This window comes from Ornithinibacillus scapharcae TW25, assembly GCF_000190475.1.
In the GTDB taxonomy this organism is placed as follows: Bacteria; Bacillota; Bacilli; order Bacillales; family Amphibacillaceae; genus Ornithinibacillus; species Ornithinibacillus scapharcae.
The window spans coordinates 1-57,671 of sequence record NZ_AEWH01000020.1; the positions used below are offsets into that span (position 1 = coordinate 1).

Genomic DNA, 57,671 nt, shown 5'->3' on the forward strand with positions numbered 1-57,671 from the left:
GCAAAATGTTTTTGTTTTTTGCGTCAACTCTTACATTATATCACACTGTAAACCCAGTGTCAACATCTTTTTTTAAGAAGTTTTCGCGATTCATAACCGCGCCGCAAATTAGCGACTTAAATAATATATCATGTTATCAACTTCAAGTCAACAACTTTTTTAATTACTTTTGTTAGCTTCGTTTTTAGAAGCAACGAAATATAATTTACCATGATTCTAACCTTTTATCAAGCTTTTATACAAGGAAATTTTTGGTAATGTAGATAAATACACTATATTAAAAAGAAAGCCTCTAGAACAAGAGGCTTTCTGCTGTTGTTAGATAGTTATTTATTACGCATTTGCGGGAATAGTAGTACATCACGAATAGACGGTGAGTTAGTCAACAACATAACTAGTCGGTCTATCCCAATTCCTAGGCCCCCTGTTGGAGGCATACCATATTCAAGTGCTTCTAAGAAATCTTCATCCATAAGATGAGCTTCATCATTTCCTTCTTCTCTTTCTTTAACTTGAGCTTCAAACCTCTCGCGTTGATCAATCGGATCATTAAGTTCACTAAATGCATTAGCATGTTCTCTAGCTACAATAAATAATTCAAAACGATCCGTAAATCTCTCATCCTCTTCATTTTTCTTTGCAAGTGGAGAGATTTCCACTGGATGACCATATACAAAGGTCGGTTGAATAAGCTTTTCTTCTACTTTTTGTTCAAAGAATTCATTTACAACATGTCCAAAAGTCATATTGTCCTTTATTTCGATACCATGTTCCTTGGCTAACTCTCTTGCCTTCTCATCACTCATATGTTCCCAGAAGTTTACACCAGTATATTCTTTTACAGCATCTACCATGTGCAATCTCTTCCATTGAGGTTTTAAATCTATCTCGTGTTCACCATATGTGACAGTCGTTGTACCAAGTACTTCTTCTGCAATATGTGCAACCATATTCTCAGTGAGTTCCATGATATCATGATAATCGGCATACGCTTCATACAATTCAATCATCGTGAATTCTGGGTTATGTCTAGTCGATACCCCTTCATTACGAAATACTCTTCCAATTTCATAAACCTTTTCCAGTCCACCTACGATTAAACGCTTAAGATGTAGTTCAATCGCTATCCGCATATATAACGGAATATCTAAAGCGTTGTGGTGAGTAATAAACGGTCTTGCACTTGCTCCACCAGGGATACTATGCATCATCGGTGTCTCTACTTCTAGGAAGCCATTAGAATCTAAATAATTTCTCATAGCACGAATGATTTTACTACGAGTTACGAAAGTCTCTCTACTATCCATATTAGTAATTAAGTCTAAATAACGCTGGCGGTATCTTTGCTCGACATCTTTAAGACCGTGATATTTTTCAGGAAGTGGTCTTAAAGATTTGGTTAGCAACTCAAACTCTGTTACCTTAATGGATAATTCGCCGACATTTGTCTTGAACATGACACCAGTTACCCCAACAATATCACCAAGGTCTATGGAATTGAAAATTTCGTAAGCTTCTTCTCCAATTGCATCTTTACGGACGTATAGTTGAATTTGTCCAGACAAATCCTGAATATGTGCAAACCCAGCTTTACCTTTACCTCGTTTTGTCATGACTCTTCCAGCAATGGTTACATTATACTCAGTTTCTTCTAATTCTTCTTTTGTATATTGGTCGTACTTTGCTTGTAAATCTGTAGCCAAACTTGTCCGAGTGAATTTTCCACCGAATGGGTCAAGGCCTTTTTCACGATATGTATCAAGCTTTTCGCGTCGGACACGCATATGTTCATTTAATTCTTCTGACACTAGTATCACTCCATTATTCATTATTTACGATATAATTTGGTATTAATTCTACTATGTAAATCTATTATTATTATCTCAATATAACCTACATTTTACACCTCTATAGGCTTTATCATCAACTAAAGTTACTAAATCTATTGTTTCTCACTACCTGGGTCCATAGAAATTATACTTCTTCGAGTAAAACCTATAAAATAAAATCTGCTAGATATTCTAGCAGATTTTATTGCCCTTCATTTAGGAAGCTTTCATATCCGCTTCTACTTCTCTAACAAACTCAAATAAAATATTCACTAATTCTTCACGCGTTTCTGCTTGATTAATTTGTTTTCTTGCTTTCCCGTTACCTTTAATGTCTTTCAGATACCAGGCGGCATGTTTACGCATTTCCATTATAGCAACTTTCTCGCCCTTTAATGTAATAAGACGATCCATATGAAGGCGACAAACTTCTATCTTTTCTCGTGGAGATGGGTCATGAATGAGTACACCCGTTTCCAAATACTTCACGATTTGATAAATAATCCAGGGATTACCTAGTGCAGCGCGTCCAACCATAACAGCATCGACTCCCGTTTCATCCAAACGTTTCTTAGCAATCTCTGGACTGTCTATGTCTCCGTTTCCAATGATCGGAATGGTAACGGCTTGTTTTACTTCCTTAATAATGTCCCAATTTGCATATCCTTCATACATCTGTTTTCTAGTTCTTCCATGAAGACCAATTGCACTACCACCTGCGGCTTCTATTGCTTTCGCATTTTCAACTGCATAAATATGATCTTCATCCCAGCCTGTGCGCATTTTTACTGTTACTGGTTTTTCGACATTCTCCACTACCGCTTTGACCATATGATAAATCTTATCTGGATCAAGTAACCAACGGGACCCCGCATCAATCTTTGTGATTTTAGGTGCAGGGCAGCCCATATTAATATCAATAATAGAAGCATTTGTGTTTTGATCCACGTATTGTGCAGCTTGTACAAGAGAGTCCTTATCTCCCCCGAATATTTGAAGGCTCATTGGCATTTCTTGTTCATCAATATAGAGCATGCTCATGGTTTTTTTGTTACGATTTAATATGCCTTTATCACTAACCATTTCAGCTGTGATAAGACCTGCACCAAATTCTTTTACCGTTAAACGGAATGCCCAGTTACTTACCCCAGCCATCGGTGCAAGTGTTACGCGGTTGGGTATCGTAATATCCCCAATATTCCACATCATTATTCCTCCTGAATTCCTAAAAGTTCATCACGCTCTATGTTTAGCGTCTCCGCTAATTTTTCAATTAATTCACTTGAAGCAGTTCGTGTACCTCTCTCTATTGCACCAAGTTCACTTAACGATATTCCAAGTAACATCGCTAATTCTACTTGCGTATAACGCTTTAATTTTCGAAACGCCTTAATTCTTTTCCCTGTTCTGATTTGTTCCATATAGTAATATCCTTCTTTTCTTTTGCAGGAAGTTCTTGAAGCAATTCATCGGTGGTCTTATTCAACGATGGTAGCTTTAAGTTTGGAGCAATCTCATGTAAGGGGACTAATACAAATCCTCTTTCATGCATTCTAGGATGTGGTATCGTTAAGCGCTCCGTTTTCTTATTTTCATCATTATAGACTAAAATGTCAAGGTCAATTGTTCGCGGACCAAACCGGATTAGTCGTTCTCTACCTAGTTCTTTCTCAATAGTTTGGCAGGTGTTTAATAGACCCTCAGAAGAAAGAACCGTTTGAACTTCTAATACCATATTCAGAAAGTCGGCCTGGTCGGTATACCCAACCGGAGGAGTCTCATATATAGATGACTTCTTTAAAATTGTTATTTTTTCGTTCTCTAATAATTCCATTGCTCTGCTTAAGTAAGATTGTCTTGGGTCGATGTTAGTACCTAGTGCAAGATATGCTTTATTCATGATGTTTCTCCCGATAAATCTCTATTGCAACTGATTCATAATGCCCCGCAATTGGTGGATCCGGTTTAATTACCTTTACATTACAGGCCTTTAACATGGAAAATGCAGAAAGTAAATCTGAAGCAATTGTCTCTGCAACTGCCTCTATTAAATGCTTTGATTCTCCTTCTACTATCTTTTTCACACGGTGATATGCCTGACTATAATCGATGGAATCCTGCATTGCATCGGACAAACCAGCCTTACTTGTATCTAAGAACAGTTCTAGATCTACTTTAAAGCGTTGTCCTAAACGCTTCTCTTCCGGTAATAAACCATGATACCCATAAAATTGCATATTGGTTAGTATTATTTTATCCATCATTACCCCTCCACACGTAGCATGGCATCCATCATTCTAGCCAGTTCTACATTCACTTTCACATTATGAACACGGACCATATGTGCACCTTTCGTTATTCCAAGACAAGTCGTAGCTCCTGTACCATTGTCCCTTTCAGCCGGCGGCAAGTCCAAAACACTACCTATAAATCGTTTCCTGGATGTTGCTAGTAATAATGGATAACCCATCGCAGTCAAACGCTCTAAGTTGTTCATAACAATGAGATTTTCTTTCGCATTCTTCGCAAAGCCAATTCCGGGGTCTAAAATAATATTTTCCTTTGATACTCCTGCCTTTATAGCAATATCGATGCTTTCATGAAGGTCTTGTATCATATCATCCATTAAAGCGTGATAGTTATCCTCTGTCCTGTTATGCATCAAAATTATTGGAACTTGATACCGAGCAGCCACAGAGGCAATCTCCGGATCGCGTTTCGCTCCCCACACATCATTAATAATATCCGCACCAGCTTCTACTGCTTGTCGCGCAGTTTCTGCTTTATACGTATCAATAGAAATAGGAATATTTACAGCTTGCTTTACCGCCTTAATAACAGGTATGACTCGAGCTATTTCTTCTTCCGCTGAAACGGGGGCATGATCTGGTCGAGTTGATTCTCCACCTATATCAATAATATCAGCACCTTGTTGTTCCATTTTCACTGCTTGATCAACCGCTCTAGCAACAGTCGTATAGCTTCCACCATCTGAAAAAGAATCTGGTGTTACATTTAGTATGCCCATAATATGTGTTCTCGCTGATAGATCATATATTTTGGATGCTGTTTTTAAAAGCATTTAATCGTTTCCCTTCTCAAAAAATATCTAGTTCCATCCTATCATAATTTGGAAAAACCCGCATTTGCACAATTTACCCACAGCTATATCATTCCGTTCTGTCACAATAAAGAAGGTTAGTATCATAATCTGATACTAACCTTCTAAGGATTTACTCTTCGTCGAATTGATAAAGAGCTGTTGAAAGATATCGTTCCCCATTATCAGGGAACACCGCGAGGACTTTCTTCCCTTTGCCTAATTCTTTCGCAATCTTGATAGCAGCAGCAACTGCAGCACCTGCAGAGATACCACCTAAAATTCCGTTTGTTTTTGCTACTTCACGAGAGGTAGCAAATGCATCTTCATTGGTAATTTGGATGATTTCATCATAGATTTTTGTATCTAGAACTTCAGGAACAAAACCAGCACCAATACCTTGGATTTTGTGTGGACCAGGATTTCCACCAGATAACACAGGAGAATCAACTGGTTCTACAGCATAGACTTTAATATCCTTGAAATGATCCTTAAGAACCTTACCAGCACCAGTAACCGTTCCTCCAGTACCAACTCCAGAGATAAATGCATCTAGCCCATCCTTCATTTGCTCTACAATCTCTTTACCTGTTGTGCGTGCATGAACTTCCGGATTTGCCTTATTCTCAAATTGTTGTGGCATGAAGTAGCCATTTTCTTCAACAAGCTCTTCTGCTTTTTTAATAGCACCTTTCATACCTTCCGCACCTGGAGTTAACACTAACTTAGCCCCATAAGCACGTAACAAGTTACGACGTTCCTGACTCATCGTATCAGGCATAACAAGTACTGCCTTATATCCTTTTGCGGCTGCTACCATTGCTAGACCAATACCAGTATTCCCACTAGTTGGTTCAACAATTGTGTCGCCTTCCTTCAATTTCCCCTCTGCTTCTGCAGCTTCAATCATGGCTAAAGCAATACGATCTTTTACAGAGCTTCCAGGATTGAAAAACTCTAATTTAACATAAACATCTGCGCTATTTTCGTCTGTAATGCGATTTAATTTCACGATAGGTGTTTCCCCGATTAATCCAGTAATATTATCTGCAACTCTCATTAAAATACCTCCCAATAATCCCTACTAAACTTATAGGATTTATTTATAATGTTATTCTCACAGTACTAAACTGTCAACAAAAAAGTCCAAAAATTAATTTGGACTATTTGCGATCATTAGCAAAGGTTTCTTGCAAAATGATTTTCTCTTATTAAGTTATTCCCCATATATCCATTTTATATCTAACTCATCCCATAAACGGTCAGCTATTAGATTTTGATTCGAAGCTTGTAAGGCAAGTTCATTACGAATGTAAGGTTTTAACTCGTCGAAGGTGAATGTAATTTCCGGTAAGCTTTTATGCAAATACAATATAGCTATACCGTTAGTTGTTACAAACGGTTCACTATAAGAATACTCCTCCAACCCCTCAACTATATCGAAATAATTATCTGGAAGAAATTCTGTATCAACAGAGTTAAAGCCTAAGTAACCTCCATTATCCTTGGTAGCCTCATCAATGGAATATTCCTTTGCCAATAAAGAAAATGTTGCTCCATCTTCCAATTCGCTATAAACCTTTTCAGCAGTTTCCATATCGGAAACTAAAATATGGGAAAGCTGAACCGATTCATTGAATTGATATTGCCCATCGTACTTTGTGTAGTAAGTTTGCACCTCATCATCTGAAACCGTAATATCTTTCGCTAGTAAAGCTTCCAGTTGATAACGATACGTAATATCTTCGGTCCATTTCTGTTCGAGTTCCTTGAGTTTCGTTTCAGAGGTGACTCCTTGCATGGTCGTAAGCAATGCAATATCACGTTTGATAACTTTATCACTTACCGTAATCCCATTTTGCTTTGCTAATGTTTTAACCACTTGCTGATCTACCATACTTTTTAATTGATTCTCTCCATAATTCGACTTTAATGCCTTCATCCAATCGGTATAGGAAATATCTTTTCCTCCAATAGAAGCAACTGGCTTATCTGTATCAATTGTTTCATCATCAAGTGCAGATTCGTTTGATTGATCATTTCTCCATAACAGCATTGTTGCAACATTTGTAATAAGGAGTACAACAATTATGCTTAATAGTAGTTTTTTTGACATAGATTACTCCTTCCAAACACTACAAAGTTTATGCTTCGATTAATTCTTCAAGTTCCTTTTCTGAGAACTTGTATACCTCATTACAGAAATTACAAGTAGCTTCTGCTCCGTGGTCCTCATCTATCATTTGTTGAATTTCATCTTTCCCTAAACCAATTATTGCGTTCGCTATTCTTTCCTTCGAACATTTACACTTAAATTGCACCGGCATTTTTTCATGAATTTTCAATTCTTCACCTTCAAATAGTAGCTCCAATATTTCTTCCGGTGTTTTGCCAGCCTCTACTAGAGAGGAAATAGGTGGGATGGATTGTACTCTTTTCTCAAGCTTATCGACTACCTCTTCATCTGCCCCAGGCATAAGTTGAACAATGAATCCACCACTAGCTAAAATAGTTTGATCTGGATTTACTAATACTCCAGCTCCTACTGCAGATGGAACCTGCTCTGAGGTCGCAAAATAATAGGTGAAATCTTCACTTACTTCACCAGACACAATTGGCACTTGTCCGGTAAAGAAATCACGTAATCCTAGATCCTTTACAATGGTTAAATTACCTGTTGTCCCTACAGCACGAGCGACATCTAACTTCCCTTTACTATTCAGATCAAAATCAACATGGGGATTTGAAACATAGCCCCTAACTTCACCCTTCGCATTAGCGTCAACAACAATTGCTCCAATTGGGCCTCCACCCTCTACTTTTACCGTTAATGAGTCATTTCCTTTTAGCATCGCACCCATCATCGTTGCAATCGTAATGGTGCGTCCCATCGCTGCAGATGCAGTAGCCCAAGTATCTTGGCGTCTTCTCGCCTCCTCAACTGTATTGGTGGAACGTATAGCGTACGCACGAACTCTCCCATTAAATGATGTTGCTTTAATTAAGTAATCTGACATGGATAAACAATCTCCTTTATGACTGATTTGGTTGATTCATATGATAAATCTCGTATAACCCTTTTAATGTTAGGTATGGATCTACATGGTCAATAGTTTCAGAAGCATCCCCTATTAGAGAAGCTAGTCCTCCCGTTGCGATAACTGTTGGGTTAGTACGGAAGTTCTTTTTGATTCGAGTCACGATACCATCAACCTGGCCAATATATCCATAGAAAACACCTGATTGCATTGCTTCAACAGTTGATTTACCTACGATGCTGGCCGGCGCTTCAATTTCTATTTTGGGTAGCTTGGAAGCTCGTTGGTACAGTGCCTCCATTGAAATGTTAATACCCGGTGATATAATTCCACCACAATATTCTTCTGCATCATTTATATAGCAATATGTTGTTGCGGTTCCAAAATCTATCACAACCAATGGTGCTTGATACTCCTTGATTGCTCCAACAGCATTTACAATACGGTCTGCCCCAATTTCTTTAGGATTTGGATAGCACATTTTTAATTTCGTTTCGACGGTATCCTTCCCTACAATGATTGGTTCCATCATAAAATACCTTTTACACATTCTCTCCAACGAAAACATAATTGGAGGGACAACTGATGAAATAATCACACCACTTATATCTGTAAGCTCTATTCCATTAAAATTAAATAATGATTTTATTAACATTCCGTATTCATCTTCGGTTTTGTAACGATCGGTTTTAATTCGCCAATGATATTTTAGCTTCTCTTGTTCAAAAACTCCCAAAACCGTATTGGTGTTTCCTACATCCAGTACAAAGAGCATTATGTAGCTCCTTCCTAAATAGTATATGTTTACCAAAAGTTCTTTCTTGTTTATTTGCAGAACTCCGGAGTCTTTAATAATATACCAAATTCAAAAACGTAAGTGAAATCTCAGGAACTAACTTTAGGATGATTAGAAAAACTCGCATTCGCCCGTCCTTTTTCGAGCGTTAGTTTTGCTAAAACTAGTGAAAAGGCTAAGATTATTTATTCTTTCCTATCGAGAATGTAAAAGGCAGCCTATTAATTAGGCTGCCCCTTCTTATCTAAAATTCATTTTTATCTTTATCTTCTTCAATTTCTTGGCGTAGCTTTTCATCAGCTTTTGCTTTTGCCTCATCAAATGAGTCTACGGTTTCATCATCTTTTTTGGAGGTGATATTTACCTTAAGATCTTTATCGGATTCTTCGTCTACTTCATAATCCTCTGGATCAGGTAGAACACCTTTCTCGAATAAAGACTTGATTTGTCTAGCATCCAAAGTCTCCACTTCAAGAAGCGTTTGAGCGATTAACTCTAGTTTATCGCGATTTTCCGTAAGAATGGTCTTCGCACGATCATAGCAATAGTTAATGAAATTCTGTATTTCCTTATCAATATCATATGCTATGGCATCACTATAGTTTTGATCATTGCCAATATCTCTTCCTAAGAATACTTCCCCGCCGCCACTACTGTATTGTAACGGACCTAGTTTATCACTCATACCAAATTCCGTAATCATTCTACGAGCAATACCAGTCGCGCGCTGGAAGTCATTTGATGCACCGGTGCTAACTTCACCAAAAACAATTTCCTCTGCTACACGCCCACCTAGTAGACCTGTAATCTTATCAAATAGCTCTGGCTTCGTCATGAAGTAACGGTCTTCTTTTGGAAGCATTACCGCATATCCACCAGCTTGACCACGAGGGACAATCGTAACCTTATGAACGATATCGGCCTCATCAAGTACCATTCCAATAATCGTATGACCACTTTCATGATAGGCTACGATATTGCGTTCTTTCTCTGATATAACTCTTGTTTTCTTAGCCGGACCAGCAATTACACGGTCGATTGCTTCATCAACATCAGTCATATCAATTTCCTTCTTATCTTGTCGTGCGGCTACTAAAGCTGCCTCATTCAGAAGGTTTTCTAAATCCGCACCTGAAAACCCAGGAGTACGCATCGCAATTGTTTTTAAATCTACGGAAGCGTTTAAAGGTTTATTTTTTGCGTGTACCTTAAGAACCTCCTGACGGCCTTTTACATCTGGACGATCAACCGTGATTTGACGGTCAAAACGACCTGGGCGTAAAAGGGCAGGGTCAAGAATATCAGGGCGGTTTGTTGCAGCAATAATGATAATTCCTTCATTAGCGCCAAAACCATCCATCTCAACTAGTAATTGGTTTAGTGTTTGCTCACGTTCGTCGTGACCACCACCAAGTCCAGCACCACGTTGACGACCTACTGCGTCAATCTCATCGATAAAGATAATACATGGGGCATTCTTCTTCGCATTTTCAAATAAATCACGCACACGAGAAGCACCCACACCGACAAACATCTCAACGAAATCAGAACCTGAGATAGAGAAGAATGGAACTCCAGCTTCACCAGCTACTGCACGTGCTAGCAATGTCTTACCAGTACCCGGAGGTCCCACTAGTAGAACCCCTTTAGGAATTCTAGCGCCAATTGCTGAGAACTTACGAGGGTCTTTCAAGAATTCGACTACCTCTACAAGCTCCTGTTTCTCTTCATCTGCTCCGGCTACATCTGTAAAGCGTACTTTTTTCTTTTCTTCGTTGTACATTTTTGCTTTACTTTTACCGAAGTTCATTACACGGCCACCGCCGCCACCTTGAGCTTGACTAAGTAGGAAGAAGAATAAAAGTCCAATGATTAAGAACGGTATCATTGTTGTTAGTAGTGTCACCCAAATACTTGGTTGATCCATGGGCTCTACATCTAACACACTTTGCTCTCTTGCTTTAGTCGTGATATCGGTAATAATATCGTCATTATCAGGAACTTGAGCAACAAACTGCTTATCATTTTTCAATGTACCTGTAAAGCGCATAATCCCATTCACAGGCTGCATGGTTAATTCCTTCACTTCACCTGCTTCTAGTGACTGCATGAACTTATTAACATTAAGTTCCTCAGCCTGTTCATGATTACCACTTATTAAACTAATAGCGGCTATTATAACCAAAAATATCATTAAGTAAAAAAATCCATTACGGAATGCTCGGTTCATTGCCTACCTCCTCCCAAATGGGAAAAACTATTAACAATAGTATCATATAAAATTTAAATTTTACAACTAATTACTCCCTGTATCTATAGAGACTTTACAGGGTTCTTCCCTATTCTTCTCCGCCATAAATTTCTGGCTTAAGAACACCAATATATGGCAGATTTCGATACTTCTCATCGTAATCTAATCCATATCCAACGACAAATTCATCAGGAACTTCAAACCCAACTAAATCCGCTTTGATGTCTGCGGTTCTGCCAGAAGGCTTATCCAGTAGAGTGACAATCTTTACAGAATTAGCCTTACGATATTTAAACAAGTCTACTAAGTAACGTAATGTGTTCCCACTATCAATAATATCTTCAATTATTAATAGGTCTCGACCCTCTACTTTAGTGTTTAAATCCTTTAAAATCTTTACTTCTCCCGATGAAACCATATTGGTTCCGCCATAGCTAGACACATCCATAAAGTCCATTTCTAAATGCGTTTGAACCTCTCGTAACACATCGGACATAAATGGCAGAGCCCCTTTTAGTACCCCTATCGCTAATGGAAAACGACCTTCATACTCCTTTGTTAGCTGTTCACCAATTTCCTTACACTTCGCTGCAATTTCTTCTTCTGTTATGAGTATCTTTTTAATATCGTTATGCACAATTATCCTCCTACAATATGCCTTTTTCATAATATAACTGTATATATAAGGATTTATCCTGCCTAGGTATCGAGTCCCTTTTCTTTAATCCCACTAACCAAATTATTTCTCCATTATTATCCGTTACAACTGGCCATCTATTCCGTTCATGTAAGGGTATTTTTGCATCCATAAAAATATCTTTTAACTTCTTGCTACCATTCAGGCCTTTCCAGCTCATTCGATCGCCTTCTCGACGAAATCTAATATGTAGTGGAAGGGTTATATTATTTTCCAAACAAATATATGTATTCTCATTCTGCCCCGGAACATGATCAATATATGTAGCAATTAGCTTACTACCGTTTGGTAAGCTTATTTCACCTGGAATTGGAATAACATCGTGAAAATCTGATAATACAGGTTCTTCATGGTAAAAATAAAAGATAAGCTTATTATATGCTTTTAGTACCTTTAAATGACGTGGGAAATCAATTTGCGTATTACTTTTCTGACTAGCCATTAATGAGAAGAATTGGTCTTCATGGACATAAGACAGATCCTTAGGTAAGTCACCATATAGATAGTTTAATATTAGATGAAAGGTACTTCTTTGTAAAGCAGATGCACGCGACTTAAACACATCGATGTCAAACATGACTTTTTTCGGATTTTCTTCTAAATGGACAACCTCCTGAAACATTTTTTCGCCTTCCATTTGTATGAACTCTTTATCCGCTTCAAGTGATTCATGTAAATGTTGCATGGTTCTATGTAAGCTACTGTTCTTAGCCTTCAGTAATGGAACAATCTGTTTTCTAAAAAAATTACGAGTATAATCAATACTATTATTAGATGGGTCTAACCTCGGATTAATACCATTTCTTTTACAATAATCTTCAATTGCCTGTTTTGTAAGACATAGAAATGGTCGAATGATTTGACCACCTGCGAACGCCCTTTTCACTGGTATTCCAGTAATAGAACCGGGATCACCAGAACGAGTAAATTTCATTAGCATGGTTTCTATTTGGTCATCACCATGGTGGCCAAATGCTAAGTAATCAGCTTGCAACCGCCTCATCTGTTCTTCAAAGAATTGATAACGTAGGACTCTTGCAGCGACTTGTGTCCCTAGTTGTTCTCTTTTCTTGAACTCATTTACGTTAATAGAAGTTCCGATAAACTCTATACCCCATTCATTGCAAATTCCCTCTACATATAAAAGGTCCTCTTTACTCTCTATTCCCCGTAGCTGATGATCAACAGAGAGTGCTATTACCCTTAACTGCCACTGCTCACGAATGGATTTAAAATAATGTAATAATGCCATGGAATCAGGACCACCAGAAACCGCCACCAATACTGTCTTCCCTGCAGCAAGTAATTGGTGTTTCTGAATAAAGTCAGTTACTTCCTCTTTCACAATACACACCTTCTTAACCTTAAGTACCTCTCATTTTAACATAGAACTAAGGTGAATTAAGGGATTAACAATGATGAAAGATAATAACCTAAAGCAAGTAATACTAAACCAATGTACTCCAAAGCATTAGAAGATTTATCCTGCCTTCTACTCGATATGGAATTGGTGTTAGATCGAGTAGTCTTTTGCATTTGCAAATCATAAAGTACGGTTGATATCTCTTGCTTCATTTCTGCACTTGTTTGATATTTCCCGACTAAGGCTTTTTTTAAACAGGAACTATACGGTTTCAATGCCTTTACTCGATCCACCCTATTGAATAATATAGCCTGTGGATTTTGTCCTTTCGGAAAATGATTCGGATGATATACACTTAAAAACACCATAACTAAAGCAAATAAATCATAGCTCGGCTCCGCTTTCCGGGTACCGAGTCCCCAGTAACCACGGTCATAAAACTCCGTATACTCTTTTATCGCCCTTCCAACCTGAGTGGTTCCTCCTACATCAACCCATCTCAATCTAGCCGGGGATGAGGTGACCAAGAGATTATCCACCTTTAAATCACCAAAGACCCAGCCTGCCTCATGTAGACTTTCTAGGTCATCTAATAACTGAAGCATAAATACCCCTATCCATTCTTCCCCACGTTGGTTCATATATTCAGGAAGTGTCTTTCCTTGAATATATTCCATGACATAGAAAGAAAACGCCCCTACACCAGGGACAATCCAATCATCTACATCCAATAAATAAGGCCCAAGACTTCTACCTTGGACCTTTCCTAGTGACTTTAGAACATTTACTTCCATTGTAATAGAAGCACTTTTATCACTTACTTTTAGTGCAGCCTTCTTACCATTTGATTCACAAAGGTAAACCGAACCGATAGCACCCTTCCCGAGCTTTCGAATAATAACATATTGCTTATGGTGCCATTTGCCTTGAATCGTTATCCCAGGTCTTAAAAAAGTATCATACGTTTTCGATGTCTTGTTCATGGTTATTTCGTAAGCTCCTTAGCAAGCTTTTCTTACCAAACTGATACATTGCCTCCCGAATAGCTGGACCTGTTGGTGTGATCCCACCGCTTGTAAGCTTCGGAAATACAGAAGATATACTGTCTAATCGAGGTGACCAGTCTAGTACTTTATCAATATCTTTACGTTTACCCGGGAAATTATAAATTGCAAATCGATTTCTCCCTACCCTAGAATTAAGACTAATGGATAAATCAATCAAAGCTTCCTTAACAGTAGGCAGTTTATCATGCATACTTGCACTCGTATCAATTAATACTAAGACTTCTAAATCACTTGTCTCTCCTAAATCCTCTACTACCTCCATGATTTCTCCGCGCTTCTCTGGATCTAAATCTTCCATTGTTTGTTCTTTCCCTAGTATTTGCTTTAGTTCCATGTTAACAAAGCCTTGAATCGTTTGTGTCATGGCTTGTTTGGTTACCATTTGGACGGTTTGAGATAATGCTTGCTTATACACTAGTTGGCTTACTCCTCCACCGGAAAGAGCAATCTCCTCGACCTCTTGTAACCCTTCAGGTTCTTCTGTTTGGTCGTCTTCTAAAATACCTATAACATTTACCGTAATACCTTGTTGAAGAGCTAATGCAGCTGTTGCTGCTGGGTCTTCTCCCTTATTAGAGCACCCATCCGTAATTAGTAGAATTTGTTTTAAAGTCCCCTTCTTCAATACGAACACCTCCAAATTATTCCTTTACCATCATCGACAAAAAAGGTTGGAAGTATACATAAATTAGAAGGAATCTAGTATATTTTATTGTGCTTTCGTTTGGTAGATTGGAAAAGTAGCCCATTCTGGTATATTCTTTTTCACCTTTGCAACCAGCACCGTCATATCATCCTCAATTTCTCCTGAACGAGTGCGAATTACTTCCTCTAGTAATAGGTCTGCTATTTCTTGTGGATTATCTGTTTCCATTTCTCTGATTTTACGTTTTAGCCATAGATCAATATTTTCAACATGTTTTGGACCTTCAAAAATACCATCACTCATCATAATCAAGATATCTTCTGCCTTTAACTGTTCATTGACAATATCCACATCAAATTCTTGTATAATCCCCATAGGTAAATTACTCGCTTCTATTTTCATGAGCTGACTACCACGTTTAACAAAGCTTGGTGTAGATCCGATTTTTAGGAATCTAACAAAAGCATTATGAAGATTAATAACTGCTAAATCCAAGGTTGCAAACATTTCATCCGTTGTCCGTAGTGCCAGGATGGAATTAATCGATTTAATAGCAACCTTTTCAGGTATACCAGTCTGTAGGATTTGCTGGAGTAAACGTAATGTTTCCCTACTCTCTTCACTAGCTCTAACCCCATTCCCCATGCCATCACTGATTGCCATCGCATATTTTCCTGCTCCTAATTCTATCATCGTATAACTATCACCAGAGATTATGCCGCCACCTTTTGCGGCATGGGCAACTCCTGTCTCTACTGTGAATTCCTTCGCAGAACCAAATGCCAAGAAGGAGTATCCATTTGGAAATGGTGATATTTCCTCCTGCTTCACAACGATTGTTTCATTTAAAATGTCTGATAGCACTGGTGCGATAAGTTTTTCACCTTCGCCATGGTAATCATAGAAAGCAGCAGTCATTTCAATATCCACATTACCTTTATCCAATCGATAGATATCTAATTTTTCTAATTCAATACCAATGGATTTTAAAGCATGAATGATTTGCATTTCTTGCTTCTCGTGGTGTTCTCGTTCCTTAAGAATTTCCCTAGCAAAATCATCCATGACATCGGAAACCCCTTTAAGTTGCTCCGCGACTAATTTCTTACTTTCTACTACTTGCTTCCTCAGCTTTCGATTGGCTTCATAATATGACATTTCTTCCCGCATGGTATCAATTACTTTACGTGACTTTATACAATGATTCTCAAACTCACGGACTAATCTTCTACCAGGCTCATTAGCTGTAGTAAGATCTTGCTTTATTTCCCCCATTAGAGAATACGTCGTATCAAATTGTTGCTGCCAACAACGTTCCTTCATAAAACAAGTTTGACAGGTTTTCTCCGTTACATTACTTAGAAAATAATCCGTTTCTCGTTGAGACTCTTCTTCTTCCAGAGAATAATTCTCTGCCGTACTGAAGGATTTTGATAAGGCATCAAATACCTCCGAGAATTGTTCCACTCTTTTTGCTGTTACGTTACGGACTTTCTGCAAGTATTGCTGCTGTTCATTGGTATGTTCCTCTGTTCCTGGAATATAGCGTGATAATTGTTTAAACCAACTAGCAGGTGTTACTAAAAATAATAGAAACGCCATTGTCGACTCGACTAACGAAGGAATGAGAGCATTTGAATCTCCATAGATTCCTACTAAGAACGTACCAACTAACAATCCTGCACCTACGCCAACTTTTTTACCTTCCTTTAATAAGCCGCCTAGTAACCCTGAAAATGCTAATAAGCTCATCTGATAAAGGTTAGCCACATTCGCTAAAGATAAAATAAGTCCTGCAACTACCCCGACCGTCGAGCCAATTGCAGCACCCCCAACAAAGGCAAAAATCAATACAAAGTATCGAGATAAAACTTGCTCCACTGATGCACCGTACAACTCCCACCCAACAGTACCCGTTAGAATGGAAGCAATAAGAATGATCATACAGACAATTTCCTCGTTCTTTAAGGTTGGGCGATATCTATTTTTAGAAAGTAGTGGGACGCTTTGCATAAAAATCAAGACGAGGACAGTTCCTAATACACCCTCTACTAATATAAGCATCCATTCATAGGAAGTAAGTTGTCCGGAAAATGAATATAAACAAATTCTTGGTCCTACTGTGGCAAGAAAAACCAATATTGGTATCTTCGCATATTGTCCCTTTATGTTTTTAAAAATTGTTGCTAGGATCAGAAAGAAAAACATCGCTATTCCAACAAATAAGCCCTGTGATAATGAAATAGTAAATGCTCCTACCAAAGTAGCCAACAATGTTTTTGCGGCTTTGTCTTTCTGCATGAACCACAATGTTGCAAGAAATGCTACAGCGAAAGGTGACACGACTGACAAGATGATTGCCCGCCCTAATAAAAAACCAACGAACACATGTAACCAGCCACGATCAAGCAGTAACTTTTTACCTTGAGCATATGCTTTCAACCTCAAGGCTTCCCAGAATGTACTCTCCACACCTATCACTTCGGTCCTCGCTCTTGTTACTGATTCCATTCAACCACTCCTCTTTGACGAATAATATTTATGGTTCATTCCTTGTTCTATTAGTCTACTTGCACGCATATACTTTTTAATGGACAAGTATCTCTTCCTAACAGTAAACCACAAATGAAATCTTTATTTTGTCAAAACAAGAGGGGTAAATAACTAAATCGTTCGACTGATATCTAGGATGTGGTTGGGTTTTCGTCATAATCCTTATGATTATTTATTCTTTTTGTCATAGTACGTCGGAGTACAAGAAATAAAAAATATGAAATTTAGAGAATGGTTTTTCTCAACCTAACTATGGATAAAACGTTTTAAGTATAGAATTGCTGCCAAATGTAGACCCTCATGAAAAATAGTCCTTACTAGTACTTGTTCGATAGTTCTCATTCCCATTTCCGTTGGGGGAAACATCTCCGTTAATCGGTCTGCATAGCTTTCTTTTATCTCTAACGGCTGATTGGCGAGTAATGTCTTAAGCTCTGCTAATGTCGGTGTTTCCTCCGTAAAGTCTTTTGGGCTAGTTCCATATCCAAACCATTTTGCAAAGCCAGGATCCACAGCTGTTTTTTCTTTCGTAACTGCTTCTATCCATAAGTATTGATCTAGATAGATATGTCCTAAATTCCATCTAATATTGTTTTTAAAACCGTTTGGTATTATTTCTGCCTCTTCTTCGCTGACATCCTCTACTAGATTTAATAATTCCTTTCTATACGTTTCAAGCTGTGTAAATAATACTTCGTGTCCTAATTCCATAGATACACCTTCCCTCTCATGATTATCCATTATATAATTCAACATAATTCAGAAAATACCCTTTTTATTTAAAGATATTGACACAAAAGAGCTTATATTGTATGATGATTTTTGTTGACTGAATATCGTCAACCAATTTTATATTCATATGGCGGCGTAGCTCAGCTGGCGAGAGCGTACGGTTCATACCCGTGAGGTCGTGGGTTCGATCCCCTCCGCCGCTATCAAACAAAAGCTTGTTATCTAAATAGATAACAAGCTTTTTTAGTTTTACTTCCATTATCAAATACCGTTAGGGCTGCTTTCCTTTATAGAAAATCACTTTTGCTTCCTTTCGCCTCTTCCAATAAAAAAACAGCCACTTTTGTAAGTAGCTGTTTAAGATTCAAGTATATGAAATAAACTTAGAGCATTATCCGGTAGACAGCGTCTGCTACCCCCTTCTAGCACCTCGACCTCCACGTTTAGATTCCGTGTGCTTTTTCAAAGAGGATAAACGGTCTTCAGAATCTTTAAGAAAACGATTCATTTTCGCTTCAAATGTTTCCGTACGTTCTCTTGGATTCTGGCGAACTGGCTTTTCCTTCGCTTTTTTAATTGATAAACCAATTTTGCCATCCTTTTCGACATTAATAACTTTAACCTCTACTTGATCTCCTACAGAAAGATGTTCATTAATGTCTTTGACATAATTGTCGGCAACCTCACTGATATGGACAAGCCCTGTTGTTCCTCCGCCAAGCTCGACAAATGCACCAAAATTAGTGATACCGGTTACCTTTCCTTGCAGCTTGCTGCCTACTTCAATTGACATAAAAAAAATGCTCCTCCTTAAGAATTTTAGAAAACTAGGTATTCGTTTCGAATGCCATAGTTGTATGCATGTAGAATGGAAAATTTCCACCTACAATAATACTTTACTTATATATTATAGCGAAGGCTTTGAAAGTGTGTCAATAAGACGTGTTATCTTCTGGTGTTTTAAAAATAAGTTCACCTTCTTTAGAGAGGAAGTATTTTGTCCGAGCAATTTCTAAAATATACTCTTCGTCATTCAGTAAACTTATTTCCTCTTTATATTTATCTTCTTCTTTTTCTAGGTTGGCTAGGTCTTCTTGTAAAGTCTCATATTCTTCTACCTTTTCAGCGTGTAATACTCGTTGGTTAAAGTGGTATACCGCCATGCCCCCAATCAAGAGTACAGCCACAGTGGCGAACAGGACTAGACGACGAATAAGACGCTGTTTTTTTCGCTTTTGTCTTTCTATGTATGCATCATATTGGTTCATATAGTTTGAGTTCAATTTTGTTACATTTTTATCCTGCATAGCGTCACCTCCTCTTAGATGAGATATACCTCCAGTACTTTCTACATATATTCTGTATTTTACTATAAAATCCTGCTAAATGGTGTAAAAATACTTTCATTTTTTTGGTAATAGGCGATATATCCTAATAAATATCCATTTCAATGGAAAATAGACACACTTCAGAACAAAACCAACTACCAGTAAGGTGGTATTAAAGAGGAAAATGATCACCGCTACTAAAAGTTGCGTAATATATTTTATAGGTGTAAAAATGATTGCTTTTACTAATCGGTATAGAAACTTATAGATGCTAGCAATAATAAAAATGACTCTCTCTAATAGGCGTTTATAAAGGTTTTTTGCAAATACTTGATACGCTGAAAAACCTAGTAAACAAGCTGCAAATACATAAAAACGTAACTCACCAGCATTTATTCGGAATAAAACATAATAAAGAATGAAAACTTGGGTGAGCCAAAAGAAAACCTCCATCACATACACTAGGATAACATTACGCTTCCAGTGCTTTTGAAACCGGCGAAAGGTGTCTAGTGCCATGCCAAGATAAAGGCCTCCCGCGATCATGGAGACCATTGTTAAAAATTGGACACTTAGTGTCATCGGAATAGCTTGCTAAAGAAGCCTTTAGCCTTCTCCTGGTGATGTTCGTCAACGTAGGATACCTCATATATCTTACCTTTAATCGAAACAACACCTTCGCCAACATCAAGGTTTTTCAACTGGAGATTTTGACCTCGAATAATGAGATAACCCATAACGGTTTCTAGTAAAAACTCTTCGTTATCAAAACTATCGACTTCTTTTACTCCTGTTATCTCTAGAAGTCTACGATTATTTAATTTTAACTGATGATCCTGTTGTACGACTCTTGTACTATTTTCTTTTTCATAATAGTTCATATCCGCTTCCTCCTTATCCGTAATAATTTATGAAAGGAGGGACAAGTATAGAACTATTCGCTTTCGATTTTTTCTTCTTTTACTATTTTATATAGCATACTTGCTTCTTCTTTTCGGACAGTTTCCTTTAAAGATGTTACCTCTACGGTTACAAGTTTTTGGCCAAATCTAATTTGCAATGTGTCTCCAACCGCAACAACAGTTGAAGCCTTTGCCTGATTACCATTAATCGTAATTCGGCCTTGATCTGCAACCTCCTTTGCGAGGGTACGTCTTTTAATTAACCGGGATACTTTCAAAAATTTATCTAAACGCATCACTAATCACTCTCTTTCCTTTGCTTGATTCCAATAATAATCCATTTCTTCCAAATTGGATTGCAAAATATCTATTCCTTTTTCTTTTAATTGATCCTCAATGTACGTGAACCGACGGAAGAACTTCTGATTCGTTAGTAACAAAGCATTCTCTGGATTTACTTTATAATATCTTGCTAGATTCACTAGCACAAATAATATATCACCAAATTCCTTTTCTATCTCCGTTTCATCCTTGGAGTTTATTGCATCTCGTACTTCCTCTAGTTCTTCATCTAATTTTGCCCAAATATCCTCAGCTTGGTCCCAATCAAAACCAACCTTGGCAGCTTTCTTCTGTAACTTAAATGCTTTTAGAAGTGATGGCAGTCCACTTGGTATACCATCTAACAATGAAGTCCGCTCTTCTTTCTCTTTCTTCTTCAATGCTTCCCAATTACTTAATACATCATCTACTGAGGAAACAGAAGTGTCTGAGAAAACATGGGGATGTCTAAAAATCATTTTCTCTGTTATCGTTCGAATAACATCATCTATTGTGAAATAACCATTATCTTCACCTATTTGGCTATGTAGCATAATTTGAAGTAGAACATCGCCAAGTTCTTCAATTATTCCATCATCATCTTGATTATTAATCGCATCGATTAACTCATAAACCTCTTCAATTGCATACTCTCTTAACGATTCGTGAGTTTGGTCCTTATCCCAAGGACAACCGTTTGGTCCTCTTAATGTTGCGATTACTTCTCTTAATTTTTGGAATGTATGGGTTAGCAATTCATCTGGTGCAGGTGGTATATACAAGCTTGTCAGATTACTTACTTCCATGGAATGATCTAATTCTTCTAATGGACAAGTGATCACCTTCTCCAGCTCACTACCCGCCGCATCTACTATCGTTACAGGGTAATCGGGAGGCAAATCCTCTAATAAAGCTAACTTCACTTCAGAAGCAATAAACCGGTCGTACACCTGACAAAAGATGATATGGTTACGGTAATCAAGCTGACTTCTTTTAAAGCCTGTCCCATCTACAAATTGAAAACCATCAATGGGATCAATCTTTAAAGTAGCAAATAATGCATCTAAATAACTTTGCCCACCAAGTATTTTCACATCCACATCTTTCTGTTCTAGTAATAGCTGAACTGTCTTTTCTGCGAGCATTGGATGTCCAGGTACAGCATAAATAATCGATGCTTGCTGCGACTTTACTAACAATTCATCGACAATCCGATGATAAACCGATTCAAATTCAGATTCTTCCTCATAATACTCATCGAAGGAAGAAAATCGTACACCTTCTTCTTGCAAGGTAGAAATGACGGGATGATCCAAAGTACGGGCGTATACGACATCCGGATGTTTTATTAATCTCCGATAAATGCCAAGTGGTAATTGTTCGATGTCGCCAGCACCGAGTCCAATAACTTCAATTTGCTTCATATTAACGAGACCTCCTATATCGTTGTAGCCATTTTGAGCCAAATGGTAAAAGGCTAATTTCTTTATTGGTAAATGCACCGAAGCGGAATAATAACGTTAAATATATTCCTGCTCCGATAATAGAATTGAATAGAACATAAATTAGTAATGGGAATCTTGAATAGGTATCGGAAGGGAAAATTCTACATACTAGAAGTAGAAATGTAATCATCCCTATACTTGCAAGAATAAACGCCTTTCTATTGATCATGATGAGCCTCTTCTTAGAATAAACCCTTTTAACCATCATGATAGTTAAGACAAAAAGAAACAATAAGCTTAAAATGGTACTAATGGAACTGCCCAAAATACCGTAACGTGGTACTAATAGTAAATTTAACAGCCATTTGATCATAAATGCTCCGATAATAAAGTATGCTGTCCACTTCAAATATCCGATACCCTGTAAGATGGAACTCGTCGTAATGACGAGGGAACTAAGCAAAACTGCAATCATGAGGAATGTTAAAGCTTCATCCCCTTTATTATCTTGGTACAGTAACCGATTTACTTCTGGAAAGAGTACGATTAAACCTATCGTAGCTGCCCAAGCTAAATAGAAACTAACCTTTAATGAACTAGATACTTCCTTCTGGATTTCAGAGGAATCCCTGAATACCCTTGCTTTGGCAATACTAGGTATCAAAGCCAATCCAAATGAAGAACCAAGCACCGCTCCTATTTGTAACAAAGGTTGTCCTCGATCAAATATCCCTTTCGCTTCCATTGCTTCACGCTGAGAGTACCCATATTCAATAAGTGCTGGTACGACTGTGAAGGAATCTGCAAACTGAATAATCAATAGGATCATGTGACTCAATGATCCTACTAACCCAAACACTAGAATAGTCTTCCAATAATATTTCCATGGTATCGTTGTTTGTTGTACCATTATTGGTCTGTGTTTTCCTAGGAAAAGAAGTAGGATGATGATTCCGGTAAGAATGCCCATAAAAGATGCTATTGCCGCAAAATTTCCAATCAGATAGACATCATATCCGAAACGTGTGACTATAATTGCCGCGGCAATAATGATAAGAACTCTAATAAGTTGTTCTCCTAATTGAGAATATGCCGTTGGAGCCATATTCGAATTACCTTGGTAAATTCCCCTTAGCAGGGCAGAGAAAGGAATCAGCAATAGAATGAAACTTGAAATCTGATATGCCGAGATTAATCGTTCATCGCCAACAAACATCGCCAAATTTTCCGCATTCACAAATAGAAATAAAGAAAGTAGGCCACAAATCCCCATTAATAACAATACGATAGGAATAATGAATTGTTTCGTAGATATTCCTTCCCTTTCAGCTGTTAACTTAGATATTGCACTCGGAAATCCATATAAGGCTAACACTCCGGCAATTCCTAATATTGGGTATACCTGTTGATAAATATAAAAACCTATATCCCCCGTTAGATTTTGTAAGGGAATACGATAACCTGCACTAAGCAGCTTACCAATCAAACCTGAAAAGGTCAGAATGAGAGCTCCCTTAACAAACTTACTTGTTTCCATATATGTAACTTCCTCTATCGGTATTCTTCTTTAAAATTTCATTTCATTATACCACAATAAGAGACCACTCCATTGGATACGATATCCCCATTCATCTTTTCCTTGTATAAAAAAAGGTAAAAATTAGCTAAGTGAACTAATTTTTACCCTACTTACTTTATTCCATTTGCTTCGCTAAAAAGCTTGCAGCTGTTTCTAATGCCTTATTTTCCACTTCACTAAGTTTTTCACCATCTCTTGATATCATGACAACACAACCAATTGGGTCACCATTCGCAATTATCGTACTCAAACAATATGAATTAATTTCTTCTTCCTGACCCGATAGTATCTCTATCGTGCTTGCTTCTGTTTCCAAAGTTTGCGTTCTACTCTCAATTGCTTTTTCAATTTTAGATCCAATGTTTTTATTTAAGTAATCTTTTTTTGATTCTCCGGCTACCGCTATTATCTCATCACGGTCACAGATAAATACCGGATTATGGAGCGAATCAAACAGCGCCTGCGCATACTCTGTAGCGAAGTTTCCTAGCTCGTTAATTGGAGAATACTTCTTTAGAATAACTTCTCCTTCACGGTCAATAAAAATCTCTAGTGGATCCCCTTCTCGGATTCGTAATGTTCTTCTGATTTCTTTCGGGATGACTACTCTACCTAAATCATCAATCCGTCGTACAATTCCTGTTGCCTTCATACCATGAAGCCTCGCTTTCTTATGATGATTTTTGGTGCCAAAGTTAGAAGCTAAGCCTATTATGTCACTCGAATGGTGTAGTGATAAGTTGGGACTTGGAATCACGTTCATTCCAAACCTAAGTATTTACACAACTTTCCAGATTTATCTATATGTTGAACACCAGTTGTGTTTTAGTAGTATAAATCATCTTGGAAGAACTATACATGAAATACCATTTATTGTACTTCTCGATTAATATTATCCATTTTTTCAATAAACTCTTTGATAGCATCGTACCGTTTATGCTTAGAATCCCTAGAGTATCGGTAAATGACCTTCAATTTGTTCTGTTCCGTGCCAAGCATGAATTCTCTTCCAAATTCATTGGCAAGCTCAAATACTTTCGCTCCATCGACAAGCTGACTTCTATCTTCTGAAAGTAGTAACTCAATTTTTTGTTTCGTTTCCGTTATGGATTCAATTCTTTCCTTTTTAGAAAGCCAACGTAGCTCGGATACGATAAATAAATTCTCTACCTCCGTCGGGAAATCACCAAAGCGATCTAACAACTCATCTTGTAATTCACGGATATCATCCTTAGATGTGATCGTTTGAAACTGTTTGTACATATCTATTTTTTGTCGTTCATCTTCTATATAAGAATCAGGGATATAGGCATCAATTACTAAATTCAACTCCGGATCAAATGGTTTGATGTCTTCAATCTCTTTCCCTTGTTTCTTTGCCTCTATGGCTTCTTGTAGCATTTGGTTATACATATCAAATCCAACTGAATCAATAAAGCCATGCTGCTGTGCACCTAGTAGGTTACCAGCACCACGGATAGATAAATCACGCATCGCGATTTTAAATCCAGAGCCTAACTCCGTAAATTCTTTAATTGCTTGTAATCTCTTTTCGGCGACTTCTGTCAGGACCTTATCTTTCTTATACGTAAAATACGCATAAGCAACTCGATTGGAGCGCCCGACACGACCTCTTAATTGATACAACTGTGAAAGTCCCATGCGATCGGCATCATAAACTATAAGCGTGTTTACATTGGGTATGTCGACCCCTGTCTCAATGATGGTTGTGCTGACTAGAACATCAAACTCACCTTCTAAGAAACCAAACATGACATTTTCTAATTCTGATTCATTCATTTGTCCATGAGCGAAGGCTACCCGGGCTTCTGGAACTAACATTCCAATATCTCTTGCCATTTTATCGATATTCTCCACGCGATTATATAAGAAAAACACTTGTCCCTCACGTGCCATTTCTCTCTCAATTGCTTCCCGGATCAGCACAGGATTGTATTCTAATACATATGTCTGAATTGGAAAGCGATTTTCGGGAGGTGTCTCAATAACCGATAAATCACGAACACCCAACATAGACATATGCAGGGTCCGTGGGATTGGTGTAGCTGTTAACGTTAAGACATCTATATTTGTCTTCATTTGTTTGATTTTTTCTTTGTGTTTGACCCCGAAGCGCTGCTCCTCATCTACAATTAGTAACCCAAGGTCCTTATACTCGATATCTGTTGAAAGAAGACGATGTGTTCCGATAACGACGTCCACTAACCCACGTTTCAATCCATCTATCGTTTCCTTTTGTTGCTTTGGTGTTCTAAACCTACTTAATAAACCGATGTTTATCGGATAATCTTGGAATCGTTCCCGTATTGTTTCATAATGTTGCTGGGCAAGAATAGTTGTTGGAACAAGGATAGCAACCTGCTTCCCATCAGCAACTGCCTTGAAGGCCGCACGGATGGCCACCTCAGTCTTTCCATAACCAACATCCCCACAAAGTAAGCGATCCATTGGTCTAATATTTTCCATATCTTGTTTTATCTCTTCTATACAACGAAGCTGATCCTCTGTCTCCTGATATGGGAAAGATGCATCAAACTCTCGCTGCATTTCTCCGTCTGGTGAAAATGCAAATCCTTTTCGGGATTGGCGTTCTGCATACAATTTAATTAAATCATCGGCAATATCTTCAACAGAACTTTGGACTTTTCGTTTAACCTTCGTCCATTCACTTCCACCAAGTTTGTATAGCTTTGGTTCCTTTCCTTCTGAACCGACGTATTTCTTCACTAAATCAATTTGATCAATTGGTACGAATAATTTATCATCACCTGAGTATTTGACTAACATATAGTCTTTATGTTTCCCTTGAACCTCGAGTGTTTCAATTCCTAAATAACGACCTATACCATGATTTGTATGAACGACATAGTCGCCTACCTTTAACTCTTGGTAGTTTTGAATTCGCTCTGCATTTGAGATATTCTGTTTCTTCCTGGAACGTTTCGTCCGCTTTTTAAATAATTCACTTTCTGTTATGACAGCAAGCTTATGCATTGGTAATTCAATACCACTTGTTAGGTTAGCTACAAATACAGTTGGTACCTCTACAGGTAAAGTTAGTTCTTCCGTTACAGCTGCTTCAATTTCGTAATCAGCCAATATAGAATGTACCTTCTCGGCTCTACTTTTATTAGGAACGGCAATAACTACTGAATAATCACCTTTTGTCCACCGCTTTAACTCATTTTTGAACAAATGCATTTGGCCATGAAATTCCTGCATTGCTCGGGACGATAGATTAACAATATTTTGTGGATTAGTGTTTGGGATATGCCGTAAAAAAACTGACAAATAGATACGAGGTTGATTCATATTTTCCCAGACCGAATGCCAATCTAAAGAAAATCTACTTCCCGCCACCATTTTATTTACCTCTAATAAACTGCTGTACCATTCCGCTTCTTCATGATCTAGATTAGTAGCCGTTTCCTGAATCCTACTCATCTCATCTAAGATAATTAATCCATCTTGAGGTAAGTAATCTAATAAACTAGCAGGTTTATCATAGAAAAACCCAATGTATTTTTGCATCTCCTGATAGTGTTCTAAATTTTTCATCCGTGCAATATCTGGTTCAATTGCTTCTACAAGCATTTCCTTCGCTTCCGGTGTTTTTAACTTCTTCAACGTAGTAGACAAAGCTTCCTCTAATCGATTGGCACCTACTAGAATGTCTTCATTGGATAATAATAATTCTGTTGCAGGTCCAACGGTAACTCCCTTTAATCGATCTAATGAACGCTGAGAATCCGCATCGAAATAACGGATAGAATCTACTTCATCATCGAATAGTTCGATTCTTATCGGGTGTGGTTCTGTAACCGGATATATATCAATAATTCCCCCACGTTTACTAAATTCACCTGGTGTCGTTACCATGGAAGCATGTTCATACCCCATATCTACTAACGAATGTAAATAGGAGTCTATCTCTATTTCCTTGCCTTCTTGAAAACTAAGCTGATATTTACTCCAATAATCAATCGGAGGTAAGATTCGTTTTAATGCAGCGACTGGCGCAATTAGAATTCCAGATTTCTGACTGGACCACTTTGTTAACGCATCGATTCTACTGCTTCGTAATTCAGGACTTGAGATGGCTATCTCCGAAGCAATGAGCTCATTAACAGGATAGAGATGCACCTGTTCTTCATCTAATAAAACGGTTAAGTCATCATATAATTGTTGAGCTTGAACTAATTGATAGGTAACAAGCAGAATTGGGCGCTTAGTCGATGCCTTGATTGCGGAGACTAGCATACTTTTTGCTGATCCAGATAAACCGGCAACAAGTTGCTCCTGTAGACCGCCTTCTGCCCCATCTATGATAGACTGTACATCTTTTTTTGATTCTAAGTATTGATTGAATCCTTTCACATTTAAACCCCCATTATGACTTTTCCATCAAAGTCCAAGAAAGCCTGTACCTAGTACTAGCTTTCTAACATCTAATAGAATAAGCGCAAAAACGCCTTGGTCTATATAACCAAAGCTCTATGCTAATTACTGTATGAAATAATCTAATTCATGGTATTCAGGATGATGTCCAAGTGAAGCTTCACAGTTTTCACAGATTGCCTGTATTTGTACATCCCCATTTGCTTTATAATGAATCATTTCTCTTTTTTCCTTATCCGATAACTTATTCCAACCTAGTATAGATGTATCGACTACCTGCTCATTTATTTCACCAATCACATGCCCACAGTGTCTACATTTATAGACAATAGACATAGAAAAACCTCCTCGAATAAAACTTGAATTGTTATTCAATAGGTTTATCCGAAAAGTGCTTTTTTATACAACTACTAGTAAGTTATCTTATGCTATTAAGCATTAAAATCATTCATAACTTTATCAAAGGATTTTTCAAGCCAATTTTCACAAGCATCGGCTGCCTTTGCTATACTTTCTTGAACTAATTCTTGTTCCGCTTTGGCAAAGTCCCCAAGCACATAGTCTACAACCGGAATAGAAGATGTAGGACGTCCCACTCCTAGTCGAATTCGCTTAAAATCCTTCGTTCCAAGATGCGTAATGATCGAACGGATACCGTTATGACCACCATGACCACCCTTCTGACGTAGTCTGATTTTACCTGTTGGCAAATCTAATTCATCATAGACAACTAATACATCTTCTACTGCTACATCATAATAGTCCATTAAAGGCCTTAAGCTTTCACCTGAGAGATTCATATAAGTTTGTGGTTCCAATAGTAAGACCTTCTCGCCATGAATGGTTGCAATGGTATATTTCCCTTTAAATTTATCTTTATCAAGCTTTAAATTATGTCGGGATAATAATTCGTCAATAACCATGAATCCAATGTTATGGCGAGTGGATTGATATTTCTTCCCCGGGTTACCTAAACCTACAATACATTTCATGTCATTTCTTCCTTTATCCATTATATTGATCTATCTCTAAAATATTGCCTTCTAATCCAATATGTATGATATGCAATCACATAAATAGAATAATCCCTCCATTATAATAAACTTATATGGAGGGCTTATTCATAGGTTATTGAAATACTAATCTGCGTTTGCTTCAGACTGTGCTTCACCAGTAAATTTTGGCTCTTCGGATGTCTCTTCCTGTCCAGCCATATCAGCATTTGTATTAGGTGCTAATACACTTGCAACAACCGTTTCAGGGTCATCCACTATCTGATAGGAATTGGCATTACCAATTTCTGCAACTGTTATGATATCACCGATGCTTTTTTTCGAAATATCAACGGATATATCGTTTGGAATATTCGCAGGAGTCGCTCTAACGGTTACTTCAAATAAAGGCTGCTGAACAACACCATTAACTGGGTCTCCAACTAACCGGACTGGCACCGCAGTATCCATTTCCTCTGACATATTTATAATGTAAAAGTCTGCATGTATAACATGATCCTTTACATCATCTTTTTGATAATCGTGTAGCATTACATTTACTGGTGATTCATCTTGAACTTGAAGAGAGATGATTGCATTTCTTCCTTCATCTCTTACTGTTTTAAGTAGTTCCATACTATCTACTGATATCGATTTAGACTCTTTATCTCTTCCGTAGACTACTGCAGGTACTTGTCCACCTTGTCTGAGTTGCTTCGTTGTCGATTTTGCATGATCTTCTCGTTTCAATGCCTGTAAGGTTACTGCCATTGTTATCATCCTTCCAAGTATCATCCAATAGTTGTGACAACTTTCTCGTATATGAAATTTTATCTAAACCATTACACTAGTGTATGTTCCCCTTAAAACAGCTTGATTAAACATAAAAGATTAATCAAATAAAATACTTACAGATTGTTCTTCGTGCACACGAATAATTGCTTCACCAATTAAAGGTGCCACCGACAGCTGGGTAATTTTATCAATCAGCTTGTCCTCAGGAAGTGGAATAGAATTCGTAATAACTAATTCTTTAATTTTGGAGTTCTGAATTCGTTCAATTGCTGGTCCCGATAAAACTGGATGCGTACAGCAAGCATATACCTCTTTTGCGCCATTTTCGATAAGCGCATTAGCTGCTAAGGTAATGGTTCCAGCCGTGTCGATAATATCATCAATGAGTATTGCTGTTTTCCCTTCAATATTACCGATAATATTCATGACCTCTGCCACATTTGGACGTGGGCGTCTTTTATCGATGATGCCAATCGGTGCCTTCAATCGATCAGCCATTTTTCTAGCTCTTGTTACACCACCATGGTCAGGTGAAACAATAATGATATCTTCTATATTCTTTTTCTCAAAGTAATCGGATAGAAGTGGAACGCCTTGTAAATGGTCAATTGGACCATCAAAGAAGCCTTGAATTTGTGGAGCATGAAGATCTAATGTGATAACACGGTCCGCACCCGCTGTTTCAATTAAGTCTGCCACAAGCTTTGCAGTAATGGGCTCTCTAGCACGAGCTTTACGATCTTGTCTTGCGTAACCATAATATGGCATCACAACATTAATCGTCTTAGCCGATGCACGTTTTAAAGCATCTAGCATAATTAAGAGTTCCATTAGATGTTGGTTTACCGGCGAACTTGTAGATTGAACAACATATACATCAGAGCCACGTACACTCTCTTCAATATTGATTTGAATTTCACCATCACTGAATGTTGTTACCGTACATTTCCCCAGTGAAAGTCCTATATGACTTGCGATTTCCTCTGCTAGCTTTCGGTTCGAATTTAGTGAAAAAACCTTCATGTTAGAATTCTGGTATTGAGACATGAATTAGACCTCCGTTATTCTTTATCTTTTAATCTATTTTTGAGCTTGGATGCATAGCCTTCCTTATTTGATTGTCTTGCTCGCGCAACAGACAAAGCATCAGTAGGTACATCCTTTGTAATAGTCGAACCTGCAGCAACATAAGAGCCTTTACCAATTGTTACAGGAGCAATCAAATTTGAATTACAGCCAATAAACGCATCATCTTCAATTGTGGTTAGGTATTTATTTTTTCCATCATAGTTCACTGTAATTGTACCACAACCTATATTAACATTACTTCCTACTTTAGCATCTCCAATATAACTTAAATGTGAAACTTTTGTGCCATTGCCTAATTCAGCTTTCTTTATTTCCACAAAGTTACCAATTTTTGCCTCATCACCGATGATTGCATCAGGACGTATATGTGCAAAAGGCCCTACATTGACACGCTTGCCAATTTTACTATCTGTTGCAACACTTTGCTTCACAACGGAATCTTCGCCTACTTCACAGTTTTGAATTTCACTATTTGGTCCAATAATTGCATTGCTCCGGATGATTGAATTTCCCCCGATAATGGATCCAGGATAAATCACAACATCAGGTTCTATCACGACATCACTATGGATATACGTATTATCAGGGTCCATAATGGTTACTCCGTTTCGCATATGTTGTTCATTAATGCGTAACTTCATTGTTTTCTCAGCTTGAGCTAATGCAACTCGGTCATTAACACCCAATGTCTCATCGAAATTAGGAATTAAATAAGCACTAACCATTTCCGATTTGTTTTTCATAATCTCGATAACATCTGTGAGGTAATATTCGCCTTGGGAATTATCATTGGATACACTCTTTAATGCCTCAAATAATGCTTCATTATCAAAGCAGTACGTACCAGTATTAATTTCATCCACTAATAGTTCATCTGGATTTGCATCCTTTTGTTCTACAATTCGTTTTACTTCATTGCGCTCATTACGAATAACCCTTCCATAACCAAACGGATTAGGGGCTTTAGCTGTTAAGATAGTTGCTTTTGAGCCTGTTTTTTCATGGTGCTCACATAACTGTTCAAATGTTTCTTTCGTAATTAACGGTGTGTCTCCACAGACTACAATTGTAGTACCTTTTTTGTCCTTTAATAGCTCTTCTGCCTGTATTACAGCATGGCCCGTTCCTAGCTGCTCTTCTTGTAGGACAAATTTTGTATTATTTCCAAGATGGTCTTTAACTTTGTCAGAACCGAATCCAACTACCGTTATCACATCTTCTAAACCTATTGCTTTAACTTGTTCTAGCACGTGCTGTACCATTGGTTTGCCTAAAACTGGATGAAGTACTTTGTAAAGTTTTGACTTCATTCTAGTACCTTGGCCCGCCGCAAGTATGATTGCATATCTCTTTGTCATGAGGATACCCTCCATTAGTTAAGATCGTAGTAATTTATATCATATGGAATCTAATAAATATCCATTTTGACTATATCTTAAATAACTGTTGATTTCAACCAATAGAGTGGTATATAATGTGGGTTTTTAATAGGGGTTTTTGGTAGAACAAAAAAAGAAGGCTAATCTGTAGGAGATTAGACCTCTAGTTGTAAAGGGTTTCATTTTAGGACGCTCCCGCTTCCTCAAATTCCACTTCCTCACCCGCACGGCGATACTCTTCTAATACTGCATCTTGGATCTTAGCTCTAGTACTAGAGTTTATCGGATGTGCGATATCTCTGAATTCACCATCAGGAGTTCGTTTAGATGGCATTGCCACGAATAATCCATTATTTCCGTCAATAACGCGGATATCATGAACGACAAATTCCTGATCTAACGTAATAGATGCGATAGCACGCATTCTACCTTCCGTATTTACACGGCGTAATCTAACGTCAGTTACTTCCATGCTGATTCACCACCTTTTTTCTTATGAGTTATTATTTAAATTCTACAAATAATTAAAAACTCCTGCTTATATTTGAAAAAAGTTTAATAATTTACAAAAAAAGTTAGAAAAATTTGCATTCGGTCTCTTTTCACCGATAATTCTTTTTCTATTACTCCGGCAATAGAGCCTGTTGCACTAGGATTTCCACAAAAAAATAAGACGTCCTCCAATGAGAATGTCTTATCTTATAGTTTTATTAAAATTACCATGTTGAACCGAAATAATATTTTCTTTTAGATCTACGTTTGTGATTTTAACTAATGAAGTATACGTGTCTACAATTCGGTCTTCTTCTTCATCATCCGCTTCAGCAAGAACACCTATTGCTTTTACATTTGCATCAAATTCCTTTAACAAGCTAACCATTCCGTTAACTGTCCCACCAGCCTTCATAAAGTCATCTATAATGCAGACATTGGAACCCTCTGCTAGACTTCGCTTTGGTAAAACCATTGTTTGGATTTTTTTTGAAGACCCTGATACATAGTTAATACTGACTGAAGAACCTTCTGTAACTTTCGGATCCCTTCGTACAATTACAACCGGAACATTTAAAAATGAAGCAACTGCATAAGCAAGTGGGATACCCTTTGTAGCGACTGTTACAACAACATCGATGTCCATGTCAGAAAACTTCGAAGCAAATATTCTTCCTATTTCACGAACTGTATGTGGCTCTCCTAGTATATCGCTCATATATAAGTATCCACCTGGAAGAATGCGATTTGGGTCCTTAAGCCGTTCACACAGTTGGTCAACAAATCGGACACTTTTCTCGTATGCGGATTCTGGAATATACATCACGCCTCCTGCTGAGCCAGCAGTACGTTTTAAATAGCCTAGCCCCTCTTCTTGGAAGAGTTGATCGATAATATCTAAGTCCTCACTAATGGAAGCCTTTGCCGCATGATACTTCTCCGTGAAAGATGGTAGGTTTTTATGAACTCTGGGGTTCTCTAGGAAAAAGTTCGTCATAGCGACTAAACGTCCACTTCTCTTCATGTTTTCACTCCTATAACCGAATTATTTTATCTAAACTTATCACCATTATTTGTATTTAGCAAGTTCTTAGCCGATTAATCGGACGATAAAAACTTCCTGACAGAAGCCTTTCATGCTATTGTAGATTCTTTGCGCTTTCGACTGTTGCTCTACTAGACCATACACAGTCGGACCACTTCCACTCATTAAAACACCCGAAGCACCAGCTTGTCTCATCTTTTCTTTGATGTATAGCACTTCTGGATGAAGAGATGTCGTAATTGCCTCTAAAGAGTTACCAATATGATTACAAAGCATGTCAAAGTTCTTCTCATGTAGTGCTTGTATGACACCCTCTGTATTCGGGTGGATGATTTCATTCATGTGCACTCTCTGGAAAATAGTCTTGGTGGATACGCCGATATCTGGTTTAGCCAATATTACCCAAAACGGTGGTGGGGAGGGTAACTTTTCAACAATTTCACCGAAGCCTTTTGCAATTCCTGTAGAGCCATACACACAAAATGGAATATCCGATCCGAGTGTTGCGCCGAGTGAAGCTAACTCATCGATTGGCACATTCATATTCCACAATTGATTTAGTCCCCGTAGTACTGCTGCCGCATCCGTGCTTCCTCCACCTAACCCAGCCGATACCGGTATGACCTTATCAATCTTGATATGGACCCCTTTTTTTATATTATACTTTTGTTTAAATAACCTTGCTGCTTTATATGCCAAATTCCGCTCATCATTTGGTACATACCTACTCCACAGCGTAACCTCTACTCTGTCTTCCTCCAAGGTATTTAACTCAATTCGGTCTGCTAAATCAACCGTCGTCATAATCATTTCCACATCATGATAACCATCATCTCGTTTTCCTAGAACATCAAGAGAAAGGTTGATTTTAGCAGGTGCCTTTTCAAAATGAGTCATCTCCGTCACCTACTTTTTTCATGTATGGAAATTGTAACACAAATAAAAACAGGACGCGACTAGTAACATACAATGTTTGTGAACATCTTACAGAACTAAAAAGAGCAGATCGGTTATGATCTGCTCTGCATATTTTGCTCGGCTATTTCAATTGCACGTTTCACCATATTCCCAGCATCCCTTGCCTTAATTCCGCCCCAGCCCTCTTTTTGGACCGTGTCGTAAAAGCCTAACTCTTTTGCTATTTCTTCTTTCAGTTGGTCAGACATAATACCTTTACGTCTCCCCACGAAAGAACAACCCCTTTCCTGTTATAACTTCTTACGACATTTTTAGTATCAGCAAGACATGACATTATAATCAAGTAATGTCTAGGTAAAGAAGGGAAATATCGTTAAAACTGGTATTTCTTTAACACACTTTCAAGTTTTAATGCTAACCCAATATTTCCATCAACCTTTAACTTACCAGTCATAAAGGCAGACATACTATTTAAGTTACCGGACAAGAACTTACGAAACGTTGCACTTTTCATTTTCAAGATACAATCTGCTTGTTGATTACTTTGATTGGTAATCGAGAGGCCACCATCCTTAAAAGCTAGTTGGTAGGTTAGCTCCTCATCTATAATCTGTATTTCATAGAGTCCTCTCATTTCAGCATACGGCTGTGAGTTTGCCTTCAGTTTTTCTTCAATCTCTCCCCAAAGCTCCTGCATTGTTCCATTCTCTATTATGCCCATCATGATCCCCCTGCATTATTATTTAAATTATCAAATAATTATAAACAAAAATAAAGATCAGTAAACCATTTAGGTTACTGATCCATTAACATAGCTTTTGTTTGTTCATCATTAAAGTTTAATTCTACTGTTTCCGTAAGTACGTCTGCATAGCTGTATGAAACACGCTCGAAAGCATTCTCTTCTTGGTCCAGTTCAACGATAAATACAGAAGGATATGTTTCTGCCAAGATTCCCGTTCTTTCTATCGTCTTCCTTCTGCCACCGTTAGCCTTCAACGTTAATCGTTTACCAACTTGACCTTCAAGACCTTGCTTAATTTCGGTTAATGTTTTAGCCAATACACTCCACCTCACTGTAGTTATAATATACCATATGCTTGTTTAAAAGTCAAATAAAATATTATATTATAACAAGATATGTTTTTTCGTGTCAACAAGTAAATTTCAACTATTGGTCTTATTATGGCAAAATGTAGATAAAATATGTATATTTTTTTAAAAAAGAAAAACATAAGCCCTTTCTTTGGCTCATGTTCCAATTAATATATCTATTTATTCCCCTAACACTTCATCATCACTCAATTCAAAATCGTCATCCGCCAAATACGGCAATCCCGTTCGGAGAAGTCCTCTCGTCTCCACACCACCCATTCCTTTTTCGCCTGTCATGGTATTCCGTAGTGCATCCCACACATTCACCTTCTCCATAAAAGGTGTATAGGCTATTTTTGCTGCAATATAGACAGGGTCTAGCGCATGTATATTAATTCGGTGTGGGGAACTTGCAAAATTGGCTCCTGCACGTATTAAGGATTCAAAATGAGATTGACATGCCCCTGCAAAAATGACAAGTTGATCAAGATGTGGGGTAACCTTCCTAGCCTCTCTTACAGTTTCGGCAAAGTATTGGGAATGTCGATATGCTCGTATATCATGCTTACTCCCTTTGCTTTTGGAAAAAGAGTCATGTCCTGTAATCACAATAATATCAGGTTGTATCTTTTCAATAAGCTCCTGGATATGATAAGGCATTTCTTTCTCTTGTAAATGAACGCCATGCACCTGTAATCCTAGCCTCTGGTACAGCGCTATGCATTTTCTTAAATATATTTGATCACCGTCTAAGTGGAGCACCTTAGCAGGTAATTGAAAATAATCTGCATAATGATACCCATCTGTCGACTGATAATCACGTTTTTCTTTCATCAGTTGATAGTCTTGCCGGAATAAACGATAGGAAAACTCTTCTTGCTCTTTCCCTTTTTGTCTACGTTTTTCTAGTTCTCGTTCTTCTGCCTTTACTAGATCAAGCAAAGGGGCATCGGCCTCTAACCGTATATCTTCACCATGTAATATTGCCCTTTCTTGCTTGATCGATGATATCCGAAATAATAAATCGTGCTTATAAGATTTCCTCGTTACTAGTTCTCCTACTGCTCTTCGCTCCATATAGCCACCTCACAGCCTTCACAATAATGAAAGCAAATCTCCACTATAGACTATGAGTAATGCGCCTGATTCGTGCTTTTAGAAACGTTAAAGGGATGCCCAAATAAATGGGCATCCCTTTTATTGATGCTGAAGTTTGTAAAAAGCATTTGCCAGGATACTAAATTCCTGCATATCTAATGATTCACCACGTCTTGTCCCATCAATTCCGATTGACTCCAGAACATGATTAATGGTGTCTTTATTTATAACATCTTTAAAATGACTGGATAGGTTATTACGTAACGTTTTTCTTCTTTGAGCAAAACAAGCTTGAACGAGTGTAAAGAAATAATCTTCATCTTCCACCTGAACTGGTGGCTCACTTCGAGATACTAATCGTAAGATGCTAGAATCAACATTCGGTTGCGGCATGAAAACCGTTTTAGGTACGTTCATGACTACTTTTGCTTCTGTATAATATTGAACAGCAATCGTGAGTGAACCATAACTCTTTGTATTTGGCTTCGCTGCCATACGGTCCGCAACTTCCTTTTGAATCATTACCGTAATACTATCAACAGGCAAACGTTCCCGTAGCAGCTTCATTAAAATTGGTGTTGTAATATAGTACGGGAGATTAGCAACGATATGTATCGGCTGGTTTTCCTTAAAATTCGCCTCAATAACCTGCTGAACATCTGCTTTTAAAATATCCTCGTGAATCACGTTAATATTTTCAAAGTCCGATAACGTATCCTGTAAAATTGGTAACAAACGTTGGTCAATCTCAAACGCTACAACTTGATCGGAATGGATGGCAAGTTGTTCAGTTAGAGCACCAATACCTGGTCCTATTTCAATTGTACCAGTAGTTTTATCAATACCAGCATGTCCGATAATGTTTTTTAATACATTCACATCAATTAGGAAATTCTGTCCTAAGCTTTTTTTGAATGTAAAATGATATTTATCTAAAATTTCCTTTGTTCGAATAGGTGTTGCAATATACCTTTTATCCATGGATGTCCTCCTGCTCTATCTTTAGCATTGCCTCTTCAAATTGGGCTTTCGAAATTTGGAACATCGTTAATCGCTTCAATAGTTGTTTACCATTAGTATGACCAATTTGTAGTAACTCACCAAGTCTCTCTCGCTTTTTACTGGCACTTGGTCCTCCAATCAATTGATGGTAAATTAAGTCCTCTTGATTTACTTCAGACTGTTCTATCTCTACTAGCTCATAAACGTCCTGTAATGCCTGTTGAATAGCTTCTACGGATGCATGTTCAATACCTAAGCTTTTATTTCTTGGATGCTTTGCACGAGCTTTATCCTTTGTTAAAAATGCATGCTTACAACCAGGAACTGCTTGATCAATTATATGTCTAATACGTTCACCCGGATAATCAGGGTCCGTAAAAATGATGACTCCACGTTTTTCTTGGGCATGCTTGATTTGCTGTAACGTTTTTTGGTTAATGGCAGAACCATTTGTTTCAATCGTATCCGCATCTACAGCTAATTTTATTCTTGTTGTATCATCTTTCCCTTCCACAACAATTACTTCCTTTATTTTCAATGATGGTTCCTCGCTTTGTTCAAAATAAATATGCTCTTACCACTATAACATGGTAAGAGCATTGATTTCATTAATCGATAATTTTTACTTTTACTTTTCTTACACCCCAGCTGTAAGCATCTGCTTTTGATGGGACGTGAATGTCGATACGATTGCCTCTAATATGGCCACCTGTATCACCAGCAACTGCTTCCCCATAGCCTTCAACCCAGACTCTAGTGCCTAGAGGGATTACATTGGGATCTACAGCAATTACCTTCACATTCGGATTTGCTTTAAGGTTAATACCTGTCGCAGTGTATCCAGAACATCCATTACAGTAAGCAGTAAAAGCACTTGCTGTCATGGTAAATTCCTTACCACTACCCGATGAAAGTGTGACAAGGTTCTGTGGTTCCTTCGTTCCTACTGCCAAAATACGATTCTTGCTTTCCTTTGTAACATCTTTTTTCAATACTTCTCGCTTTACTGGTTTGCCATTTTCATATGTAACCTCATATGTTTTGACAACAGTTCCCTCTTCACCAGCAGCAATAACTTTCTCTTTTCCTTTTTCAAGAGAGCTATCTTTTCTAGTTTCTGTTTGATACTCGACTGTCTCTGTTACTTCTTCTTTTTTCTTCTCAATTCGAATAATAGAAATAGAAGTATCTTTTGTCACTGATTCGTCTAGAGCTGGCTTAATCTTATCAAGCTCTGTTAACGTTATACTACTGGATTGTAGTACATCTTCTACAGACCCACCTGTTGACCAAGCTTTTACTTCCTTACCACCATCATTAATCGTTAGTTCAAAAGCTTGTGTGATAGACAGACTTAAGCCATCCTTTATTTTTTCCTTCTTTTGATGGGAAAGACTATCATGTTCTGAAACCGTTAGTTCCTGCTCTGCTAGGAAATCACCAACCGTGTCAGCAACCGTATAATACATTTTTTCTTTTCCATCAATCGACACGACGATTTTATTCGCTTTTTTATATTCTATTTTCATTCCGTCTGCAATCTCTTCACTTTCATCGTGTGAGAGTACATCGTGTTCTCCGACTTCAATACCTACTTCATCTAGTAGCTCTAATACGGTATCAGCGTGGGTGTCAATCTTTCTATCCTTACCATTCTCAGCCAATACAATTTCTTTTTGTGTAGCATGAAAAAGTATTACACTTGCAAATGCTAAAAGGGCCACAATGCCAATACTTGAAATAACCAGCATCCGTTTCGAGGCCGGCAATAGCTTTGAAAGAATTCGCATGCATCTTGCCTCCTTATTCGAATTGATTATATAGACACTATTATGTAAAAGTAAATGTTTATAGGATTACGGTTATTTTACAGTTTTATTACAAAGGACAAAATTTTAAGGGGTTTTTGCTAGTGAGAAAACCTATAACCCCTTGCTATTACTAGGTTTCAAACCAAATAAAAAGACTAGAAAAAATCTAGTCTTTTTGGTCTAAAAAATAGTGAACATTTCATGGTTTTTTAGTTAAATTTCACTAATGTCACATAAAAAATAAGAATTAATTTGTTTTTGTAAGAAGTTTTATTTATTAATTTTAAATAATTTTAAGGCGTTTTTTGTTGTCTGTTCACACAACTCTTCCAATGGCATTTCTCGTAAATCAGCAATTTTCTCCGCTACTAATTTAACATATGCTGGTTCATTTCGTTTCCCACGATTAGGATGGGGTGCCAAATATGGGGCATCCGTTTCTATCAGAAGACGGTCTAATGGGACCTGAACCGCTACTTCTTTTGGTAAAGGTGCATTCTTAAATGTTACAGGGCCTCCTAGTGATATATAAAAGTTCATATCGAGGCATTCCTGAACATAGTTAACAGAATCATTGTAACAATGCATGATTCCACCTACCTCTTGCGCATCTTCCTCCTGAAGTATTTGTATAATGTCTTCTGTTGCTTCTCGATTGTGAATGATGATTGGCATGTTTACTTTTTTAGCTAATTGAATTTGCTTGCGAAACACTTCTTTTTGGACATCTTTCGGTGACTTATCCCAATGATAGTCCAAACCCATTTCGCCAATTGCGACCACTTTTGGATGTTTCGATAATTCCTCTATCCAAGAAAGATCTTCATCCTTCATATCAATTGCGTCAACTGGATGCCAACCAACTGCGGCATATATCGTCTCATATTGTTCTGCAATCTCGATTGCCAATGGTATCGTTTCATGATCAAATCCAACAACGACCATATAGTGAACTCCTGTATCAAACGCTCGCTGTATTACCTCATCTCGGTCTTCGATAAATTGTCTAGCATTCATATGTACATGTGTGTCGAATAACATCTAATCATTTCTTCCCTTCTATAAAAGAAAAGGCCAGGATTCTACATAATGTAGCATGCTGGCCACTTCTCTCTTACACTTATTTTACAATAGAGCCGTTTGGTAATGATTCTTCAACAGTTGCTAGAGAAAGCTTACCATTTTCATCCTCACCTGAGAGGATCATACCTTCCGACATTTCACCGCGTAATTTAACAGGTTTTAGATTGGTTACACAAATTACTTTTTACCTACCATTTCTTCCGGAGAATAGAATTTAGCAATTCCAGAAATCACTTGGCGCTTTTCGCTACCTAAATCTAATTGTAGTTTTAGTAATTTATCGGCTTTTTCCATCTTTTCAGCATGAACAACCTCTGCAACACGCATATCAAGCTTCATAAAATCGTCGTATACAATCTCAGCTTTTTTATCAGCTTCATTCTCTTCTTTTTCTTCTACTGCTGGCCCTTGCATCATAGCCTTAATAATAGTAACTTCTTCCTCAACCTCTAATCTTGGGAATAGAGGGTTACCTTTTTCTACTTTCGTACCAGGTTTAATTTGTCCTAGTGTATAGACGCTATCCCATTCTTTTAAAGCATCATCCTGTACACCTAACTGTCTGAATATCTCTGCCGGTGATTTGGTTAGGAATGGTTGAAGCATTACCGCCACGATTCGAAGTGAATCAGCAAGATGTGCCATTACATTTCCTAGTCTTGCTTTATTCGTCTCATCTTTTGCCAGCACCCATGGCGTTGTTTCATCAATATATTTGTTCGTTCTACTAATTAACTGCCAAATAGAAGATAACGCTACAGAGAACTGCATATTTTCTAATGCATCTTCAACTTGTTTAATGGTATCCTTAATCGTTTCCTCTAAAGACTCATCTACTTCTGTTTCAGATAGTTGATATTCTGGTAACTCGCCATCAAAATACTTTTCAATCATGGCTACTGTTCGATTTAATAGGTTCCCCAGATCATTTGCTAAATCGAAGTTCGTACGCTCTACGAAGCCCTCAGGTGTAAATACACCATCTGAGCCAAATGGTACTTCTCGTAGTAGATAATAACGTAGGGCATCAAGACCATAACGGTCAATAAGACTAACTGGGTCGACAACATTCCCTTTAGATTTTGACATTTTGCCATCCTTCATTAAGATCCATCCGTGCGCAAACACTTTCTTCGGTAAAGGAAGATCCAATGCCATCAGCATAATAGGCCAATAAATTGTATGAAAACGAACAATTTCCTTACTCATCAAATGAACATCTGCCGGCCAATACTTCTTAAATTTATCTTCATTTTCCGTACCATAACCCAGTGCCGTAATATAATTACTCAATGCATCTATCCAAACATAAATGACATGTTTCGGATCTCCAGGTACTTTAATACCCCAGTCAAAGGTAGTTCTAGAAACTGCCAAGTCTTCTAATCCTGGTTTAATAAAGTTGTTTAACATCTCATTCTTTCTACTTTCTGGTTGGATAAATTCAGGATGCTCATCATAGTATTGTACAAGACGGTCTACATATTTACTCATTTTGAAGAAATAAGATTCCTCTTTTACCATTTCAACTTTTCCACCACAGTCTGGACAATGACCATCTACCAGTTGACGTTCAGTAAAGAAGGATTCATCCGATGTACAATACCATCCTTCATATTGGTCTAAGTAAATGTCACCTTGTTTAACTAGTTGATCAAAAATCTTGGCTACAATCTTTTTATGTCGTTCTTGTGTAGTTCGGATAAAGTCATCATTGGTAATCTCTAACTTTTTCCAAAGATCCTGAATACCACTAACAATCTCATCCACATACTCTTGTGGTGATACACCTTTTTCTTCTGCTTTTCGTTGAATCTTTTGACCGTGTTCATCGGTACCTGTTAAATACATAACATCATAGCCACGCATACGCTTATAGCGTGATATTGCATCACCTGCAACAGTGGAGTATGCATGGCCTATATGTAATTTTCCACTTGGATAATATATTGGTGTCGTTATATAAAATGTTTTCTTTTCACTCATTGGAATGCCTCCTCGTTCCTCTATATATTCTTTTATTGTATATGCTTTGAGAACAGATTTCCATTTTTTATATTTGATTTTTAGTTGTTTAACCCAACTTGCAGTAAATGTTCAGGCAATTAACGTTTTGGAGTTCTTCTTTGTATGCCTCCCATCAAACCTTGAGGTAATGGTACATACATCTATTATGAACGAGCCTTATTTAGAATTATTAGCATTTTCTCATGCCCTTAGACAACTAAAGGATGATGTTTGTTTACTTAAATTAAGTTTAATGGAATTATTTCTAACCTTTTTTGCATTTTTTTGGTTTAGCCCTTGTTATTATAGGGTATCAAGAGTAAGAAAGTTAAATTCATAAAATTTTCCTATTATTTTAGTGATTCAACAATTGACATTAATAGGAAGGTTCTGCTACTATAAAGCAAAGAAACATGTCGAAAATTGACGAAATTTTAACTTGTAGAGGAGGGGAAGTACGATGAAATCTACTGGTATAGTGAGAAAAGTCGATGAGCTAGGCAGGGTGGTTATTCCCATAGAATTACGCAGAACTTTGGATATCAATATTAAGGATCCATTAGAAATTTATGTTGATAATGATAAAATCGTGTTAAAGAAATACCAGCCAAACATGGCTTGTCAAATTACTGGGGAATCTTCTGATGAAAATATTTCATTAGCAAACGGTAAGATTGTTCTAAGTCCTGAGGGCGCAAAACTATTAATTGATGAAATACAATCACGTTTCAAATAGTAGTTTTATAGTGCAGGCGAGAAAGTGGTTTATACTTTCCTATCTGCAAAAAAGGAGCTGCAACAATTCTTGTTGAGCTCTTTTTTTACTATGAAAAGACTTATCTCTATCTACTCTATATGATAAGCCTGGTAGACATCACGTTTTGGTAAATCCCGGTCCTTAGCAACTAATTTAATAGCCTCTTTACTCGTGACCCCTTTTTCCTGTATATAATGATCGACATGATTTGGGATTGAAAGATCACTCCACCATAACTCGACTTCTTCTATCACGTCATGTGCATTACCTTCCACAACAATACAAAATTCCCCTTTTGGTTCATTTTCATTTGCCCAAGTAATTAATTCATCAACCGTACCCCGAATGTATTCTTCAAAGCGCTTCGAAAGTTCCCGAGCGATAGCAATTTGTCGATTTCCAAGCTGTTTTCCGATTGTTTTCAATGTTTCCTTAACCCGATAAGGTGATTCATAAAAGATTAATGTCGCCTTCAACTTTCCTAAACGTTCTAATTCTTCTTCTTTTTCCTTTTGCTTACGCGGTAGGAAACCATAAAATAAAAATTCTTTATTCGGAAGGCCAGAGCCTACTAAGGCGATAAGTGCCGCATTTGCTCCTGGCAATACAACAACTGCGTAGTCCTGTTCTATCGCTGCCTGTACAATTTCATATCCTGGATCAGAAATAGCGGGCATTCCTGCATCACTTACTAACGCTATTGATTCACCGTTTGCTAATTTTTCTAGGAGCAAATATTCCCGCTCTCGTTTATTATGTTCGTGATAACTAATAAGAGGTGTTGATATTTCAAAATGATTTAACAGTTTTTTGGTATTCCTTGTATCTTCTGCTGCAATAACATTCACAGACTTTAATATGGTAAGAGCTCGGTATGTAATATCTTCTAGGTTGCCGATCGGTGTAGGAACTACATATAATATCCCTTCATCACGGGGCTCATAACTTTTCTGTATTCTCATAGTTCATTACCTCTTTCAATTTATCACGTATTAGTTGAAATTTTCCTTTACGAGTTAGCTGCTTAATTTCGTACTCTCTTTTTAGTGCTGCCTCTTTAGTAGGAAACTTTTCAATATACATTACTTGAAACGGTCCACGACCTCGGGTATATTTGGCACCTTTACCTGACTCATGCATCTCTAATCTATTTTCTAGGTCATTGGTATATCCTGTATATAAGGAATCATCCCCACATTTTAATATGTAAACTGTGTGTTCATCAGTCATAAATAATCTCCTTTGCTTCACTTGTATAAGTACCATCTTCATTATAAATGTATAATGGAGGCAAAATATGCAAATCTGCTTTTCCGTCTCTTATCCCTTCAATCAGTAACATATTCGCTTCTCTGCCTTTTTTCGGATATACCAACTGAAGACGTTTTGGCTCTAGTTTATAAGCACGAAAAGTAGTTAATATATCAACTAATCTTCCTGGTCGGTGTACCATCGCAACTTTACCACCAGGACGTACATATAACTTACAAGCCTTAACAGCATCCTCTAACGTACAGTATACCTCATGCCTTGCAATGGTAAGATGTTCATTTTGATTATGTTCTGTGCTAGATGGGGTCTTGAAATAAGGCGGATTACAAGTCACGACATCAAAACTAGAATGGGTTAAATCTGTTTTCAGATGACGGATATCGCCGTGGATCATCTTAATCTTATCTGTTAGATTGTTTAGTGCTATACTCCGTTTCGCCATACTGATAATTCGCTCTTGAATTTCTACTCCAACGATACTGGCATTTGTTTTTCGTGATAGGAGGAGTGGAATTACCCCATTTCCACTACATAAATCTAGAATGTTTCCTCGTTTTATTGGTATTGACGCAAAGTTAGCTAATAATACGGCATCTAAGGAAAAAGAAAATGCTGTTGGGCTTTGAATGATTTGCATGCTTTCATCTGCTACTAAATAATCTAGTCTTTCATCATCAAATAATTGAACCATTTAACCTGTTCCTTTCCTATAAAGAGACTGGGAGAAGTATATTCATCACGCCTACCTTACTTTGGCGTATATACCCGCTCCGGAAATATACTACGCTTTCACTTCCAGCACAGGGGCGACATCTGCTCGAAAGAACCTCGCAGTGTCTACCTTGCACTTCACAGCATAAGTGCGAGGTTCTTTCGAGAGTACCTCGCAGTGTCTTCTTTCCGCGGGCGGCTGGTGAGTCTCCTCGTGCTGACTCACTGCGGGGTCTCACCGATGCCTTTCCTCCCGCAGGACAAGAAACGCTACGTCAGCGGCTCATCGCACGCAGAAAAAGTGCTCTTCTTTTTCAAGGAGTCTACGTATATTTCCGGAGCTGATATGGTATATTAATTGTTTTTCTAGTTGTGCATTAGGTTTTTTCCCCTTGCTATAAAACTAAAGAAAAAACTGCCTGGCAATATATATCCAGACAGCTATAGTATACGTTATTTCTTTTTACTTAGAAAATCTAGACAAAACATACAGTCTTCATTTCTTCTTGGACTGCCAAATTCCAAATTACAAATGTGAAAACCTTCTTCATACAGTCTCGCTAAGTTATCATAACCTTCACTAGGCAATTTTGTGATTTCCTCCACGGTGATTTCTTGATCCGCTTCAGATGAATCTAGTCGATTGCGCAAATGATGGTTTTCCATAGAAAGACGATGATTTTCTTCTAGTAAATCGCTTAGTTTCCCTTTTAGATCACCAAGCTGCTTGTATAATTCACCAATTTGTTTTTCCATATCGGATACTTGGTCAAATATCTGTCTTTTTTGCAATTTCGACTCACTCCATTATTCTTGGCCCTGAGCTGTCACAATTCCTTCTTCGATGAGTTCATCCAAGGTATATTCAATAACACGTTCTTTTTCTGGAATTTCTATTTGAATAACGCGATCAAGAATATTAAGTCCTACCACATGACCTTCTCCATGTGGAGTTTTAACATGCTCACCTAAATCAGGTAACTCTCTTTTCGCTTCTTCATATTCATCATTTTCATATTTTAAGCAACACATTAATCGGCCACACAATCCAGAAATCTTAGCTGGATTTAATGATAAATTTTGATCCTTTGCCATTTTAATAGAAACAGGCTCAAAATCACCTAAGAAAGTTGAACAACATAACATTCTACCACAAGGTCCGATTCCACCTAGCATTTTTGCTTCATCACGGACACCAATTTGTCTTAATTCAATTCTAGTCTTAAACATTGCAGCTAAATCTTTTACAAGCTCACGAAAGTCAACTCTTCCATCAGCAGTAAAGTAAAATATGATTTTATTACGATCAAACGTATATTCTACGTCTACTAAATTCATATCTAGCTGATGCTCATCTATCTTACTTGCACACTCTTTAAATGCTCGATCAGCATATTCTTTGTTTTCCATGACCGTTAATTTATCTTTATCTGTCGCAATTCGCATGACCTTTTTCAGCGGAAGAACAACATCTTCCTCATCTACCTGCTTATTTGCAATCACGACTTTACCAAATTCAATTCCGCGAACTGTTTCCACAATAACATAGCTATCCAGTTCAATATCTAGTCCAGCCGGATCAAAATAATATATCTTACCCGCCTTTTTAAAGCGGACACCAATAACCCCTATCATCTCTTTCACCTCTCGATTTGAAGTGTGAGCTGTTCCATCACAAGAGTCGGATGAACATTCTGCTTCAATTTACGTTTTGCATCTAGTAATGTATGTAGGATAGATGTTAACCTATCCTGTGAGAAATACATACTAAGACGCTCTAATCTCTCATCCTGTTGGAAGAAGATTAATCCTTCCTCATTACCAAGATGGCTATAAAGAATATCTTTGAAGGCTAATAGAAGTAATTCTATCCCCTGCTCTAGTTGTGTTCTCTCTTTAAAGTGATTTAGCCAATGATTATGTATATATAAATACACATCACTTGAATTATCTATGAAAGATTCTATTAATTGTACCACTAACTTTCTTGCTTCGGCAAACCACTCATCTCCACTCCACTCCAACGCTTCATCCAAGTTATTGGTTAGTGAACTCATTAGCTTTGCACTTGTTACCGTTAACCCTGATTCCACCAATTTCTCTTGAAAATGAGTAGGATTTAATGGTTGAAGATCAATTATCTGACAACGTGAGCGGATGGTCGCCAGGATAGATTGACTATTTTCAGTTAGCATAATAGCTGTGGTTTTTTGATTTGGTTCTTCTAAGAATTTCAAAATTCGATTGGCTGCATTCGCTGTTAGCGTTTCGGCACCTTTTATGATATAAACTTTCTGGTCTGATTCCAGACCAGAATAGGTAAATTCTTTTTGTAAGTTCTTTATCTGTTCAATCTTAATGGATTGGCCATCTGGTTCAATTACATGGACATCAGGATGGTTTCCTGAATCAATTCGTTTACATGTATTACAGGTTAAGCAAGGTTCAGCCCCTTGCCTGTTTTCACAAAACAGGACCTTTGCAATTAAAACAGCAATTGCCTCCTTACCTGTTCCTCGTGCCCCATGAATTAAATAAGCGTGAGAAATGCGGTCCTTTTTAATACTATTTGTAATAACTTTGCTAGCCATCGGCTGTATTTTAGCAATTTCAGACCACGTTTTCATGATAACCCTTCCCTACTTAAGATGTTGCTTGTCCATTCTCTTACGTATATATATTAACCAGTAAACCTTTAATCTCTCCAATTAGACCTAATAAGTCTACTGTCTTCTTTTCTTGATTCATAATTTCATCCGTTAATTCCATTAATTTCTCATCGATTTGTTTAACCAGTGTTAAATTTCTACTGCTACCTGTGTAGCTAAAACTTAATGACTTCTCTAAGTCCATTCCATTTGATACCGCTTCTTGTAAGAAACGTTTAATCAGTCGCTTAAATTTGACTAAATCCTTGAAGGATCTAAATCTTGCTAGTCTATCACCTTGAGCGGTAATATTTTGCATTAGCTTTTGCAATTCAGCTTGCTGCATTTTTTGACTTTGGGACTGAACAATCGCTTCAAAGGATGGTTGGTTTTGCTTTAGAGACCTTGCATTCTTCTGAGATGTATCTACTTGCTTTAACATTTCCTGACTAATTTTCATTTGTTCAGCCCCCTCTATAATTATTTAAAACTGAAAGAACGACTCAATTGGCAGGACAAAAACTGTCGCTCCACCAACCTCTACTTTCACAGGCCTTGGAATATAAGAATCCGCATTTCCCCCCATTGGAGAAATTGGTGCTACCATCTGTTCACGCTGCGAACAGTTTGCTTTAATGATTTGTAAGACATCGTCTACTTTCTCGTCTTCACAGCCGATAATTAATGTTGTATTTCCTTCTTTTAAAAATCCACCAGTAGTTGCAAGCTTTGTAGACTGATAGTTACCTTTTCCAAGTGCATCTGTTAAACGATTGGAATCTTTATCTTGAATAACTGCCATTACTAATTTCATTTTCTAACCCCCTTTACTTATGATTAGTTAAATATTGGGTTATTAATGATAGGCTGTCTGCTTCTACTTTCTCTATTGTCTGGTCTGCATTAATAACGTTTATTCGTTTTGGAAATCGTTTGACTAGAATTTGATATGCTTCATATACTTTCTCATGGAAGTTTAGCTCTTCTAAATCCAAACGGTTCCGTTCCCGATCCTTGTTTGCTGCAATTCTCTCTAAACCTTTCCGAGGTTCAATATCGAAAAACAAAGTTAGGTCGGGCATTGCATTCTGGATCGCAAATTGATTAATCGTAAAAACCTCATCAATCCCTAAGCCTCTAGCATGACCTTGGTATGCTAAGCTACTATCAATAAATCGGTCACATAGTACGATTTTTCCCTCTTTTAAGCTTGGAAAAACCTTTTCGACAAGATGTTGTCTTCTCGCTGCTGCATATAATAATGCTTCTGTTCTACCGTCCATCTCCGTATGAAGAGGGTTAAGGATGATATTGCGTATTTTCTCTGCGATATCGATTCCTCCTGGTTCACGGGTTGTTATGACATCAAAACCTAAATTCTCCAATTTTCCAGCAATAGAATGAAGAATAGAGGTTTTACCTGCACCTTCCCCACCTTCAAACGTTATAAAATAACCACTCACTAAATTCTTCTCCTTTAGTCCTGCTAGATGCTGCGCCTGAAGCTAGATATCACTCAAACACCTGAATACCTTGATGAATATCCCTATGTTGAATTTTAGCTCCTTGCTGTATTAAATGCTGAATCAGCCTAATTTGTTCTTCTGTTATGCGTTCACCTTTTAAAATAACAGGAATTCCTGGCGGATACGGGATAACTGCTTCTGCAGCAATTAAATCTCGCGTTTCTCCTAGCGGAACTTTTTTCTTCGTTAGCTGAATCATTCGATGATAGCTCACAGCCAATTCCTGTATGGGCTCTTGAAATAAATCACTTATCTCTATTGTAGCATGATTTGTCCCATATTTATATTCCTCGTTAAAGGTTTTTATTATCTTTTCCATTGTGGGAAAATCTTGTAACTCATTTAGGCCGTGGATAAATAGGACATGTTTGTCTGTAGCTAATTCTGGATAGATTGCATGTTCTTCAAATACTTTAGCAATATCAAATCCTGACATACCTTCGTTAACATGCAAGGTTATTTTCATTGGATCGTTACTTTTGATTACTTCCCAATGCTTACCTTGTTGATAGACACGTTGAAGTTTCTTTGCGCTTTTCAGTATAGCATCTAATTTTCCCTTTGAAAGCCCAGCCAAATAAGCTCTCGCAATATCCAATGAAGCCATTAATGGATAGGAAGGGCTACTTGATTGAATCATTTGTAAATAATGTGCAATACGATCCTTTGAAACTAAATTAGATTGGATATGCAAATAAGAAGCCATCGTCATAGCGGGAGCCATCTTATGTGCGGATTGCACCACTACATCTGCCCCAAGTGCTAATGCAGATTGTGGAAATGGCTTACCTAATGAAAAATGAACTCCATGGGCTTCATCTACAAATACAGGAATTCTATGTTCATGTGCTAGGTCTATCATTTGTTTTATGTCATACGTGTTGCCAAAATAATCCGGATAGGTTAATACTAATCCTTTGGCATCAGGGTTTCTTTTTATTGCTTGTCTAACTGTTTCAACGCTAGGAGAAGTATACTGGTGAACGACCTCATCATATTCCGGGCTAATGAAAATTGGCTTTGCACCACTTAATTCCAGACCATTCATAATCGACTTGTGGCTATTTCGTTGAACAATTAGTTTATCTTCTGGATTACAGGCTGTTAATACCATGGCCAGATTTCCTGCTGTACTTCCACCGACTAAGAAAAACGTATGGTCCGCACCAAAGTAATCAGCTGCAAGCTCTTCCGCTTCTGCAATAACCCCTTCTGGTGCATGCAAATCATCCAGATCCGTTAGTTCTGTTACATCAATCGGTAGTATCGTATCATAATAATCCCTGGCTAAATCGAGAAAAACTTCTCCATTTTTATGTCCAGGGACGTGAAATGAAGCTGGATTTTGTTTGGAAAAATCCATTAGTTTTTGAAATAATGGCAATCTCTGCTGATTCATGTGAATGTTCCTCTCCCAACTAATACCAATATCATATCAACTAAAATGGCCATTGCAAGAAATTTTGCAATGGCCATTTTGAATCTATGAAAAAAGGGAAGGTTGATTCATATTTTTTAGTTTTTGTAGATAATAATTATATTTCTCCTCACGAGGTTCGGTATGAATCATATTAAATTCACAATCTGTACATATAAACATGTTGTATAAATGTATACCTCTGTGTTTCTTTTCCTCACAAATGCCGCAATGCTCCAACTCTATTATTCTTTCTTCCATTTTCCCCACCTCCGTTTAAACTAGTAACTAGTTTGCCCAAATTAATAGGAGGATATACTATAAAAATTTAACTAACGTCCTGATACACCCCTTCCTTTTATAAGAAAAGGTTAAAATAAAAAGGTCATTTATTTTCCCACAAATGATTTTTCCAAAATTACAGGTAAATTGGATATTCGGCATTCTTTACATCCCCAACAATATAAATTATAATAACCCTTGTAAAGTCGATTTCAATGAGCCTATCAAATAAATTTAAGAGGTGCATTTTGTGAGTGCAGTAGTTTCTAAATAGGAAAAACATTATTGGAAATAAGAAAGCTTTAACAACGGGGGATTTTAGTAAAATCAAACCCTTTATTTGTTACGGACTTATTTCCACCTATGAAGATACCTACTATACTTTACAAACACGTGCATCACTTCATGATTAGAACTATCGTTTTTGATGGTTTTATTGATGAATGTTAATTTTGCATTGTAAACGTAAGCTGCGGTATCCACCGCAGCTTTTTTTATATTTATATTCAACTCATTGAAATCTTGTATTAGGTTTCTTCATTGCTGATTATTAATCACATGGAGGAGATTGAAAAAATGAATGAAAATACATTTGAAAAATTACAGTACCATGAATTAAAAGAAAACATAAAATCTTATTGTGTTAGCGGTCTTGGCAAACAACTATTTGATAAATTAATTCCAAGCTCTAACATAAAGGTAGTCAAACATCGATTAACCGAAACATCTGAAGCACGCGCGATTCTAGATGCAGGAGGAAACATGCCTTTCATGGGCGTTTCCAACATTGAACATATTATTGATAAATTGGAAAAAGGTATGATTTTAGCCCCAGCAGAGCTTTTAAGTATCTCTGACTTTTTGAGAGGTTGCCGAAGAATAAAAGTTTTCATGGCTAGTAAAGAATTTCTTGCTCCGATATTATCGTCCTATGCTAATTCCATGACAGAATTCCTGGATGTAGAAGAAGAAATTAATTTTACTATCAAAAATAATCAGATTAACTCGGACGCCAGCAAAGAACTCAAACGTGTTCGAAATCATATTCAAACAACTGAACAAAAAATAAAGGAACGATTAAATAAATTTTTGAACAGTAGCGCAAATAGAAATTATATTCAGGAATTCATCGTTAGTATCAAAGATGATCGCTACACAATACCAATAAAATCCTCCTACAAAAATCACGTACAGGGAACTATTATTGAAATATCTTCTAAAGGTTCGACTGTCTTTATCGAGCCTAGTGTAGTGGGAAAATTAAGTCTTGAATTAGCAACATTAAAATCCGAAGAGGCCATGTTAGAATACCAAATACTAGCTACTTTAACAGGGCTAGTGAGTGAAAATATTCATGCAATTACGATTAATATTGAGCTTATCTCCCAGTACGATATGATTTTTGCTAAAGCTAAATATAGCAAACAGGTAGATGGAATTGAGCCGAACATAAATGATCATGGAAATATAAAATTAATAAATTGTAAGCATCCTTTACTTTCGGGTCATGTTATACCACTTCAGTTCCAGATTGGGAGCAGTTATCGTAGCTTAATCATAACTGGACCTAATGCCGGGGGAAAAACAATAGTACTGAAGACAATTGGCCTTGTTACGTTGGCAACGATGTCTGGGTTTCATATTACAGCTTCAAAAGAAACCGAGATAGCAGTATTTGAGCGCATGTTTGTAGACATTGGCGACAATCAGAGTTTAGAAAATGCACTTAGCACGTTCTCTTCTCACATGAAGAATTTATCAGAGATACTTCAATCAGTTAACAACAATACTCTGTTACTTTTTGATGAAATTGGCAGTGGGACAGAACCAAATGAAGGTGCAGCGTTAGCGATCTCCCTCTTAGAAGAGTTTTATCTTAAAGGATGTATTACTGTTGCTACGACGCATTATGGAGAAATAAAACGTTTTTCCGAAATGCATCGTGACTTCATGAATGCTGCTATGCAATTCAATCATGAAACATTGGAACCATTATATAAACTCATCATTGGGCAGTCTGGAGACAGTAATGCCTTATGGATTTCTAGAAAAATGAATATCCCGGAAAATGTATTAAAAAGAGCAGAAGATTATATAAAAAATAAAGAGTATCGCTTGGAACGATTAAATGAAAGCAAAATCCGAAGACCAAAAGCAGTGGTTGAAAAAGCAAAAAACAATATCGAATACCAAAAAGGAGATCGCGTAAAACTTCTTGACTACAATGACTTTGGAATAGTCTACAAAGAAAAGGACAACTATTATAATGTTACGGTGTATTATCAAAATCAATTTATTGAAGTAAATGAAAAACAGTTGTCATTGGAGTTAAAAGCTGAAGAGTTATATCCAGAAGGCTATGACTTAGACACTTTATTCATTGATTATAATACTAGAAAACTAAATCATGATATCGAGCGAGGATCAAAAAAAGCGCTTCGTAAAATCCAGAAAGAAATTCGAAAAAACAAATAAAGGAAATGTCAAATCAATTGTTTGTCTAGGAAGATTTCTATACAACTTCAGATAAAAGAATATGCCAAAAAACAAAAAATGTAAAAAGGGTTAGCTTTCAACTCTTTTTACATTTTTTTATTTTTATATCATTCTTTGCTGTATTATCTCAGTACACCTTCAAGCTATATCTACTACGCGAAAAAAGCTAACTGTATTTAACATTAGTTTGCCGCTAGTTATATGCAGGAAAGACTGAAAATATTATGGAAGAATAATCATATGAATAGCAGCTAATGAAGCAACCCCAAATAATCCTAAAAATCCCGATACAACAGCAGTAAATAAATTGATGGGAATATGTAATCCAAACGAACCACCAATTACATTAAAGAAAAATAAAAATAGAATCCCAATACCTAGTTTTACCGTACCAGTGGTTATAAATCGTAATGGTTTAAAGGAAGCACCGACGAATAGCAATAACACAATAACGGCAACCATAATCCCGATTATAATGGTTGAATCCATTTAAAAACCAACTCCTTTAACTTGTCCCTTATAAGTAAATATGATGGAGGACATGAAAAAAGAACAAATTATTAATAAGACCAAAAAAGAAAAGACACCTACATGTTTGTAAGTGCCTCTTCTATATTATTTACTATACCGCACCGCGCTAATTTTACGGTGCTTTGCTTCCCTTAGTAAAAATAAATACTTTGATTGAGCTATTTTCTCTGTGCTTTTCCCATCAAATGTTGGTTCTATTGATTGGTTAACAATAGATTTAATCTGTTTCCACTCGTGTTCGATGGAGAAGATAGCATCAAGTAAAAGCTCATCGACCTCTCGCTTTTGCTTTTTTTTCTTTCTTCCCACAATTGTCACCTAACTTTACAGTTCTCTCCTACCCTCTAAAGCTTTCGATAATGTGACTTCGTCTGCATATTCCAAATCTCCACCAACTGGTAAACCATGTGCAATCCTCGTTGTACGAATACCAGATGGTTTTACTAAACGCGAAATATACATCGCAGTTGCTTCTCCCTCAATATTAGGGTTTGTTGCTAGGATAATTTCATTCACTTCTTCATCCTTTAATCGATTTAATAAATCTGGAACATTTATGTCTTCTGGACCAATTCCATCCATTGGCGATATCGCACCATGAAGAACATGATATTTCCCCCGAAATTCCCTCATTTTCTCCATCGCAATAACATCCTTTGGATCCTGAACAACACAAATGACCGAGTTATCTCTAGATGAATCAGAACAAATTGCACATGGATCTTGGTCTGTAATATGACCACAAACCGAGCAATGTGTTAGTTCACGCTTAGCATTGACAAGTGAATTAGCAAACTCAAGCACATCATCATCTCTCATATTTAACACAAAAAAAGCCAGACGAACAGCCGTCTTAGGCCCAATACCTGGCAATTTTGTAAAGCTATCAATTAGCTTAGAAATCGGTTCTGGATAATACATGATGTTTTCCCCCTCGAAAAGCGTAAGGCGCCTGTTCAACGACGTACGGACTGCGCCTGGCCAAGCCAGGTAGTTCGATGTTGTCGCGCAAAGCGACGATCTTAATCGAACATACCCCGTAGGAGATAAAGGAAACACGACGACCGAAGAATAGGGAAATTCAGTCTATCGCCTGAACTGTTATCGTACGGAGGTAAAGGAAGTCCGCTAGTCGTTGGCGCCTGAAGCTAGCCCCTAGAAAAGTCCTGGGACGTTTAATCCTTTCGTAAATTGACCCATTGTTGCATTCGTTTTCTCGTCAATTTGCTTTAATACATCGTTCGTTGCAGCAATAATTAAATCTTGTAGCATTTCAATATCATCGGGATCTACTACTTCTTCTTTAATAACAACATCTGTAATTTCTTTTTTGCCATTCGCTTTCACGGTTACCATACCGCCACCAGCTGAAGCTTCGAATTCCATTTCAAATAGTTCATCCTGCGCTTGCATCATTTTCTTCTGCATTTTTTGCATTTGCTTCATCATATTACCCATATTTCCCATACCTTTCATGGAAAACGCCTCCTTTTAATTAGGTTATTCATGTATTTCGATCAAGTCATCTCCAAATAGCTTTCTTGCCTCATCTACAACTGGATCAGCAGCACCTTGCCCATCGGGATTAGATGGTTCTTGACTTTTCACATATTCAGTTCGTAATTCTTGCCAATCATTATTCGGTATTGGAATGATGGTTAGCGTTTTATTTAAGACACTCGTCAACACGGATTCTACAAGTTCACGATTATCTAAAAACAAAGAACAATGAATTTCATATTTAAACGCTACAACTAACGCCGTGTCTGAAGCCGCAACTGGCTTAGAATCTTGAACCACAGCATGTGCTGGCGCACTTGTTGCCTTTAGCTTACTTAAGAAGTTTGCCCAATGTGAATGTACTTCTTTCAAAGCAGGCTTTTGTGCCTCCTTTAGTACATTGCGTATTCTTTCAAACGGAATCTTGTAGCTATTTTTAGACTTACTAGGTTGTATTCTTTTTCTTTCTGGCTGTGATGCCACCTGTTGTTGTGGTGGTGCTTGTTTTAAGTTTGTAATTTCTTTTTCTAACTGAGCTAGTTTCTGTGTTAATTGAATGACTGCTTCAGGCGATGCAGTATCAGATGTATCTCCTGCATCCTGATGGCGATTCGTAATTGTAATCATCGCAATTTCAATAAATACCTTTGGATTATTAGACCATTTCATTTCCTGCTGACATTGATTGAGCTGCATAATAGCTTGCTGTATCCACTTTTCGGATACTTCTTCTGAAAGCTTACGAAAATCTTCATCAATCATAGCTCTTTCTAAGATACCATCTAGATCTGGAGCGCTCTTATACAGTAATAAGTCACGTAAGAAGTATATGATATCATAAACAAATCTACCCGGATCTTTTCCATTCTGAATGAGCTGGTCTAACATTTTAAGTGTTGATTGAACATCTTTCTGATTCATAGCAGATACAATGTCCGTTAAGATTCGTTGCGATACGCCACCGGTAACCGCTAAAACATCTTCTAGTTCTACACTATTCTCACTATACGAAATTGCTTGGTCTAAAATACTAAGTGCATCGCGCATTCCACCTTCTGCTGCTAATGCTACCGCATCCAATGCTTCCTTTGATACGGATACTTCTTCAGCATCTACGATGGTTTGCATTCTATCCACAATTGCTTGATTAGATATCGGTTTAAAATCAAACCGTTGGCATCTTGAAATAATCGTTAGTGGGATTTTATGTGGCTCTGTTGTTGCCAAAATAAATACGACATGCTTCGGAGGCTCTTCTAACGTTTTTAATAATGCATTAAACGCATTTACAGAAATCATATGTACCTCGTCAATAATGTACACCTTATAAGGGACAACACTGGAAGCATATTTTACGTTATCACGAATTTCTCTAATATCATCTACACTTGTATTAGATGCTGCATCTATTTCAATAACGTCAGAAATAGAACCATCTTGAATACCTAAACATGCAGCACATTCATTACATGGCTCTTTTACTGGGGCATGTTCACAGTTGATGGTTTTAGCAAAAATTTTAGCAGCACTTGTTTTACCAGTACCACGTGGTCCTGTAAACAAGTATGCATGAGAAAACTTTTGCTGAACAATAGCATTCTGAAGTGTTCGAGTGATATGGGTTTGGCCTACAACGTCACCGAAATTTTTCGGGCGCCA

At 37.4% G+C, this 57,671-nt stretch carries 60 protein-coding genes, 1 tRNA gene and 1 pseudogene (1 of these 62 running past the window's edge); 3 read left to right on the forward strand and 59 right to left on the reverse strand.

From position 1 onward, the window contains the following. Positions 1-326: 326 nt before the first annotated feature. From lysS to G5W_RS0105370, 17 genes are all read right to left on the reverse strand, one after another. Positions 327-1,808 carry a lysine--tRNA ligase gene (gene lysS, locus G5W_RS0105290; protein WP_010094820.1) on the reverse strand — a complete coding sequence of 494 codons (1,482 nt, stop codon included), beginning with the start codon at positions 1,806-1,808 and terminating at the stop codon, positions 327-329. Positions 1,809-2,045: 237 nt separating this feature from the next. Then, complete coding sequence (gene dusB, locus G5W_RS0105295) at positions 2,046-3,035, reverse strand: tRNA dihydrouridine synthase DusB (RefSeq protein WP_010094821.1); 990 nt, start codon at positions 3,033-3,035, stop codon at positions 2,046-2,048. Between the two features lie 2 nt (positions 3,036-3,037). Then, positions 3,038-3,250, reverse strand: coding sequence for a helix-turn-helix domain-containing protein (locus tag G5W_RS0105300; protein WP_010094822.1), 213 nt, complete (start codon positions 3,248-3,250; stop codon positions 3,038-3,040). Next, positions 3,202-3,729 (reverse strand): 2-amino-4-hydroxy-6-hydroxymethyldihydropteridine diphosphokinase, encoded by a 528-nt coding sequence (gene folK / locus G5W_RS0105305; RefSeq protein WP_010094824.1) that lies wholly within the window; start codon positions 3,727-3,729, stop codon positions 3,202-3,204. Before folK ends, G5W_RS0105300 begins: the two co-directional genes overlap by 49 nt. Continuing rightward, positions 3,722-4,090: a dihydroneopterin aldolase gene (gene folB, locus G5W_RS0105310; protein ID WP_010094826.1), complete on the reverse strand. Its 369-nt coding sequence runs from the start codon at positions 4,088-4,090 to the stop codon at positions 3,722-3,724. Before folB ends, folK begins: the two co-directional genes overlap by 8 nt. Before the next feature lie 2 nt (positions 4,091-4,092). Beyond that, positions 4,093-4,911 carry a dihydropteroate synthase gene (folP, locus tag G5W_RS0105315; protein ID WP_010094829.1) on the reverse strand — a complete coding sequence of 273 codons (819 nt, stop codon included), beginning with the start codon at positions 4,909-4,911 and terminating at the stop codon, positions 4,093-4,095. Positions 4,912-5,062: 151 nt separating this feature from the next. Then, on the reverse strand, positions 5,063-5,989 hold the full coding sequence (cysK, locus tag G5W_RS0105320) for a cysteine synthase A (RefSeq protein WP_010094831.1): 927 nt from the start codon (positions 5,987-5,989) through the stop codon (positions 5,063-5,065). Positions 5,990-6,145: 156 nt separating this feature from the next. Further along, positions 6,146-7,045 (reverse strand): peptidylprolyl isomerase, encoded by a 900-nt coding sequence (locus G5W_RS0105325; protein WP_010094833.1) that lies wholly within the window; start codon positions 7,043-7,045, stop codon positions 6,146-6,148. Positions 7,046-7,073: 28 nt separating this feature from the next. Then, positions 7,074-7,946 carry an Hsp33 family molecular chaperone HslO gene (hslO, locus tag G5W_RS0105330; protein WP_010094834.1) on the reverse strand — a complete coding sequence of 291 codons (873 nt, stop codon included), beginning with the start codon at positions 7,944-7,946 and terminating at the stop codon, positions 7,074-7,076. Positions 7,947-7,962: 16 nt separating this feature from the next. Beyond that, on the reverse strand, positions 7,963-8,742 hold the full coding sequence (locus G5W_RS0105335) for a type III pantothenate kinase (RefSeq protein ID WP_010094836.1): 780 nt from the start codon (positions 8,740-8,742) through the stop codon (positions 7,963-7,965). Positions 8,743-9,007: 265 nt separating this feature from the next. Continuing rightward, positions 9,008-10,993, reverse strand: a complete 1,986-nt coding sequence (gene ftsH, locus G5W_RS0105340; RefSeq protein ID WP_010094838.1) for an ATP-dependent zinc metalloprotease FtsH — start codon at positions 10,991-10,993, stop codon at positions 9,008-9,010. A gap of 109 nt (positions 10,994-11,102) precedes the next feature. Next, complete coding sequence (gene hpt, locus G5W_RS0105345; RefSeq protein WP_010094839.1) at positions 11,103-11,651, reverse strand: hypoxanthine phosphoribosyltransferase; 549 nt, start codon at positions 11,649-11,651, stop codon at positions 11,103-11,105. A gap of 10 nt (positions 11,652-11,661) precedes the next feature. Next, positions 11,662-13,056, reverse strand: a complete 1,395-nt coding sequence (tilS, locus tag G5W_RS0105350; protein ID WP_010094841.1) for a tRNA lysidine(34) synthetase TilS — start codon at positions 13,054-13,056, stop codon at positions 11,662-11,664. A gap of 56 nt (positions 13,057-13,112) precedes the next feature. Further along, entirely contained in the window at positions 13,113-14,057 is a 945-nt protein-coding gene (locus G5W_RS0105355) for a protein kinase domain-containing protein (protein ID WP_010094843.1), read from the reverse strand. Further along, positions 14,032-14,766: a vWA domain-containing protein gene (locus G5W_RS0105360; protein ID WP_010094845.1), complete on the reverse strand. Its 735-nt coding sequence runs from the start codon at positions 14,764-14,766 to the stop codon at positions 14,032-14,034. The genes G5W_RS0105355 and G5W_RS0105360 overlap by 26 nt, the downstream gene beginning before the upstream one ends. Before the next feature lie 84 nt (positions 14,767-14,850). After that, positions 14,851-17,298, reverse strand: a complete 2,448-nt coding sequence (gene spoIIE / locus G5W_RS0105365) for a stage II sporulation protein E (RefSeq protein WP_010094847.1) — start codon at positions 17,296-17,298, stop codon at positions 14,851-14,853. A gap of 288 nt (positions 17,299-17,586) precedes the next feature. Further along, entirely contained in the window at positions 17,587-18,051 is a 465-nt protein-coding gene (locus G5W_RS0105370; RefSeq protein ID WP_029191022.1) for a DinB family protein, read from the reverse strand. A gap of 150 nt (positions 18,052-18,201) precedes the next feature. Here G5W_RS0105370 and G5W_RS0105375 point away from each other — a divergent pair. After that, a tRNA-Met gene (locus G5W_RS0105375) sits at positions 18,202-18,275 on the forward strand. 209 nt (positions 18,276-18,484) lie between these two features. Here the strand turns inward: G5W_RS0105375 and G5W_RS0105380 are convergent. From G5W_RS0105380 to metG, 26 genes and pseudogenes are all read right to left on the reverse strand, one after another. Continuing rightward, on the reverse strand, positions 18,485-18,865 hold the full coding sequence (locus G5W_RS0105380) for a S1 domain-containing RNA-binding protein (protein ID WP_010094851.1): 381 nt from the start codon (positions 18,863-18,865) through the stop codon (positions 18,485-18,487). 139 nt (positions 18,866-19,004) lie between these two features. Then, on the reverse strand, positions 19,005-19,379 hold the full coding sequence (locus G5W_RS0105385) for an FtsB family cell division protein (RefSeq protein WP_010094853.1): 375 nt from the start codon (positions 19,377-19,379) through the stop codon (positions 19,005-19,007). Positions 19,380-19,475: 96 nt separating this feature from the next. Continuing rightward, positions 19,476-19,919: a spore cortex biosynthesis protein YabQ gene (yabQ, locus tag G5W_RS22005; protein WP_010094855.1), complete on the reverse strand. Its 444-nt coding sequence runs from the start codon at positions 19,917-19,919 to the stop codon at positions 19,476-19,478. Positions 19,920-19,978: 59 nt separating this feature from the next. After that, positions 19,979-20,281 carry a sporulation protein YabP gene (gene yabP / locus G5W_RS0105395; protein WP_010094857.1) on the reverse strand — a complete coding sequence of 101 codons (303 nt, stop codon included), beginning with the start codon at positions 20,279-20,281 and terminating at the stop codon, positions 19,979-19,981. Positions 20,282-20,334: 53 nt separating this feature from the next. Beyond that, entirely contained in the window at positions 20,335-20,598 is a 264-nt protein-coding gene (locus G5W_RS0105400) for an RNA-binding S4 domain-containing protein (protein ID WP_010094859.1), read from the reverse strand. Between the two features lie 6 nt (positions 20,599-20,604). Continuing rightward, complete coding sequence (gene yabN / locus G5W_RS0105405) at positions 20,605-22,047, reverse strand: bifunctional methyltransferase/pyrophosphohydrolase YabN (protein ID WP_010094860.1); 1,443 nt, start codon at positions 22,045-22,047, stop codon at positions 20,605-20,607. Between the two features lies 1 nt (position 22,048). After that, positions 22,049-23,605: a putative polysaccharide biosynthesis protein gene (locus G5W_RS0105410; protein ID WP_010094862.1), complete on the reverse strand. Its 1,557-nt coding sequence runs from the start codon at positions 23,603-23,605 to the stop codon at positions 22,049-22,051. A 157-nt stretch (positions 23,606-23,762) separates the two neighbouring features. Next, a complete protein-coding gene (gene spoVT / locus G5W_RS0105415) occupies positions 23,763-24,299 on the reverse strand; it encodes a stage V sporulation protein T (protein WP_010094864.1) in 537 nt (178 codons plus the stop codon). Between the two features lie 218 nt (positions 24,300-24,517). Continuing rightward, a complete protein-coding gene (gene mfd / locus G5W_RS0105420; RefSeq protein WP_010094866.1) occupies positions 24,518-28,045 on the reverse strand; it encodes a transcription-repair coupling factor in 3,528 nt (1,175 codons plus the stop codon). Positions 28,046-28,171: 126 nt separating this feature from the next. Continuing rightward, positions 28,172-28,402: an anti-sigma-F factor Fin gene (locus G5W_RS0105425; protein ID WP_010094868.1), complete on the reverse strand. Its 231-nt coding sequence runs from the start codon at positions 28,400-28,402 to the stop codon at positions 28,172-28,174. 95 nt (positions 28,403-28,497) lie between these two features. Next, complete coding sequence (gene pth / locus G5W_RS0105430) at positions 28,498-29,058, reverse strand: aminoacyl-tRNA hydrolase (protein ID WP_010094870.1); 561 nt, start codon at positions 29,056-29,058, stop codon at positions 28,498-28,500. Positions 29,059-29,205: 147 nt separating this feature from the next. Then, positions 29,206-29,829: a 50S ribosomal protein L25/general stress protein Ctc gene (locus G5W_RS0105435; protein ID WP_010094872.1), complete on the reverse strand. Its 624-nt coding sequence runs from the start codon at positions 29,827-29,829 to the stop codon at positions 29,206-29,208. 120 nt (positions 29,830-29,949) lie between these two features. Further along, the gene (locus G5W_RS0105440; protein WP_010094874.1) at positions 29,950-30,900 is read right to left on the reverse strand and encodes a ribose-phosphate diphosphokinase; all 951 of its coding nucleotides are present in this window, start codon (positions 30,898-30,900) and stop codon (positions 29,950-29,952) included. A 14-nt stretch (positions 30,901-30,914) separates the two neighbouring features. Next, entirely contained in the window at positions 30,915-32,300 is a 1,386-nt protein-coding gene (glmU, locus tag G5W_RS0105445) for a bifunctional UDP-N-acetylglucosamine diphosphorylase/glucosamine-1-phosphate N-acetyltransferase GlmU (RefSeq protein ID WP_010094876.1), read from the reverse strand. 205 nt (positions 32,301-32,505) lie between these two features. Next, a complete protein-coding gene (gene spoVG / locus G5W_RS0105450; protein ID WP_010094877.1) occupies positions 32,506-32,793 on the reverse strand; it encodes a septation regulator SpoVG in 288 nt (95 codons plus the stop codon). Between the two features lie 222 nt (positions 32,794-33,015). Further along, positions 33,016-33,837: a pur operon repressor gene (purR, locus tag G5W_RS0105455; protein WP_010094878.1), complete on the reverse strand. Its 822-nt coding sequence runs from the start codon at positions 33,835-33,837 to the stop codon at positions 33,016-33,018. A 66-nt stretch (positions 33,838-33,903) separates the two neighbouring features. Beyond that, a complete protein-coding gene (gene ispE, locus G5W_RS0105460; protein ID WP_010094879.1) occupies positions 33,904-34,755 on the reverse strand; it encodes a 4-(cytidine 5'-diphospho)-2-C-methyl-D-erythritol kinase in 852 nt (283 codons plus the stop codon). 113 nt (positions 34,756-34,868) lie between these two features. Next, on the reverse strand, positions 34,869-35,045 hold the full coding sequence (locus tag G5W_RS0105465; RefSeq protein WP_010094880.1) for a small, acid-soluble spore protein, alpha/beta type: 177 nt from the start codon (positions 35,043-35,045) through the stop codon (positions 34,869-34,871). 104 nt (positions 35,046-35,149) lie between these two features. Beyond that, the gene (locus G5W_RS0105470; protein ID WP_010094881.1) at positions 35,150-35,497 is read right to left on the reverse strand and encodes an SCP2 sterol-binding domain-containing protein; all 348 of its coding nucleotides are present in this window, start codon (positions 35,495-35,497) and stop codon (positions 35,150-35,152) included. A gap of 74 nt (positions 35,498-35,571) precedes the next feature. Continuing rightward, positions 35,572-35,838 (reverse strand): biofilm formation stimulator Veg, encoded by a 267-nt coding sequence (gene veg / locus G5W_RS0105475; RefSeq protein ID WP_010094883.1) that lies wholly within the window; start codon positions 35,836-35,838, stop codon positions 35,572-35,574. Between the two features lie 213 nt (positions 35,839-36,051). Next, on the reverse strand, positions 36,052-36,948 hold the full coding sequence (gene yabG / locus G5W_RS0105480; protein ID WP_010094885.1) for a sporulation peptidase YabG: 897 nt from the start codon (positions 36,946-36,948) through the stop codon (positions 36,052-36,054). Positions 36,949-37,068: 120 nt separating this feature from the next. After that, the gene (gene rsmA, locus G5W_RS0105485) at positions 37,069-37,950 is read right to left on the reverse strand and encodes a 16S rRNA (adenine(1518)-N(6)/adenine(1519)-N(6))-dimethyltransferase RsmA (protein ID WP_010094887.1); all 882 of its coding nucleotides are present in this window, start codon (positions 37,948-37,950) and stop codon (positions 37,069-37,071) included. Further along, on the reverse strand, positions 37,943-38,509 hold the full coding sequence (gene rnmV, locus G5W_RS0105490) for a ribonuclease M5 (protein WP_010094889.1): 567 nt from the start codon (positions 38,507-38,509) through the stop codon (positions 37,943-37,945). The genes rsmA and rnmV overlap by 8 nt, the downstream gene beginning before the upstream one ends. Before the next feature lie 70 nt (positions 38,510-38,579). Next, a complete protein-coding gene (locus G5W_RS0105495; protein WP_010094891.1) occupies positions 38,580-39,761 on the reverse strand; it encodes a G5 and 3D domain-containing protein in 1,182 nt (393 codons plus the stop codon). A 291-nt stretch (positions 39,762-40,052) separates the two neighbouring features. After that, the gene (locus G5W_RS0105500; protein ID WP_010094893.1) at positions 40,053-40,823 is read right to left on the reverse strand and encodes a TatD family hydrolase; all 771 of its coding nucleotides are present in this window, start codon (positions 40,821-40,823) and stop codon (positions 40,053-40,055) included. A 79-nt stretch (positions 40,824-40,902) separates the two neighbouring features. Then, positions 40,903-42,851, reverse strand: a pseudogene (gene metG, locus G5W_RS22010) (methionine--tRNA ligase). Positions 42,852-43,332: 481 nt separating this feature from the next. Here metG and G5W_RS0105510 point away from each other — a divergent pair. Further along, entirely contained in the window at positions 43,333-43,608 is a 276-nt protein-coding gene (locus tag G5W_RS0105510; protein ID WP_010094898.1) for an AbrB/MazE/SpoVT family DNA-binding domain-containing protein, read from the forward strand. A gap of 110 nt (positions 43,609-43,718) precedes the next feature. Here the strand turns inward: G5W_RS0105510 and rsmI are convergent, their stop codons facing one another. The 11 genes from rsmI to G5W_RS24640 form a co-directional block, all read right to left on the reverse strand. Next, positions 43,719-44,591 carry a 16S rRNA (cytidine(1402)-2'-O)-methyltransferase gene (gene rsmI, locus G5W_RS0105515; RefSeq protein WP_010094900.1) on the reverse strand — a complete coding sequence of 291 codons (873 nt, stop codon included), beginning with the start codon at positions 44,589-44,591 and terminating at the stop codon, positions 43,719-43,721. Next, positions 44,569-44,859, reverse strand: a complete 291-nt coding sequence (locus G5W_RS0105520; RefSeq protein WP_010094903.1) for a GIY-YIG nuclease family protein — start codon at positions 44,857-44,859, stop codon at positions 44,569-44,571. The genes rsmI and G5W_RS0105520 overlap by 23 nt, the downstream gene beginning before the upstream one ends. Further along, complete coding sequence (locus G5W_RS0105525) at positions 44,852-45,592, reverse strand: tRNA1(Val) (adenine(37)-N6)-methyltransferase (protein ID WP_010094905.1); 741 nt, start codon at positions 45,590-45,592, stop codon at positions 44,852-44,854. The genes G5W_RS0105520 and G5W_RS0105525 overlap by 8 nt, the downstream gene beginning before the upstream one ends. A gap of 473 nt (positions 45,593-46,065) precedes the next feature. After that, a complete protein-coding gene (yabA, locus tag G5W_RS0105530; protein ID WP_010094907.1) occupies positions 46,066-46,404 on the reverse strand; it encodes a DNA replication initiation control protein YabA in 339 nt (112 codons plus the stop codon). 15 nt (positions 46,405-46,419) lie between these two features. Then, positions 46,420-47,247, reverse strand: a complete 828-nt coding sequence (locus G5W_RS0105535; RefSeq protein WP_010094908.1) for a PSP1 domain-containing protein — start codon at positions 47,245-47,247, stop codon at positions 46,420-46,422. Between the two features lie 5 nt (positions 47,248-47,252). Further along, entirely contained in the window at positions 47,253-48,239 is a 987-nt protein-coding gene (gene holB / locus G5W_RS0105540) for a DNA polymerase III subunit delta' (protein WP_010094910.1), read from the reverse strand. A gap of 40 nt (positions 48,240-48,279) precedes the next feature. Continuing rightward, positions 48,280-48,720, reverse strand: coding sequence for a YaaR family protein (locus tag G5W_RS0105545; RefSeq protein ID WP_010094912.1), 441 nt, complete (start codon positions 48,718-48,720; stop codon positions 48,280-48,282). Between the two features lie 24 nt (positions 48,721-48,744). After that, complete coding sequence (locus G5W_RS0105550; RefSeq protein WP_010094914.1) at positions 48,745-49,074, reverse strand: cyclic-di-AMP receptor; 330 nt, start codon at positions 49,072-49,074, stop codon at positions 48,745-48,747. Between the two features lie 13 nt (positions 49,075-49,087). Next, on the reverse strand, positions 49,088-49,723 hold the full coding sequence (gene tmk, locus G5W_RS0105555) for a dTMP kinase (protein ID WP_010094916.1): 636 nt from the start codon (positions 49,721-49,723) through the stop codon (positions 49,088-49,090). A 49-nt stretch (positions 49,724-49,772) separates the two neighbouring features. After that, positions 49,773-51,185, reverse strand: coding sequence for an aminotransferase class I/II-fold pyridoxal phosphate-dependent enzyme (locus G5W_RS0105560; protein WP_010094918.1), 1,413 nt, complete (start codon positions 51,183-51,185; stop codon positions 49,773-49,775). Positions 51,186-51,269: 84 nt separating this feature from the next. Further along, positions 51,270-51,464, reverse strand: coding sequence for a sigma factor G inhibitor Gin (locus G5W_RS24640; RefSeq protein ID WP_010094920.1), 195 nt, complete (start codon positions 51,462-51,464; stop codon positions 51,270-51,272). 597 nt (positions 51,465-52,061) lie between these two features. Here G5W_RS24640 and G5W_RS0105570 point away from each other — a divergent pair. Next, complete coding sequence (locus tag G5W_RS0105570; protein ID WP_010094921.1) at positions 52,062-53,960, forward strand: endonuclease MutS2; 1,899 nt, start codon at positions 52,062-52,064, stop codon at positions 53,958-53,960. Between the two features lie 243 nt (positions 53,961-54,203). Here G5W_RS0105570 and G5W_RS0105575 read toward each other — a convergent pair whose 3' ends face one another. The 5 genes from G5W_RS0105575 to dnaX form a co-directional block, all read right to left on the reverse strand. Beyond that, the gene (locus G5W_RS0105575) at positions 54,204-54,470 is read right to left on the reverse strand and encodes a pro-sigmaK processing inhibitor BofA family protein (protein ID WP_010094922.1); all 267 of its coding nucleotides are present in this window, start codon (positions 54,468-54,470) and stop codon (positions 54,204-54,206) included. Positions 54,471-54,596: 126 nt separating this feature from the next. After that, positions 54,597-54,821: a YaaL family protein gene (locus G5W_RS0105580; RefSeq protein ID WP_029191025.1), complete on the reverse strand. Its 225-nt coding sequence runs from the start codon at positions 54,819-54,821 to the stop codon at positions 54,597-54,599. A 15-nt stretch (positions 54,822-54,836) separates the two neighbouring features. Further along, on the reverse strand, positions 54,837-55,433 hold the full coding sequence (gene recR, locus G5W_RS0105585; RefSeq protein WP_010094924.1) for a recombination mediator RecR: 597 nt from the start codon (positions 55,431-55,433) through the stop codon (positions 54,837-54,839). 234 nt (positions 55,434-55,667) lie between these two features. After that, positions 55,668-55,988, reverse strand: coding sequence for a YbaB/EbfC family nucleoid-associated protein (locus G5W_RS0105590; RefSeq protein WP_010094925.1), 321 nt, complete (start codon positions 55,986-55,988; stop codon positions 55,668-55,670). Between the two features lie 24 nt (positions 55,989-56,012). Next, positions 56,013-57,671: the 3' portion of a DNA polymerase III subunit gamma/tau gene (gene dnaX / locus G5W_RS0105595; protein WP_010094927.1), read on the reverse strand. 27 nt of this gene lie beyond the right edge of the window; the window shows 1,659 of its 1,686 coding nt (coding positions 28-1,686); the start codon falls outside the window, past its right edge; the stop codon is at positions 56,013-56,015.

Bases quoted from the DNA above. Each gene is read 5' to 3' on its own strand.
- G5W_RS0105590 (WP_010094925.1), bottom strand. From the start codon at position 55,988: ATGAAAGGTATGGGAAATATGGGTAATATGATGAAGCAAATGCAAAAA.
- ispE (WP_010094879.1), bottom strand. From the start codon at position 34,755: ATGACTCATTTTGAAAAGGCACCTGCTAAAATCAACCTTTCTCTTGAT.
- G5W_RS0105525 (WP_010094905.1), bottom strand. From the start codon at position 45,592: ATGGTTCAATTATTTGATGATGAAAGACTAGATTATTTAGTAGCAGAT.
- G5W_RS0105410 (WP_010094862.1), bottom strand. From the start codon at position 23,605: ATGGAAACAAGTAAGTTTGTTAAGGGAGCTCTCATTCTGACCTTTTCA.
- G5W_RS0105570 (WP_010094921.1), top strand. From the start codon at position 52,062: ATGAATGAAAATACATTTGAAAAATTACAGTACCATGAATTAAAAGAA.
- G5W_RS0105400 (WP_010094859.1), bottom strand. From the start codon at position 20,598: ATGCGTTTAGATAAATTTTTGAAAGTATCCCGGTTAATTAAAAGACGT.
- spoVT (WP_010094864.1), bottom strand. From the start codon at position 24,299: ATGAAGGCAACAGGAATTGTACGACGGATTGATGATTTAGGTAGAGTA.
- purR (WP_010094878.1), bottom strand. From the start codon at position 33,837: ATGAAGAGAAGTGGACGTTTAGTCGCTATGACGAACTTTTTCCTAGAG.
- dusB (WP_010094821.1), bottom strand. From the start codon at position 3,035: ATGTGGAATATTGGGGATATTACGATACCCAACCGCGTAACACTTGCA.
- pth (WP_010094870.1), bottom strand. From the start codon at position 29,058: ATGAAATGTATTGTAGGTTTAGGTAACCCGGGGAAGAAATATCAATCC.
- folK (WP_010094824.1), bottom strand. From the start codon at position 3,729: ATGAATAAAGCATATCTTGCACTAGGTACTAACATCGACCCAAGACAA.
- G5W_RS0105550 (WP_010094914.1), bottom strand. From the start codon at position 49,074: ATGAAATTAGTAATGGCAGTTATTCAAGATAAAGATTCCAATCGTTTA.
- G5W_RS0105545 (WP_010094912.1), bottom strand. From the start codon at position 48,720: ATGAAAATTAGTCAGGAAATGTTAAAGCAAGTAGATACATCTCAGAAG.
- glmU (WP_010094876.1), bottom strand. From the start codon at position 32,300: ATGACAAAGAGATATGCAATCATACTTGCGGCGGGCCAAGGTACTAGA.
- G5W_RS0105355 (WP_010094843.1), bottom strand. From the start codon at position 14,057: ATGAACAAGACATCGAAAACGTATGATACTTTTTTAAGACCTGGGATA.
- yabP (WP_010094857.1), bottom strand. From the start codon at position 20,281: ATGAACTATTATGAAAAAGAAAATAGTACAAGAGTCGTACAACAGGAT.
- yabG (WP_010094885.1), bottom strand. From the start codon at position 36,948: ATGGAGCGAAGAGCAGTAGGAGAACTAGTAACGAGGAAATCTTATAAG.
- spoIIE (WP_010094847.1), bottom strand. From the start codon at position 17,298: ATGGAATCAGTAACAAGAGCGAGGACCGAAGTGATAGGTGTGGAGAGT.
- folB (WP_010094826.1), bottom strand. From the start codon at position 4,090: ATGGATAAAATAATACTAACCAATATGCAATTTTATGGGTATCATGGT.
- cysK (WP_010094831.1), bottom strand. From the start codon at position 5,989: ATGAGAGTTGCAGATAATATTACTGGATTAATCGGGGAAACACCTATC.
- G5W_RS0105510 (WP_010094898.1), top strand. From the start codon at position 43,333: ATGAAATCTACTGGTATAGTGAGAAAAGTCGATGAGCTAGGCAGGGTG.
- G5W_RS24640 (WP_010094920.1), bottom strand. From the start codon at position 51,464: ATGGAAGAAAGAATAATAGAGTTGGAGCATTGCGGCATTTGTGAGGAA.
- G5W_RS0105380 (WP_010094851.1), bottom strand. From the start codon at position 18,865: ATGTCAATTGAAGTAGGCAGCAAGCTGCAAGGAAAGGTAACCGGTATC.
- G5W_RS0105300 (WP_010094822.1), bottom strand. From the start codon at position 3,250: ATGGAACAAATCAGAACAGGGAAAAGAATTAAGGCGTTTCGAAAATTA.
- folP (WP_010094829.1), bottom strand. From the start codon at position 4,911: ATGCTTTTAAAAACAGCATCCAAAATATATGATCTATCAGCGAGAACA.
- G5W_RS0105435 (WP_010094872.1), bottom strand. From the start codon at position 29,829: ATGGCAGTAACCTTACAGGCATTGAAACGAGAAGATCATGCAAAATCG.
- G5W_RS0105425 (WP_010094868.1), bottom strand. From the start codon at position 28,402: ATGTCTATTGTCTATAAATGTAGACACTGTGGGCATGTGATTGGTGAA.
- G5W_RS0105325 (WP_010094833.1), bottom strand. From the start codon at position 7,045: ATGTCAAAAAAACTACTATTAAGCATAATTGTTGTACTCCTTATTACA.
- G5W_RS0105370 (WP_029191022.1), bottom strand. From the start codon at position 18,051: ATGGAATTAGGACACGAAGTATTATTTACACAGCTTGAAACGTATAGA.
- G5W_RS0105470 (WP_010094881.1), bottom strand. From the start codon at position 35,497: ATGGGCATAATAGAGAATGGAACAATGCAGGAGCTTTGGGGAGAGATT.
- holB (WP_010094910.1), bottom strand. From the start codon at position 48,239: ATGAAAACGTGGTCTGAAATTGCTAAAATACAGCCGATGGCTAGCAAA.
- hslO (WP_010094834.1), bottom strand. From the start codon at position 7,946: ATGTCAGATTACTTAATTAAAGCAACATCATTTAATGGGAGAGTTCGT.
- rsmI (WP_010094900.1), bottom strand. From the start codon at position 44,591: ATGAGAATACAGAAAAGTTATGAGCCCCGTGATGAAGGGATATTATAT.
- G5W_RS0105440 (WP_010094874.1), bottom strand. From the start codon at position 30,900: ATGTCTCAATACCAGAATTCTAACATGAAGGTTTTTTCACTAAATTCG.
- G5W_RS0105575 (WP_010094922.1), bottom strand. From the start codon at position 54,470: ATGGATTCAACCATTATAATCGGGATTATGGTTGCCGTTATTGTGTTA.
- G5W_RS0105535 (WP_010094908.1), bottom strand. From the start codon at position 47,247: ATGATAGGGGTTATTGGTGTCCGCTTTAAAAAGGCGGGTAAGATATAT.
- G5W_RS0105500 (WP_010094893.1), bottom strand. From the start codon at position 40,823: ATGTTATTCGACACACATGTACATATGAATGCTAGACAATTTATCGAA.
- recR (WP_010094924.1), bottom strand. From the start codon at position 55,433: ATGTATTATCCAGAACCGATTTCTAAGCTAATTGATAGCTTTACAAAA.
- G5W_RS0105560 (WP_010094918.1), bottom strand. From the start codon at position 51,185: ATGAATCAGCAGAGATTGCCATTATTTCAAAAACTAATGGATTTTTCC.
- spoVG (WP_010094877.1), bottom strand. From the start codon at position 32,793: ATGGAAGTAACTGACGTTAGATTACGCCGTGTAAATACGGAAGGTAGA.
- ftsH (WP_010094838.1), bottom strand. From the start codon at position 10,993: ATGAACCGAGCATTCCGTAATGGATTTTTTTACTTAATGATATTTTTG.
- yabN (WP_010094860.1), bottom strand. From the start codon at position 22,047: ATGAAGCAAATTGAAGTTATTGGACTCGGTGCTGGCGACATCGAACAA.
- rsmA (WP_010094887.1), bottom strand. From the start codon at position 37,950: ATGGATAAAAGGTATATTGCAACACCTATTCGAACAAAGGAAATTTTA.
- G5W_RS0105520 (WP_010094903.1), bottom strand. From the start codon at position 44,859: ATGACTGATGAACACACAGTTTACATATTAAAATGTGGGGATGATTCC.
- G5W_RS0105335 (WP_010094836.1), bottom strand. From the start codon at position 8,742: ATGCTCTTTGTACTGGATGTAGGAAACACCAATACGGTTTTGGGAGTT.
- G5W_RS0105495 (WP_010094891.1), bottom strand. From the start codon at position 39,761: ATGCGAATTCTTTCAAAGCTATTGCCGGCCTCGAAACGGATGCTGGTT.
- yabQ (WP_010094855.1), bottom strand. From the start codon at position 19,919: ATGGCACTAGACACCTTTCGCCGGTTTCAAAAGCACTGGAAGCGTAAT.
- G5W_RS0105385 (WP_010094853.1), bottom strand. From the start codon at position 19,379: ATGCAGGATAAAAATGTAACAAAATTGAACTCAAACTATATGAACCAA.